Source organism: Xanthomonas hortorum, assembly GCF_024339125.1.
GTDB lineage: Bacteria > Pseudomonadota > Gammaproteobacteria > Xanthomonadales > Xanthomonadaceae > Xanthomonas > Xanthomonas hortorum.
The window spans coordinates 632,950-690,620 of sequence record NZ_CP101417.1 but is presented as its reverse complement, the minus strand read 5'-3'; the positions used below and the strand labels follow the sequence as shown (position 1 = coordinate 690,620).

40 protein-coding genes (2 of these 40 only partly in view) are annotated in these 57,671 nt (G+C 65.2%); 20 read left to right on the top strand and 20 right to left on the bottom strand.

All coding sequences use genetic code 11. From position 1 onward, the window contains the following. Nucleotides 1-953, top strand: the 3' portion of a protein-coding gene (locus tag NMB96_RS02775; protein ID WP_023902411.1) for an MFS transporter. 238 nt of this gene lie to the left of the window's left edge; the window shows 953 of its 1,191 coding nt (coding positions 239-1,191); its start codon lies off the left edge, out of view; it ends in the stop codon at nucleotides 951-953. Between the two features lie 133 nt (nucleotides 954-1,086). On the opposite strand, the gene yccS is transcribed toward NMB96_RS02775, so the two are convergent. The 4 genes from yccS to NMB96_RS02755 form a co-directional block, all read right to left on the bottom strand. After that, nucleotides 1,087-3,300 (bottom strand): YccS family putative transporter, encoded by a 2,214-nt coding sequence (gene yccS / locus NMB96_RS02770; protein ID WP_183086632.1) that lies wholly within the window; start codon nucleotides 3,298-3,300, stop codon nucleotides 1,087-1,089. 242 nt (nucleotides 3,301-3,542) lie between these two features. Further along, complete coding sequence (gene purD / locus NMB96_RS02765) at nucleotides 3,543-4,838, bottom strand: phosphoribosylamine--glycine ligase (protein ID WP_023902413.1); 1,296 nt, start codon at nucleotides 4,836-4,838, stop codon at nucleotides 3,543-3,545. Between the two features lie 120 nt (nucleotides 4,839-4,958). After that, nucleotides 4,959-6,542 (bottom strand): bifunctional phosphoribosylaminoimidazolecarboxamide formyltransferase/IMP cyclohydrolase, encoded by a 1,584-nt coding sequence (gene purH, locus NMB96_RS02760; RefSeq protein ID WP_255086171.1) that lies wholly within the window; start codon nucleotides 6,540-6,542, stop codon nucleotides 4,959-4,961. 527 nt (nucleotides 6,543-7,069) lie between these two features. After that, nucleotides 7,070-7,264 (bottom strand): hypothetical protein, encoded by a 195-nt coding sequence (locus NMB96_RS02755; protein ID WP_255086170.1) that lies wholly within the window; start codon nucleotides 7,262-7,264, stop codon nucleotides 7,070-7,072. Between the two features lie 367 nt (nucleotides 7,265-7,631). On the opposite strand from NMB96_RS02755, the gene NMB96_RS23475 reads away from it, so the two are divergent. Next, nucleotides 7,632-12,074 (top strand): beta strand repeat-containing protein, encoded by a 4,443-nt coding sequence (locus NMB96_RS23475; protein ID WP_349775736.1) that lies wholly within the window; start codon nucleotides 7,632-7,634, stop codon nucleotides 12,072-12,074. Between the two features lie 344 nt (nucleotides 12,075-12,418). Here NMB96_RS23475 and fis read toward each other — a convergent pair whose 3' ends face one another. From fis to NMB96_RS02735, 3 genes are all read right to left on the bottom strand, one after another. Then, nucleotides 12,419-12,691, bottom strand: a complete 273-nt coding sequence (gene fis / locus NMB96_RS02745; protein WP_002804983.1) for a DNA-binding transcriptional regulator Fis — start codon at nucleotides 12,689-12,691, stop codon at nucleotides 12,419-12,421. Nucleotides 12,692-12,808: 117 nt separating this feature from the next. Further along, entirely contained in the window at nucleotides 12,809-13,981 is a 1,173-nt protein-coding gene (locus tag NMB96_RS02740; RefSeq protein ID WP_084217828.1) for a DUF3426 domain-containing protein, read from the bottom strand. Nucleotides 13,982-14,297: 316 nt separating this feature from the next. Next, a complete protein-coding gene (locus NMB96_RS02735; protein WP_006451532.1) occupies nucleotides 14,298-14,675 on the bottom strand; it encodes a helix-turn-helix domain-containing protein in 378 nt (125 codons plus the stop codon). A 143-nt stretch (nucleotides 14,676-14,818) separates the two neighbouring features. Between NMB96_RS02735 and NMB96_RS02730 the strand changes: the two genes are divergently transcribed. Then, the gene (locus NMB96_RS02730; RefSeq protein WP_043888953.1) at nucleotides 14,819-15,331 is read left to right on the top strand and encodes a hypothetical protein; all 513 of its coding nucleotides are present in this window, start codon (nucleotides 14,819-14,821) and stop codon (nucleotides 15,329-15,331) included. A gap of 12 nt (nucleotides 15,332-15,343) precedes the next feature. On the opposite strand, the gene prmA is transcribed toward NMB96_RS02730, so the two are convergent. Further along, nucleotides 15,344-16,264 carry a 50S ribosomal protein L11 methyltransferase gene (prmA, locus tag NMB96_RS02725; RefSeq protein WP_255086168.1) on the bottom strand — a complete coding sequence of 307 codons (921 nt, stop codon included), beginning with the start codon at nucleotides 16,262-16,264 and terminating at the stop codon, nucleotides 15,344-15,346. 432 nt (nucleotides 16,265-16,696) lie between these two features. Between prmA and NMB96_RS02720 the strand changes: the two genes are divergently transcribed. Both NMB96_RS02720 and NMB96_RS02715 read left to right on the top strand, forming a co-directional pair. After that, nucleotides 16,697-17,623: a hypothetical protein gene (locus tag NMB96_RS02720; RefSeq protein WP_043888951.1), complete on the top strand. Its 927-nt coding sequence runs from the start codon at nucleotides 16,697-16,699 to the stop codon at nucleotides 17,621-17,623. Beyond that, nucleotides 17,620-17,988, top strand: a complete 369-nt coding sequence (locus NMB96_RS02715; protein WP_006451536.1) for a hypothetical protein — start codon at nucleotides 17,620-17,622, stop codon at nucleotides 17,986-17,988. The genes NMB96_RS02720 and NMB96_RS02715 overlap by 4 nt, the downstream gene beginning before the upstream one ends. Before the next feature lie 80 nt (nucleotides 17,989-18,068). On the opposite strand, the gene accC is transcribed toward NMB96_RS02715, so the two are convergent. From accC to NMB96_RS02695, 4 genes are all read right to left on the bottom strand, one after another. Next, nucleotides 18,069-19,436, bottom strand: coding sequence for an acetyl-CoA carboxylase biotin carboxylase subunit (accC, locus tag NMB96_RS02710; RefSeq protein ID WP_006451537.1), 1,368 nt, complete (start codon nucleotides 19,434-19,436; stop codon nucleotides 18,069-18,071). Between the two features lie 137 nt (nucleotides 19,437-19,573). Then, nucleotides 19,574-20,059 (bottom strand): acetyl-CoA carboxylase biotin carboxyl carrier protein, encoded by a 486-nt coding sequence (gene accB / locus NMB96_RS02705; protein ID WP_006451539.1) that lies wholly within the window; start codon nucleotides 20,057-20,059, stop codon nucleotides 19,574-19,576. A gap of 109 nt (nucleotides 20,060-20,168) precedes the next feature. Further along, entirely contained in the window at nucleotides 20,169-20,615 is a 447-nt protein-coding gene (gene aroQ, locus NMB96_RS02700; protein ID WP_023902691.1) for a type II 3-dehydroquinate dehydratase, read from the bottom strand. Between the two features lie 393 nt (nucleotides 20,616-21,008). Then, the gene (locus tag NMB96_RS02695; RefSeq protein WP_023902690.1) at nucleotides 21,009-21,836 is read right to left on the bottom strand and encodes a helix-turn-helix transcriptional regulator; all 828 of its coding nucleotides are present in this window, start codon (nucleotides 21,834-21,836) and stop codon (nucleotides 21,009-21,011) included. Between the two features lie 82 nt (nucleotides 21,837-21,918). Between NMB96_RS02695 and NMB96_RS02690 the strand changes: the two genes are divergently transcribed. Beyond that, entirely contained in the window at nucleotides 21,919-22,824 is a 906-nt protein-coding gene (locus NMB96_RS02690) for an SDR family oxidoreductase (RefSeq protein WP_255086165.1), read from the top strand. A 232-nt stretch (nucleotides 22,825-23,056) separates the two neighbouring features. Here the strand turns inward: NMB96_RS02690 and NMB96_RS02685 are convergent, their stop codons facing one another. From NMB96_RS02685 to NMB96_RS02675, 3 genes are all read right to left on the bottom strand, one after another. Beyond that, nucleotides 23,057-25,399 (bottom strand): protein-disulfide reductase DsbD family protein, encoded by a 2,343-nt coding sequence (locus NMB96_RS02685; RefSeq protein WP_023902687.1) that lies wholly within the window; start codon nucleotides 25,397-25,399, stop codon nucleotides 23,057-23,059. A 5-nt stretch (nucleotides 25,400-25,404) separates the two neighbouring features. After that, nucleotides 25,405-25,737: a divalent-cation tolerance protein CutA gene (gene cutA / locus NMB96_RS02680; RefSeq protein WP_023902686.1), complete on the bottom strand. Its 333-nt coding sequence runs from the start codon at nucleotides 25,735-25,737 to the stop codon at nucleotides 25,405-25,407. 352 nt (nucleotides 25,738-26,089) lie between these two features. Then, nucleotides 26,090-27,883, bottom strand: a complete 1,794-nt coding sequence (locus NMB96_RS02675) for an endonuclease (RefSeq protein ID WP_023902684.1) — start codon at nucleotides 27,881-27,883, stop codon at nucleotides 26,090-26,092. 272 nt (nucleotides 27,884-28,155) lie between these two features. On the opposite strand from NMB96_RS02675, the gene NMB96_RS02670 reads away from it, so the two are divergent. The 5 genes from NMB96_RS02670 (at nucleotide 28,156) to NMB96_RS02650 (ending at nucleotide 36,474) form a co-directional block, all read left to right on the top strand. Further along, nucleotides 28,156-28,443 carry a co-chaperone GroES gene (locus NMB96_RS02670; RefSeq protein WP_006451546.1) on the top strand — a complete coding sequence of 96 codons (288 nt, stop codon included), beginning with the start codon at nucleotides 28,156-28,158 and terminating at the stop codon, nucleotides 28,441-28,443. A 136-nt stretch (nucleotides 28,444-28,579) separates the two neighbouring features. Further along, nucleotides 28,580-30,223, top strand: a complete 1,644-nt coding sequence (gene groL, locus NMB96_RS02665) for a chaperonin GroEL (RefSeq protein WP_023902681.1) — start codon at nucleotides 28,580-28,582, stop codon at nucleotides 30,221-30,223. A 344-nt stretch (nucleotides 30,224-30,567) separates the two neighbouring features. Next, nucleotides 30,568-31,455 carry a YghX family hydrolase gene (gene yghX, locus NMB96_RS02660; RefSeq protein ID WP_023902680.1) on the top strand — a complete coding sequence of 296 codons (888 nt, stop codon included), beginning with the start codon at nucleotides 30,568-30,570 and terminating at the stop codon, nucleotides 31,453-31,455. 260 nt (nucleotides 31,456-31,715) lie between these two features. Then, nucleotides 31,716-34,604, top strand: a complete 2,889-nt coding sequence (locus tag NMB96_RS02655; protein ID WP_255086160.1) for a TonB-dependent receptor plug domain-containing protein — start codon at nucleotides 31,716-31,718, stop codon at nucleotides 34,602-34,604. A 796-nt stretch (nucleotides 34,605-35,400) separates the two neighbouring features. Next, nucleotides 35,401-36,474, top strand: a complete 1,074-nt coding sequence (locus NMB96_RS02650) for a 3-deoxy-7-phosphoheptulonate synthase (RefSeq protein ID WP_043888949.1) — start codon at nucleotides 35,401-35,403, stop codon at nucleotides 36,472-36,474. Nucleotides 36,475-36,663: 189 nt separating this feature from the next. Here the strand turns inward: NMB96_RS02650 and scpC are convergent, their stop codons facing one another. Next, nucleotides 36,664-38,178 carry a succinyl-CoA:acetate CoA-transferase ScpC gene (gene scpC / locus NMB96_RS02645; RefSeq protein WP_023902677.1) on the bottom strand — a complete coding sequence of 505 codons (1,515 nt, stop codon included), beginning with the start codon at nucleotides 38,176-38,178 and terminating at the stop codon, nucleotides 36,664-36,666. A gap of 166 nt (nucleotides 38,179-38,344) precedes the next feature. Between scpC and NMB96_RS02640 the strand changes: the two genes are divergently transcribed. The 9 genes from NMB96_RS02640 (at nucleotide 38,345) to glnE (ending at nucleotide 53,725) form a co-directional block, all read left to right on the top strand. Then, on the top strand, nucleotides 38,345-40,522 hold the full coding sequence (locus NMB96_RS02640; protein ID WP_255086159.1) for a translocation/assembly module TamB domain-containing protein: 2,178 nt from the start codon (nucleotides 38,345-38,347) through the stop codon (nucleotides 40,520-40,522). Nucleotides 40,523-40,727: 205 nt separating this feature from the next. Further along, nucleotides 40,728-43,160: a hypothetical protein gene (locus NMB96_RS02635; RefSeq protein ID WP_255086158.1), complete on the top strand. Its 2,433-nt coding sequence runs from the start codon at nucleotides 40,728-40,730 to the stop codon at nucleotides 43,158-43,160. Nucleotides 43,161-43,592: 432 nt separating this feature from the next. Beyond that, entirely contained in the window at nucleotides 43,593-44,102 is a 510-nt protein-coding gene (locus NMB96_RS02630) for a sigma-70 family RNA polymerase sigma factor (protein ID WP_023902673.1), read from the top strand. A gap of 9 nt (nucleotides 44,103-44,111) precedes the next feature. Beyond that, nucleotides 44,112-45,161, top strand: coding sequence for a FecR domain-containing protein (locus NMB96_RS02625; RefSeq protein ID WP_023902672.1), 1,050 nt, complete (start codon nucleotides 44,112-44,114; stop codon nucleotides 45,159-45,161). A gap of 118 nt (nucleotides 45,162-45,279) precedes the next feature. After that, nucleotides 45,280-47,808, top strand: a complete 2,529-nt coding sequence (locus tag NMB96_RS02620) for a TonB-dependent siderophore receptor (protein ID WP_255086156.1) — start codon at nucleotides 45,280-45,282, stop codon at nucleotides 47,806-47,808. Nucleotides 47,809-47,848: 40 nt separating this feature from the next. Beyond that, nucleotides 47,849-49,471: a PepSY-associated TM helix domain-containing protein gene (locus NMB96_RS02615; RefSeq protein ID WP_023902670.1), complete on the top strand. Its 1,623-nt coding sequence runs from the start codon at nucleotides 47,849-47,851 to the stop codon at nucleotides 49,469-49,471. After that, nucleotides 49,468-49,791, top strand: a complete 324-nt coding sequence (locus NMB96_RS02610) for a hypothetical protein (RefSeq protein WP_023902669.1) — start codon at nucleotides 49,468-49,470, stop codon at nucleotides 49,789-49,791. The genes NMB96_RS02615 and NMB96_RS02610 overlap by 4 nt, the downstream gene beginning before the upstream one ends. After that, nucleotides 49,779-50,129, top strand: a complete 351-nt coding sequence (locus NMB96_RS02605; protein ID WP_043888947.1) for a DUF3325 domain-containing protein — start codon at nucleotides 49,779-49,781, stop codon at nucleotides 50,127-50,129. Before NMB96_RS02610 ends, NMB96_RS02605 begins: the two co-directional genes overlap by 13 nt. A gap of 779 nt (nucleotides 50,130-50,908) precedes the next feature. Further along, nucleotides 50,909-53,725 (top strand): bifunctional [glutamate--ammonia ligase]-adenylyl-L-tyrosine phosphorylase/[glutamate--ammonia-ligase] adenylyltransferase, encoded by a 2,817-nt coding sequence (glnE, locus tag NMB96_RS02600; protein WP_023902667.1) that lies wholly within the window; start codon nucleotides 50,909-50,911, stop codon nucleotides 53,723-53,725. An 83-nt stretch (nucleotides 53,726-53,808) separates the two neighbouring features. On the opposite strand, the gene xopAG is transcribed toward glnE, so the two are convergent. The 4 genes from xopAG to NMB96_RS02580 all read right to left on the bottom strand — a co-directional run. Next, nucleotides 53,809-55,353: a XopAG/AvrGf1 family type III secretion system effector gene (xopAG, locus tag NMB96_RS23340; protein ID WP_023902666.1), complete on the bottom strand. Its 1,545-nt coding sequence runs from the start codon at nucleotides 55,351-55,353 to the stop codon at nucleotides 53,809-53,811. A 563-nt stretch (nucleotides 55,354-55,916) separates the two neighbouring features. Then, on the bottom strand, nucleotides 55,917-56,474 hold the full coding sequence (locus NMB96_RS02590) for a VUT family protein (RefSeq protein WP_023902665.1): 558 nt from the start codon (nucleotides 56,472-56,474) through the stop codon (nucleotides 55,917-55,919). A 225-nt stretch (nucleotides 56,475-56,699) separates the two neighbouring features. After that, on the bottom strand, nucleotides 56,700-57,203 hold the full coding sequence (locus NMB96_RS02585; protein ID WP_023902663.1) for a hypothetical protein: 504 nt from the start codon (nucleotides 57,201-57,203) through the stop codon (nucleotides 56,700-56,702). Continuing rightward, on the bottom strand, nucleotides 57,200-57,671 hold the 3' portion of the coding sequence (locus tag NMB96_RS02580; RefSeq protein WP_374728742.1) for a DUF2145 domain-containing protein. 386 nt of this gene lie beyond the right edge of the window; 472 of the gene's 858 nt are visible here — the last part of the coding sequence; its start codon lies beyond the right edge, outside the window; its stop codon occupies nucleotides 57,200-57,202. Before NMB96_RS02580 ends, NMB96_RS02585 begins: the two co-directional genes overlap by 4 nt.

Sequence of the window (57,671 nt, the reverse complement as noted above, 5' to 3'; positions counted from 1 at the left end):
GGCTGATCGTCGGGCTGTTCGTGCTCAGCGCGCTCGGCCTGCTGGTGAGCGCGGCCTCGCACAGCTTCGGCATGTTGCTGGCGGGCACCATCGTGACCGGTGCCAGCTCGGTGGCGGCGCAGATTCTGGTGCCGTTTGCGGCCACGCTGGCCGCGCCCAAGGAGCGCGGGCGGGTGATCGGCACGGTGATGAGCGGGTTGTTGCTGGGCATCTTGCTGGCGCGCACGGCCGCCGGGGTGCTGGCCGGCGTTGGCGGCTGGCATACGGTGTACTGGATCGCCTCCGGCCTGTTGCTGGTCACCGCCTGGCTGCTGTGGCGCCGGCTGCCGCGGCATCCGGGCAATGCGCAGCTGTCGTATCCGCAGTTGGTGGGATCGGTACTGACGCTGCTGCGCGACGATGCGGTGCTGCGTTCGCGCGCGGTGCTGGGCGGGCTGATCTTTGCCGGCTTCAGCATGTTCTGGACCACGCTGGCGTTTTTGCTGTCCGGGCCACGTTATGGCTATGGCACGGCGGTGATCGGGCTGTTCGGTTTGATCGGTGCGGCTGGTGCGCTGGCGGCCAATCGCTCCGGGCATTGGTCCGATCACGGGCATGGCGATCGGGTCAGTTGGGGCGGTCTGGTGATGTTGCTGCTGTCGTGGGGGTTGCTGGCGTTTGCGCCGCAATCGATCGGCTTGCTGATCGTCGGCGTGCTGCTGCTGGATATCGCGGTGCAAGGCGTGCATATCGCCAACCAGAGCGTGATCTATCAGCGCAATCCCAATGCGCGCAATCGCATCACCTCGGCCTACATCACCTGCTACTTCATCGGCGGCGCGGTGGGTTCGACATTGGGCACGGCGGCGTATGCGCAGGCCGGCTGGAACGGCGTGGTGATCGGTGGCGCAGTGCTGGCCGTGGCGGCGTTGGGGTGGGTGTGGCTGAGCGTGGCGCGCAAGCAGTGGAAGTAAGTGCGGCTGACAGAGCGACGACGCGGCTATCGGATGGAGGTGGCCTGTGCTTGCATCGCATCGCCCGTTATCCGGCTGTCCACAGGGATGCTGCATTGGTTGCGCGGCATCCTTGCCCACAGACAAGGACGCGTTAGGCTTTGTTGATCGCCAACCGGGTGGTGCTGTCTGCCGGTGCAGTGGTAACCGCCATCGCCGCAGCACGCAGCTTGGGCAACAAACGTAAGGTCAGTGCCAACTGGTCGCGCACCAGGCGCTGCTTGGGCGGTAGTTGCACGGCATGTTGTTCCAGCGCTTCGGCGGTGGCCACTTCTTCGGTCTCGTCGTGCACCGGCAACGGCTGGCGTTCGCGCAAGGCGGTGGCGATCTCGCCCAGCGCGCGCTGCAGGTAGTCGCCGGCCTGCGCGATGCTGGGGTCGTGTTCGCCATCGAGTACGGCGCGGTGCGCGCCCAGTGCAGACAGATAGCCAAGCAAGGTGTTGGACAGCGCCAGGAAGCGGAAGCCGGCATCCAGGTTGCGCCGATAGCGGCCCGGTTCGCGCAGCATGTTGGACAAGGCCACCGATAATGCGGCATCGGCGTTGTGCATGTCGCGGCGTGCGATGCGGTAGGGCAGGTCGTCGCGCATGCCGCTGGCGTATTGCTCCAGCACCTGGGCGAGATAGCGCGCGCAGCTGGCCAGCACCGTGGCCATCACCTGATTGAGGCGGCGGCCCTGCCAGTCGGGCAGGATCAGGAACGAGGCGGCCGCGGCAATCGCGCAACCGATCAGCGTGTCGATCAGGCGCGGCCAGATCAGCACGAAACCATCGCCGAGCAGGTTGAAGCAGAACAGCGCCATCACCGTGATGCCGGCGGTGGCCAGCATGTAGCGATCGGTGCGGGTGATGAAGAAGATCAGCGCGGCGGCCAGTGCCAGCAGCAACTGCACCTCGGTGCCGGGAAACAGCTGCATCAGCGCCCAGGTGGCGACCAGGCCGATCAAGGTACCGGCGATGCGTTGCACCAGCCGCAGGCGGGTGGCGCCGTAGTTGGGCCGGCACACGAAGGCGGTGGTGAGCAGGATCCAGTAGCCGTTGTCGGCATGGATGGATTGCATGATGGCGTAGCCGACCACCAGCGCGATGGCCATGCGCAGGCCATGGCGGAACAGCACCGAGCCGGGCGTGAGTTGCTGGCCCAGGCGTGCGGCCATTTCGCGCAAGGTGTGCGGCGATGAATCGCGCAGGCGGGTGTCGAGGTTGTCGCTGGTGGAATCGGATTGCGCCGCCTCCGACAGCTTGCGTTCGATGCTCTGCAGGTTGGTGACCAGCAGTTCCAGCGCACCGAGCAGGCGCGCCAATGCGGGGTCGGCACGCGCGTGCAGGTAGTCCAGCGATTGGCGCAGGTCTTCGGTGGCCAGACGGCTGTTGTCGCCATAATCGAACGGGTGGCGCAGCCGGATCGCCTCGCCCAACGCCGCGCAGGCCTTGCCTTGCAACGCGAGCAGGCGCTGGCAGCGATACAGCACATCGCTATGGAAGAACGCATCGGTCAGCGCTTCGTAGGGATAGTGCGAGGAACTGGCGCGCTCGTGGAATTCCTGCGCCATGTAATACAGCCGGAAATACAGGCCCGATTGCACGCCTGGCCGCCCCGAGCGGCCGAAGCGGCTCATGATCGCGGTCTTGGCGGCGTTGAGCGCGCCGACCACCTTGGCGTTCTGCTCGGCCAGCGCCAGCCGGCGCGCATGCAGGTCGCTTTGCCGCACCGGTTCGAACAGATCGGCCTTGAGCTTGAGATAGCGGCCCAGTTCGAAGAACAGCCGCGACAGCCGCTCGCGTACCGGGCGGTTGGCGAACAGCAGGGTCCACAGGATCGACAGCACGCCGTACCAGGTGGCGCCGATCAGCAGCAGCGCCGCACCGTGCCAGGCGATCAGCGGATCGTGGCTGCCGTGCTGGTCCATGCCGATCATGGCGTAGATCGACAAGGCCACGGTGGCCTGCGCGATCGAGGCATAGCGCTCGCCCAGTGCGCCGAGCAGGGTCAGCGAAAACGTCGCCACCGCCATGCCGATCACGAATGCCAGCGGATACGGAAACAGCAGCACTACCGACGCCGCAGCGGCGGCAAAACACAGCAGCGACAGCAACACCGATTTGATGCGGCCCAGCCAGTTGTCGTCGGTTTCGGCAATGGCGCTGGCGATCGCGCCCAGGAACAGCGCAGGTACCGCGGTGAGCTGCTGCCAGTGCCAGCACACGCCCATCGCCACTGCCAGCGCGATGAACACGCGCAGGCCATAGCTGGCCTTTTCATGGGCCCACAAGCGGCTCAGGCGGGTTTCGAAGGAAGAAGTGGCCACAGTCTCTGCAAGGCAAGGTGCCCGGGCATTATTGCCGCAGGCACACGCCATCGGTGTGGAGGGCGGCTAATTCTTTGTCAGTAGGGCGGCGTTTGTGCGGATTGGAGCCGATTGCGCGATGACGGTGCCTGCGCCACAGCCCAGCTGCACGTGCCTGCGCGCAGCCGCGTGAGCTGCGCGTCCGGCCAACTGCACGGGCATGTATCGCGCGTGACGACCTTGCAAGGTGTGGTTGCGAGTGCTCAGCCCTGTGCGTCGCGCTCGCGGGCGATCGCACGCCAGCCGATATCGCTGCGCTGGAAGGCGTTGGGCCAGTGGATCGGCTGCAGGCCGGCATACGCGGTGCGCTGTGCGTCCTGCACGCTGTCGCCCAGGGCGGCCACGCACAGCACGCGGCCACCGGCGCTGATCACCTGCCCGTCGGCATTCAACGCGGTGCCGGCATGGAAGACCTTGGCGCTGGTCGGCACCTGGTCCAGGCCGCTGATGACCTCGCCGGTGACCGGGGATTCGGGATAGGGCTTGGCCGCGATCACCACGCCCAGCGAGGGGCGCGGGTCCCACTGCGCTTGCGCGGTGTCGAGCTTGCCGTCAATGGCGGCTTCGAGCAGATCGACCAGGTCCGATTGCAGGCGCAGCATCACCGGCTGGGTTTCCGGGTCGCCGAAGCGCACGTTGAACTCGATCACCTTCGGTGCGCCATGTGCATCGATCATCAGCCCGGCGTACAGAAACCCGGTGAACGGTACGCCGTCGGCGATCATGCCTTGCACGGTCGGCTCGACCACCTCGCGCATCACCCGCGCGTGCACCTCGGGCGTGACCACCGGTGCTGGCGAATACGCGCCCATGCCGCCGGTATTGGGGCCGGTGTCGCCATCGCCGACGCGCTTGTGGTCCTGGCTGGTGGCCATCGGCAAGGCGTATTTGCCGTCGACCATCGAGATGAAGCTGGCTTCTTCGCCATCGAGAAATTCCTCGATCACCACGCGCGCGCCGGCATCGCCGAACGCATTGCCCGAGAGCATGTCGCGCACCGCGTCTTCGGCCTCGCTCAGCGTCATCGCCACGATCACGCCCTTGCCGGCGGCCAGACCATCGGCTTTGACCACGATCGGTGCGCCTTTCTCACGCACATAGGCAAGTGCTGCTTCCACTTCCGTGTGCACCGCGTAATACGCAGTCGGGATGCCATGACGCGCGAGAAAATCCTTGGCGAAGGCCTTGCTGCCTTCCAACTGCGCGGCCTTGGCGGTGGGCCCGAAGATGCGCAGGCCAGCGGCATGGAAGCGGTCGACCACGCCCAGCACCAGCGGCACTTCCGGGCCGACCACGGTGAGCGCGACGGCCTCGCGCTGCGCCAAGGCGAGCAAGCCATCGAGATCATCGACCTTGATCGCCACATTGCGGCACTTGGCCTCGGTGGCGGTGCCGGCATTGCCCGGCGCCACGAGAACCTCGCTCACGCGCGCGGACTGCGCGATCTTCCAGGCCAGGGCGTGTTCACGGCCGCCGGAGCCGATGACAAGGATTTTCATGTGAGTGCCGAGATTGGGGAGTCGTGATTGGGGATTGCTTGAAGCAAGGCGGAGACCGGAAACAGGAGAGACCAGAGCGATGTTGCCACTCCCGAATCCCCACTCCCGAATCCCGGCACGTCAGTGCCTGAAATGCCGCACGCCGGTGAATACCATCGCGATGCCGTGCTCGTCGGCGGCGGCGATCACTTCGCCGTCGCGCATCGAGCCGCCGGGCTGGATCACCGCCTTGATGCCGGCCGCAGCGGCGGCATCGATGCCGTCGCGGAACGGGAAGAACGCATCCGATGCCATCACCGAGCCGGCCACCGTGAGCTTGGCTTCTTCGGCCTTGAGCGCGGCGATCTTGGCGCTGACCACGCGGCTCATCTGCCCGGCGCCCACACCGATGGTGCGGCTGTCCTTGGCATACACAATCGCGTTGGATTTGACGTACTTGGCCACGCGCCAGGCGAACAGCAGATCGCCCAGTTCGGCCTCGCTGGGCGCGCGCTGGGTGACCACGCTCAGTTCGCCCAGCGACATGCCGCGGTTGTCGGACGACTGCATCAGCAGGCCCGAGCCGATGCGCTTGGTGTCGTAGTTGTTGAGGCCGTTGCCGTGCGGAATCTTGAGCACGCGCACATTGGCTTTCTTGGTCGCGTACTCGAGCGCGCCGGGCTCGTAGTCCGGCGCGATCAACACCTCGACGAACTGGCGGTCCAGAATCGCTTTTGCAGTGGCCGCATCCAGCGTCTTGTTGAAGGCCAGGATGCCGCCGAAGGCGCTGGTCGGGTCGGTCGCATAGGCCAGCTCGTAGGCATCGCCGCAGGCCGCGCCCACCGCCACACCGCAGGGGTTTGCGTGTTTGACGATCACGCAGGCCGGCGCATCGAACTGGCGCACGCATTCCCATGCCGCATCGGCGTCGGCCAGGTTGTTGTAGCTCAGTTCCTTGCCCTGCAACTGCTGGAAGGTGGCCAAGGTGCCCGGCACCGGATACAGGTCGCGGTAGAACGCGCCGGACTGGTGCGGGTTTTCGCCGTAGCGCAGGTCCATCACCTTGATGAAATTGGAATTGATCTGCGCCGGGAACGGGCTGCGCGTGGGCACACTTTCGGCGCTATCGGCCACTGCCGAGAGATAGTTGCTGATCGCCGCGTCGTACTGCGCCACGCGGTTGAACGCAGCCACCGACAACGCAAAGCGCTTGGCCGCCGACAATTGACCGTCGTTGGCATCGAGTTCGGCCAGCAACTCGGCGTACTGCGCCGGGTCGGTGGCCACCGCCACGCGGGCGAAGTTCTTCGCCGCCGAGCGCAGCATCGCCGGGCCGCCGATGTCGATGTTTTCCACCGCATCGGCCAGTGTGCAATCGGCCTTGGCGGTCACCGACTCGAACGGATACAGGTTCAGCACCAGCAGGTCGATCGGCACGATGCCGTGTGCGGCCATCACCGCCTCATCGATGCCGGCGCGGCCGAGCAGGCCGCCGTGCACCAGCGGGTGCAGGGTTTTGACGCGGCCGTCCATCATCTCCGGGAAACCGGTCAGCTCGGCGACGTCGGTAACCGGCAAACCGGCCTCGCGGATCGCCTTGGCGGTGCCGCCGGTGGACAGCAGCTCGACGTGACGCGCCACCAGCGCGCGGGCCAGATCGATCAGGCCGGTCTTGTCGGAAACGGAGAGCAGGGCCCGGCGCACGGGCAGGAAATCAGAGGCCATCGGTGGGGGATGTCATTGCGGGGCAGCCGATATTGTAGGCCGCGACAGCGCGCGATGGGCTCAACACCTTTGCGATGGCCTTGATCTGCGTGCTGGCGGGAAGCTTCCAGGCGCTGCTACGGACGCAGGGTTGGTGGGCGCTAGAGCGCAACGGCATCGGGCGACAGCAGGTGACGACCACGTGCCGCTCGGTCGGGTTGTTCGGTCGCCAGACATGATCACGCAGGCGTCGGCGAAGCGATCGCTCCACCCAAGGCTGTCTGGCACTCGACGAGATACCGGCAATCGAACGGCCGCCTGCGGTGGTGTCGTGTGCTGGCGTGCAGCTGATGTCAGTCATGGCAGCGCGCTGACGGCTTGCCGTAAATGCGGCAGCCGCCGCACTTGATCGACCCGGTAGAGAAGAAGAGCGCTGATGCATTCAGATAAAGTCCGCGTCACAAACGCCAAATGACGGAGCGCACATCCGAAAAGCGACATTCGACCATCGTGTTTAAATTGATTTAGTGAGCCAATTCACCAATAAATCAGGCGTTAATCACGAAAATATTTTGCTGTAAAAAATCGGCGGGCTGCCGATCTTTTCGAAAGCGAGCGATTCGCTGAATGACATAATCAAGACCAGTTCGCATATTTAGAAAAAAAGTTGGAAATCTCGGCGCAACGCGCTTTTCGCGCTTCGGTATCGGAAACATATTTTCTGCTGCGGCGACATCTGTCACGTGCTGCTGAATCACGATCTGGACTCGCTGATCTGTTGAGTTCCCTAACGTTCAAAGGCAATGACGCTGTCGGCGAGGCGTCCACCACTACTTGCTGCAAGGGCTGCCGCGCAGGAGCCAGCCTTGCCCTCACCCCTAGCTGCGTCTTGCCGTCACGGCGATCCATGACCCTGCGATTCAAGCAAGACACCCCAGCGCACTTCGCGCCCTAGGGCGTTCCCGAAGGACCACCATTGCCGTTCCGACGCAGTCCTTGCCAGCGGGAGGATGCGTTTCGCCCGCATGGGCGACGCTCCCATCTTTCTATCGGCGATGGCATGAACCTGACTTGCGCGGCTGTTTTAGAAAATTCAGATGAGATTATCTTATGAATCGTGAAAAAGTTTTGGCATTACGCACATGCACAAACAACATGTCCGATCATTGCGGATTGATCTGGCCGAAAAGCGGTCCGGTTGAATGCAGGCATTGGCAGCCTAGCGTCAAACAGGAAAATGGTTTGACCGGTTTGTTGTGGGGGCAGGGAACCAATGCGCATCTGAACATGCATGCCGATGCGCACTGGGTGGTGTGCATGGTGGAGACCGCCGACATCATCTGGTTGGGCGAAGAGGGAATGATCAAGTTTCCCAAGGCCGACGTGGTCTACGCCGGTAACCGTGCAGGCGCGATGAGCTGCATCGCCGCCGGCATCGAGCAACACGCGCCACCCAAACCCGACTTGCCTGTCGACACCGTCATGGCTGCGGAATTCACGCCCAAGGCACCGCACGCGCAGTTCACCGCGCCGGCTGTTGAAAGCGGTCCGCATTCCACCGCGCCACTTCCATCACCGCCTAACGGCACCGACCCACAAGCCGCGCAGCCGTCACATGCGATCCTGCGCACACGCGAAATCGCCACCTATGGCAGCACGCTCACCGGCGCCGATCAGAGTCAGCTGATCGCAGGCTATGGAAGTACCGAGACCGCGGGTAACGGCAGTGAGTTGATCGCCGGCTATGGCAGCACCGGCGTGGCCGGATCCGACAGCACCATCGTGGCCGGCTATGGCAGCTCCCAGACCGCAGGCGGGGGCAGCACGCTCACTGCCGGCTATGGCAGCACCCAGACCGCTCGCCAGGGCAGCGAGCTGACGGCAGGTTACGGCAGTACCGAAACCGCCGGTGCAGACAGCTCGCTGATCGCCGGCTATGGCAGCACGCAAACCTCCGGCGGCGACAGCTCGTTGACTGCCGGCTACGGCAGCACCCAGACCGCGCAGAACGGCAGCGATCTCACTGCAGGCTACGGCAGCACCAGCACGGCGGGCACCGATAGCTCGCTGATCGCCGGCTACGGCAGCACCCAGACCTCGGGCGGAGAAAGCTCGCTCACTGCCGGCTATGGCAGCACGCAGACAGCGCAGGACGGCAGTGACCTCACCGCCGGCTACGGCAGCACGGGCACCGCAGGTGCCGATAGCTCGCTGATCGCCGGTTATGGCAGTACGCAGACATCGGGCAACGACAGCTCGCTGACGGCAGGCTACGGCAGCACCCAGACCGCCCGCACCGGCAGCGACCTCACTGCGGGTTACGGCAGCACCTCCACCGCCGGTGCCGACAGCACGTTGATCGCCGGCTATGGCAGCACCCAGACCTCCGGCGGGGACAGTTCGCTCACCGCCGGCTACGGCAGCACGCAAACCGCCCGCAAAGGCAGCGATCTGACCGCCGGCTATGGCAGCACCGCAACCGCCGGTGCAGATAGCACCTTGATCGCCGGTTATGGCAGCACCCAGACCTCCGGTGGCGAAAGTTCGCTCACCGCCGGCTACGGCAGCACGCAGACCGCCCGCAAAGGCAGCGATCTGACCGCCGGCTACGGCAGTACCTCGACTGCCGGTGGTGACAGCACCTTGATCGCCGGTTACGGCAGCACGCAAACCTCTGGTGGCGACAGTTCGCTGACCGCCGGCTACGGCAGCACGCAGACCGCGCGCAGCGGCAGCGACCTGACAACCGGCTACGGCAGCACCTCCACGGCCGGTGGTGACAGCACCTTGATCGCTGGTTACGGCAGCACGCAAACCTCTGGTGGCGACAGTTCGCTGACCGCCGGCTACGGCAGCACGCAGACCGCACGCAGCGGCAGCGACCTGACAACCGGCTATGGCAGCACCTCCACGGCCGGCGCCGACAGCACCTTGGTTGCAGGCTACGGCAGCACGCAAACCGCTGGTGGCGACAGTTCGCTCACCGCCGGATATGGCAGCACGCAAACCGCACGCAAGGGCAGCGACCTCACCACCGGCTACGGCAGCACCTCCACAGCGGGTGCCGACAGCACCTTGATCGCCGGTTATGGCAGCACGCAGACCTCCGGCGGCGAAAGCTCGCTGACTGCTGGTTATGGAAGCACCCAGACGGCGCGCAAAGGCAGCGATCTCACCACCGGCTACGGCAGTACCTCCACGGCCGGCGCCGACAGTACCTTGATTGCCGGTTACGGCAGCACCCAGACATCGGGCGGCGACAGTTCGCTGACCGCCGGCTACGGCAGCACGCAAACGGCGCGCAGCGGTAGCGACCTGACCACCGGCTATGGCAGCACCTCCACGGCCGGTGCCGACAGCACCTTGATTGCAGGGTACGGAAGTACCCAGACCTCCGGCGGGGAAAGTTCGCTCACTGCAGGCTATGGCAGCACGCAAACCGCACGCAAGGGCAGCGACCTCACCACCGGCTATGGCAGCACGTCGACCGCCGGTGCCGACAGCACGCTGATCGCCGGTTATGGCAGCACCCAGACCTCCGGGGGCGACAGCTCGCTCACTGCAGGCTACGGCAGCACGCAAACCGCACGTAAGGGCAGTGACCTCACCACCGGCTATGGCAGCACGTCGACCGCCGGTGCCGACAGCACGCTGATCGCCGGCTATGGCAGCACCCAGACCTCCGGAGGCGACAGCTCGCTCACTGCCGGCTATGGCAGTACGCAAACCGCACGTAAGGGCAGTGACCTCACCGCCGGTTACGGCAGCACCTCAACCGCGGGTTCGGACAGTTCGCTGATCGCCGGCTATGGCAGCACCCAGACCGCCGGCTTCAAGAGCATCCTGACCACCGGTTACGGCAGCACCCAGACCGCGCAAGAAGGCAGCATGCTCACTGCCGGCTATGGCAGTTCGTCCACTGCCGGCTCCGATAGTTCGCTGATCGCCGGCTACGGCAGCACCCAGACGGCGGGCTTCAAAAGCATCCTCACCGCCGGCTACGGCAGCACCCAGACCGCGCAGGAGCGCAGCACGCTCACCACCGGTTACGGCAGCACATCGACCGCCGGCCACGACAGTACGCTGATTGCCGGCTATGGCAGTACCCAGACCGCCGGTTACAAGAGCATTCTCACCACCGGCTATGGCAGCACGCAGACCGCGCAGGAAAGCAGTTCGCTGATCGCCGGCTACGGCAGTTCCTCCATGGCCGGCCCGGACAGCTCGCTGATCGCGGGTTATGGCAGCACCCAGACCGCCGGTTACGACAGCTTCCTGACGGCCGGTTACGGCAGTACCCAGACCGCGCAGAGCAGCAGCTGGCTGATCACTGGCTACGGCAGTACGTCCACCGCCAGCTTCCAGAGTTCGTTGATTGCCGGCTATGGCAGCACACAGACGGCCGGCTACGAAAGTACCTTGACCGCCGGCTACGGCAGCACCCAGACGGCGCAGGAAATCAGTTGGCTCACCACCGGCTACGGCAGCACGCAAACGGCCGGCCATGGCAGCATTCTGACCGCCGGTTACGGCAGCAATTCCACCGCCGGTTACGAAAGCACCCTGATCGCGGGGTATGGCAGCACCCAGACCGCCGGCTACGAAAGCACCCTGACCGCCGGTTACGGCAGCACCCTGACCGCGCTGGAAAACAGCTCGCTGACCGCCGGCTACGGCAGTACCGAAATCGCCGGGTTTTCCAGCACGCTGATCGCCGGCTACGGCAGCAGCCAGACCGCCGGTGGCGACAGCACGCTGACCGCCGGCTACGGCAGCACCCTGATGGCGCTGGACAACAGCACGCTGACGGCAGGCTACGGCAGCACCGAGACCGCAGGCCAGGACAGCTCGCTGATCGCCGGTTACGGCAGCACCTTGACCAGTGGCGTGCGCAGCTATCTGACCGCCGGCTATGGCAGCAACCAGATCGCAAGCTACGGAAGCTCGTTGATCGCAGGACACGAAAGTACCCAGATTGCCGGCCATCGCAGCATGTTGATCGCCGGCAAGCTGAGTTCGCAGACGGCCGGTTCGCGCAGCACGCTGATCGCCGGCAGGGGCAGCATCCAGACCGCAGGCGACCGCAGCAAGCTGATCGCCGGCGCCGACAGCACCCAGATCGCCGGCGATCGCAGCAAGTTGCTGGCCGGCAGCAACAGCTTCCTCACCGCCGGGGACCGCAGCAAACTCACCGCAGGCGACGATTGCACGCTGATGGCAGGCGACCGCAGCAAGTTGACCGCCGGCAAGAACAGCATCCTGACCGCGGGCGCCAACAGCCGATTGATCGGTAGCCTGGGCTCCACCCTCACCGGTGGCGAAGATTCGGTGCTGATCTTCCGATGCTGGGACGGCAAGCGCTATACCAACATCATTGCCAAGACCGGCGAGGAGGGCGTCGAGGCCGACACCGCCTATCAGGTCGACGACGACAAGAACGTGGTCGAAAAATTCGACGATCCTTTCGACACGATCGACACCATCGTGCTCGAGCATGGCGGCGGGCCGGCGTCTGCAGCGGATCACGCGCCTGACGCGCATGCACCCCACTGAGCAAGCAACGCACGCAAGCGATCGGTGGCGTTGATCAACGGCTGCGGCCAACTGCCCGATGAGCGGCAGTTGGCCTGATCTGCTCAAACACGCATTGCGGTGACCCCGATGACTGCCGCCCGCCCAGCGTTGCCAGTCCCTGAAGCGGGTCACCAAGAGTGAAACGCGCATGTCGGCCCTGGATCCGCATCGGCATAGCGAGGCATCCAGACGACGCTCCATGCATCAGCGCGCAGAGCGGCTTGGCTCCGTCAACCACGGCAGTGGAGCGCACTGAACAGCCAGCGACGCAGCACCGCGCTTACGCTTCCCTAATCCCTAATCCCTAATCCCTAATCCCGGCGTTAGGTCAGCCCGTACTCTTTCAACTTCTTGCGCAACGTCGCCCGATGGATGCCCAGCATCGCCGCGGCGCGGCTCTGGTTGCCTTCGCAGTGGTTGAGCACTTCGACGAACAACGGGATCTCCATCTCGCGCAGCACGATTTCATACACATCATCGGCGTCGCTGCCGTCCAGGTCGCGCAGATAACGGCGGACGGACTGGGCCACGTGTTCGCGCAGCGGCGACTTCGGGGCGCCACGACTGGTGTCAGGACGAGAGGGGGCTGCGTTCAAAGGAGGTTTCCCAGTGTCACGAAGCCGGGATGCGTGGCCGGCGAGGGGGAGTGAGTCTAGCGCGTGACCTCATCGCTCGCCACGCCCGTGTGGCCATCGGTGGCCGGCCGCGTCCGTTCAACGGAAATCGAAACTGAAGGCGGCGGTGCTGGCGGCCGGTTCGCGCACGCGAAACGCCACCTGCACCGCCTGGCCGGGCGCGAGCGTGTCCTGCGCGCCCGGGCGTTGGCCCAGATACTCCTGCGGTGCCAGCACACGCGTGCCGATCACCCGGCCGTCGGCATCCGACAGCGACAGCTGCAGCCACGGCCAGGCCTGCGCCCAGCGCGCGTCGTTGCGGAAGCTGGCCTGGATCTGCAGCACGCCGGGGTTGGCGGGCAGCGGCCGCACATCGCGGTTGAGCAGCGTCAGCGCGGCCGGTTCGCGCCACGCCGGTAGCGTGCACCGCAGCACCTCGCAGGCCGCGCCGACCAGCGGCCGCCAGCGCGCGTCCGCGGCCAGGCGCGCGCGGTCGGCGATGACGATCTGCAGCGCTAACAAACCGATCAAGCCGACCAACAGCGCCCATTGCCGCCCGCTGGCGCGCAGACGCGGCCGGGTGAAGCCGCGGCGTGCGAAGGCGGGCGCGGGTTGGGCTGCGGCTGGGAGTGGCTGAAAGTGTGCGGCGGTGGTGGTGCCGGCGTGGCCCGCATCGCTGAGGGTTGCTTTGGTGGCTGGTTGCGGAGTGGTCTCGGATGCCGGGGCGGCGGCGGTGTCGGGTCTGGGATCGCGATCGACATCGAAATTGAGATGTTGCTCGGCATCGGCATCGGCATCGAGATCGGTCTCCTGGCCTGCGTCCGCGATGCTGCCGACAACTGCGCCAGTCGAATGCGTGCCGGCGTAACTAGAGATCGGATCGCGGTTGTCATCAGCGCCGAGCGTTGTGTCTTCCTCGGTATCGCCGGGTACGTCGCGCGTGCTGGCGGTGTTCCACTCCAATCGATCCGGATTGGCGTCGCCTGCTGCAGTTTGGCGATCATCGCTGCGTGGGGTGGTGGTGGCCGCGCGTGCCGTGTCGGCGCGCGGCGCTGTCACCAGCGGCGCCACCGGCGGCGGAACGACCGCGGCCGGCGGCGCGGCGGCCGGCTCTGCCAATGGCGCGGGCGGCAACTGGCGCGTCGGTACCGGCAGCGGCTGCTCGGGCGGCTCGGCAGGTGGCACCGCCGGCGTGGGAATCAGCGATGGGGCAGCCGGCGTCGCACGCAGAAACGTGGCCAGGGGGCGGCGCGGTGGCGGAGTCTCGGACATCGGCAGACGTGCAGCGGGAAGACCCCTATTCAACCACGCGCACGCCAATGGGCGAACCCGGGTGCTTCAGCAGGTGTGCCTTGCATGAAGCGCGCGCGGCAGTGGCGTTGACTGCATTTTCGCAACACCTCTGGCTGCGGCGGACAAGCGCCAACGCGCGGCAGCCAACAGACCAGGCGGGCTCAGAGCGAGCTCCCAATGCGAATCTCGAATCGCAGCGTCAACACTCAGCGGTCCTTGTCGGAGTGGCTTGCCTGGTCAAACGCAGACAAGCAAGCTCTTCCCGAATCCCGAATCCCGAATCCCGAATCCCGAATCACCGCCGCCGACGCGTCTTGGTCTCTGCCAGCAATAGATCGAGCAAGCCACTGCGCTGACGCGGTGCCAGCGTATCGAAGCGCGACAGCAGCACGCGCTGCTGGTCGTCCAGGCGACGGTATTGGGCGGGTTCTTCGGCGATCGCCGAGACCGGCGGGCCGAATGTCCGCTCGCCGCGCCCGGTGGCCAGGTATTCGAACGCCATGCCGCTGCGCTTGGCCAGGCCGATCAGATTCTCCACCGAAGGCGCGGTGCCTTCGGCCATTTCCCATTGAGCGACGGCACTGCGGGTGACCCCCAGTTCGCCGGCCAGGGCTTCCTGGGTCAGCTTGGTGAAGCTGCGGGCTTCGCGTACTCGCTCGTACAGCTTGCTCACACGGCACCGATGAATGGCAGACAGGGCCGGGAGATATAGCTCTAGCAGCGCCGGGAGATAGTTCGTATAACTTTCATATCGCCATATGTTTGCGATACTGTCTACGTGTCGATGACGACGACATCACAGCGAACTCAAGGAAGGTGTTCATGGTCGAGCCAGCCGCTCCCAAATTCGATCCAGCGCGACGGGATTCAGCACCGTCGGCACCACCTGAGGTGGCGCCCTGGCCTGCGCATTCGCCATTGGATCCCGCTGTTGCGCACTTTCGCGGCGCGCCGTGTTACCAGATCTGGCAGCGCGGTGCGGACTGGACGGCCGTGCGCGAAGGCGTGCATTGGTCGGCCGGACTGGCGCCGCGCGCGTGGGCGCTGCGTCATCGGCAATGGCGGTTGCTGGCGCTGGGCCTGTTACTCGTGGGCCTGGCTGGCGGCCTGGCCATGATCGGCGCACAGGCGTGGGTATCGTCCATTGCCTGGGCGGTGGTGTTGCTGGCCGATGCATTGCTCCGCGTGCGCGTGGCCAGACACGCCGGGCGCTGGCGCAACGAAGCGCTGCAGCGCGATGGTTGGCAGACGGTGACCCGGTTGCGCGCGATCAGCGTTGCCGACGCGCTGACCACCGCGCAGATCCGCGCCGGCCGGCCCCTGCGGTAAACCCGGGATGCGTCAGGCGCGGCGTATGCCGTCGATGCGCATCCAGTCTTCGTCGCGTTCGCAGCGCAGTTGCTCGAACCACGGCGCGTAGCGTTGCAGCAGCTCGTCTTCCTGGCCGTGCAGGATGCCCGACAGCGCAATCCGTCCGCCGGGTGCCACACGTGCGGCCAGGGTCTCGGCCAGGGTATCCAGCGCCGAGGCCAGGATATTGGCCACCACCACCGGATACGTCTGCACCGGCTCGTCCTGCGGCAGATACACCGCCAGCTGCGCCTCCACGGCATTGCGCGCGGCATTGTCGGCGGTGGCCAGTACCGCCTGCGGATCGTAGTCCACGCCCACCGCGCTAGCGGCACCCAGCTTCAGCGCGGCGACGGCGAGAATGCCCGAACCGCAGCCGAAATCGAGCACGCGGCGGCCCTGCAGTTCGCCGCTGCCGGCCAGGCTGTCCAGCCAGCGCAGACACAGCGCGGTGGTCTGGTGCGTGCCCGAGCCGAAGGCCAGGCCCGGATCCAGCCGCACTACCGCAGCGTTGGGCGCTTGCGCGGCCTCGGGCAGATCGTGATTCCACGGCACGATGAAGGTGCGCGCGCCGAACTGCATCGGCTTGAACTGATCCATCCAGGCACGTTCCCAATCGGTGTCTTCGACCGTGCGGAACCCGACCTGGCTCCAGTCCAGCCCGGGATCGAACGCTTCCAGTGCGGCGAGCAGCACCAGCGCATCGCTGTCGCCGTCGAACAGCGCGTTCAGCACTATCGTGTTCCACATCGGCGTTTCGCCAACGCCGGGTTCGAGAATGGCGCGCTCGTTGCTGGTATCGGCATTGGCGTCGAGCAGCGTCACCGCCAGCGCGCCGATATCGTCCAGCGCATTTTGGTAACGGGGCTGGGTGGCATCGGAGCAGGGCAGGGTCAGTTCAAGAAACGGCATCGTGGCAGTTGGGCAATTCGAAAGCGTGCATCGTAGACCATTCGTGCAGGCGGGCTCTTGCGCGAAGCTGCGGAAGGGGCGGTCTGGGCAATCGGTGCGCAATGACGATGCGGAGGTTGAAGATCGATGTCGAAGGGTGGCACCGGCATCGACGAGGCAGCGCATCGAGCGCCGGTGGTGCGGTGCTCGGCGTTTCAGTGCATTCGGCGGAGCGTGTCCCGCTGCAGGGCGTGCCGCACGCTTGCGTCTCGGCAACCAAATCGCCACAGCGCGTCACTCACTTCAAACTCGCGCGCAGACCATCACTCCATGCATTGCCCTTCCCGCAGTTTGCGCAGGCAGCGCCCGCTTGCGCACCGCGGCGGGCGAGAGGCGGGTGCTAGACTCCGCGCCGTCGCTGCGGGCTTTCCCGCGCCAGGGTCGCTGCTGTTCATGCCGCTTGCTCGTGCCCGCCATCTTTGGTTGTTGCTCGCTCCTGCTGCGCTGGCAGCGGCAGCGTGGTGGCATGTGCGTGCGCAACCGACCGAGTCGCCCGCTGCAGCGATAGCGGCCCCGGCAAGCAGCACGCAGGCAAGCTTGTTTGCGCCAGCGCTACACGCGCCTGCCGAACGCAGCACCGCCTTGCAGTTGCCCTATCGCGATACCGTGGATGCGCAAACGGATCTGTATCGCTACGCGCAGCAATTGCAGCAGCAGGTGCGTGCCGGCGATGCGCAGGCCGGTTGGCGCTTGAGCCGGGTCTACGACTACTGCGCGCCGTACGCGGCCAGCCCGGCCGGCTATGCTGCCGACAGCGAATGGATTGCCGCGCAACACACCCCCGGCGTGGTGGCGATGCACGCGGCACGCGAGCGCGTGGCGCAGCGTTGCGCAGGCTTTGCGCCCAGCGATGGCGTGAGCCCGCAGTTGGTTGCGCAGCAACGTCAGGCCGCCGCGCGCGCCGGCAACCTGGCTGCCGAGGCGGCATTGCTTGCGCTGGGCGAGCCCTTGCAGACATCGCCGACCTACAAGCGCGCGCTGGTGCAGCGCGTGCTGGCCTCGCGCGATCCGGAAGCCTATCTGGCGCTTGCCCCGGCCATGGGTGCACGTGCCAGTGGCGACGACAGTCTGCAGGGCTATGTGGCCGGCGATCAGTTCGCCGAACTGGCCTGGCAGGTCGCTGCGTGCCGGCTGGGCCTGGATTGCAGCGCCGAAAGCACCTTGGTTACCAGTTATTGCGCCAACGCGGGCATCTGCTCGCGCGATAGCGCACAGGATTTTGTGTCATTCGTATTCGACGCCGCGGTGCCGCGGCAGGGAGCAGACAGGGTGGATGAGATGGTCGATACACTGGTGTCCGAGCCGGGAGCGCAGTCATGAATTACCGTCGGTTGGCGCATGGCGCCAAGTTCTGGTTCTGGGTCGCGTTGTTCGTGGCGTATTCGGCAGCGGCCGTTGGCATCGTGATGATCGATACCGCCGATCACCGTTACCAGCCGTTGTCGGTCAAGTCGACCACGGTCACTGCCGACGAACAGCAGCGACGGCACGGCGCCAGCCAGGTGGCAGCGGTGTATCGCGCCAGCAGTGCGATGCCGTTTTCGGCATTGCCGGCCGGGGCGACCTTCCAGGTGGTGTGGCCGGATGGGTCCACCGAAACCATGACCGTGGTCGACCCGTCCTCGTCCAGCGGCATCGTGCCGGTGCCGGGTAGCCAGCAGCCGGCTGCGCCGCGGCGCGAGTGATGCGCGGTGTCTGTGCGTCAGCAGCGTGAACTACGAAAAAGCCCGGTTTCCCGGGCTTTTTCGTTATCTGCGTGCGTCGATCAAACCAGCGCGATCGACTTGTTCTTGCGCTCGGCCAGGCGCTTTTCCAGATAGTGGATGTTCTGCCCACCGGCCTGGAAGCCCTTGTCGCGCATGATGCGCTGCTGCAGCGGGATGTTGGTCTTGATGCCGTCCACCACCATCTCGCTCAGCGCCACGCGCATGCGCGCGATCGCGGTTTCGCGATCCGGGCCGTGCACGATCAGCTTGCCGATCATCGAGTCGTAATTCGGCGGCACCTTGTACCCGGCGTAGATGTGCGTATCCACGCGCACACCGGGGCCGCCGGGCGGATGGAACGCGGTGATCAGACCCGGGTTGGGCATGAAGGTTTCCGGGTCCTCGGCATTGATGCGGCACTCGATCGCATGCCCGCGCAACACGATGTCGCTCTGCTTGATGGTGAGCTTCTGCCCGGCGGCAATGCGCAATTGCTCGCAGACCAGATCGATGCCGGTGATGCGCTCGGTGACCGGATGCTCCACCTGGATGCGGGTGTTCATTTCGATGAAGTAAAAACGCCCGTCTTCGAACAGGAATTCGAAGGTGCCGGCGCCGCGGTAGCCGATGCGGATGCAGGCATCCACGCAGACCTTGCCGATCTCGTTGCGCAGTTCTTCGGTGATGCCCGGTGCCGGCGCTTCTTCCACCACTTTCTGGTGGCGGCGCTGCATCGAGCAATCGCGTTCGCCCAGATGGATCGCACCGCCCTGGCCATCGGCAAGCACCTGGATTTCCACGTGACGCGGATTTTCCAGGAACTTCTCCATGTAGACCTGATCGTTGCTGAAAGCGGCCTTGGCTTCGGACTTGGTGGTTTCGATGGCGGCCTTCAACGCGGCCTCCGAATGCACCACGCGCATGCCGCGCCCGCCGCCGCCGCCGGCGGCCTTGATGATCACCGGGTAGCCGATTTCGCGCGCCACCTTGGTGTTGGCCACGATGTCATCGCCCAGCGGGCCGCCCGAACCGGGCACGCACGGCACACCGGCGGCCTTCATCGCGCGGATCGCTTCCACCTTGTCGCCCATCAGGCGAATGGTGTCGGCCCTGGGGCCGATGAAGATGAAGCCGGATTCTTCCACGCGCTCGGCAAAGTCGGCGTTTTCCGACAGGAAGCCGTAGCCGGGATGGATGGCCTGCGCATCGGTGACCTCGGCCGCGGCGATCAACGCCGGGATATTGAGGTAACTGTCGCTGGAGGCCGCCGGGCCGATACACACCGACTCGTCGGCCATGGCCACGTGCTTGAGGTTGCGGTCGACCGTGGAATGCACCGCGACCGTGCGGATGCCGAGCGTGTGGCACGCGCGCAGGATGCGCAGCGCGATTTCACCTCGGTTGGCGATGACGATTTTATCGAGCATGGAGAGGGATTCCGAACGCGGGATGGTGTTCGGGACCGGGGACCGGTGACCCGGGACCCGGAAAAGCAAAGGCGCGCAGTGGTCAGCGTTGCTCTCGCTCTTCCGGGTCCCGGGCCCCGGAGCCCGGTCCCGGCAAATCAGCCGATCACAAACAACGGCTGATCGAATTCCACTGGCTGGCCGGTTTCGCCGAGGATGGCCACGATGGTGCCGGAGACGTCGGCTTCGATCGGGTTGAACATCTTCATCGCCTCGATGATCGCCAGCGTTTCGCCGGCCTTGACCTGTTGGCCCACGGTGACGAAGGCCGGCTTGTCCGGGGCCGGCGAGATGTAGAACGTGCCGACCATCGGCGCGCGCAGCACGTGGCCTTCCGGCAAGGCGGGGCCCTGCTTGGCACCGCCGGTGGAGGCTTCGGTGGGCGATTGCATCGGCATGGCGGCTGCGGCCGGGGCCTGCGCGAGCGGGGCGGGTGCGTACTGCTGCACCGGCGCGCTGACCACGGTCGTGCCCTTGGGCACGCGCGCCAGACGCACGCTTTCTTCGCCTTCCTTGATCTCGATTTCGGCGAGATTGGATTCTTCGAGCAGGTCGATCAGTTTCTTGATTTTGCGGAGATCCATACGGGCCTCATGAGGTGAATCGGTGGGGAGTGCCGGCGGTTGCCGGCGGAATGGGGTCAGAACGTCGGCCCGGACGCGGGCGCCGCCGTCGGCGCCGGCAATGCGGGTGTCATGCGTCGCGCTCCAGCCGCGCGATCGCCGCTTCCAGCGCCAGCCGGTAGCTATCTGCGCCGAAGCCGCAGATCACCCCGTCGGCCTTGTCGCTGAGATAGCTGTGGTGCCGGAATGGCTCGCGCGCATGCGGATTGGACAGATGGATTTCCACGAACGGCAAGCCCACGCCCAGCAGCGCATCGCGTAGCGCCACCGAGGTGTGGGTGAAGGCAGCCGGGTTGATCAGGATGTAGGCGGTGCTGTCTTCGCGCGCGGCGTGGATGCGCTCCACCAGCACGTGCTCGGCATTGGACTGCAGGCAGGCCAGCGTGTGCCCGGCCGCCTGCGCGCGGTCCACCAGGGCCGCATCGATCTGCGCCAGTGTGGTGCGCCCGTAGACCTCCGGCTCGCGGGTGCCGAGCAGGTTGAGGTTGGGGCCATGCAACAGCAGCAAGTGGGCCATGACATCCGGGAGAGCGGAAAGGTCGGAAGTCTGCGCGATGTGGCCGATGCTGTCCAGATAGGCGAAGTTAGGCTTGTTTTAAACGGATGATTGAAATTTCCGGGTCATCTGCCCTGGAGCCAGCACGCGGAGCCTTGTGTGGTGGCATTTTCGCGGTAGGCACTTGAACGTTGCCCGTCGACTGGTGCCGTGCGGCCGTTTGCTCAATTGTGTCGGCGCGTTTAGTTTGCCGCGCACCGTGTGGACTGGCAGCAGCGGGCAGGGAGATCAGCGACGTTGCGTGCGCGGAGCATGGCTCACCTCAGCGCCTGAGCGACGCAGAGAAACACCCAGGTGTTGGAAGTCATCAGCGGAACTATGTCTGCGTAAATGCGCTGCATGTTGTCTCGATGCTCAGCCGCGCGACTCAACTCCGCCGGTCAACGCGCGGATGCTGCCGGCGTCGGCCTGGTGGACCGGATTGCATACCAGCAGGATCAGATCGGTGCGGCCCTCCACTGCGAAGGAGGAATACTCCATCTCCATCTCGCCCAGGATGGGATGGCGGATGTGCTTGATGCCATCGCTGGGGTCGTTGACCTCGCCGGCTTCCCACAAGCGGGCGAAATCTTCGCTGCGGCTGCGCAACTCTTCCACCAGCGGGGCGATGGCGGTGTTGGCGCCGGCGCGCGCTGCATCGGCGCGGAACACGGTGACCAGCGATCTGGCCACGCCTTCCCAATCCAGATTCATCACCCGCGATGCAGGGCTCAGGAACATCAGCCGCAACACATTGCGTTCGCTGGACGGCAACGTTGCGTAGTCGGTGAGCACCGCCGCGGCCGCCGCGTTCCAGGCGACCACGTCCCAGCTCACCGTGCGGATGAAGGCCGGGCTGGTTTCCATGGCATCGAGCACGCGTTGCAGCCGCGGGGTGACGCCGGCGGGCGGGTGATAGCGCACGTCGGGCAGGCGCCCCAGCCCGAGCAGGAACAGGTGCTCGCGTTCGGCATCGGTGAGCAGCAAGGCCTTGGCGATGCGGTTCAACACGCCCGCCGAGGGCGCACCGCCGCGGCCTTGTTCCAGCCAGCTGTACCAGGTGGCGCTGATGTTGGCGCGCTGCGCCACTTCTTCCCGGCGCAGGCCGGGCGTGCGCCGCCGGCCGCCGGGATAACCCAGCGCGGCAGGGTCCAGGCGTTCGCGCCGCTCGCGCAGGTAACTACTGAGAGTGGCGTCGGCCATGGTCCGATCCTGTTATTGGCTATACCGGGATAATCTCACGACTGTAAGGGTATCTCTGGCGTCGATAGCATTCCGGTTCCTCATGAATTGGTGGATCCACATGCATGTATTCGTCACAGGTGCCACCGGTTGGGTGGGCACAGCGGTGGTCGATGAGTTGCTGCAGCACGGGCATCGCGTGCTCGGTCTGGCGCGGTCGCCCGAAAAAGCGCAGACGTTGCAGGCGAAAGGCGCCGACGTGTTGCACGCAACGCTGGACGATCTGGACAGCCTGCGTGCGGCCGCCCGCGCTGCCGATGGCGTGATCCATCTGGCCTTCAATCACGATTTTTCCCGCTATACCGAAAATGCCGCGCAGGATCGCCTGGTGATCGACACGCTGGGCGACGCGCTGCAGGGCAGCGACAAGCCGCTGTTGGTGACCTCCACCTTGTCGGCGTTGCGTGCGTTCGGTCGGGTCGCCAGCGAGGCCGATCTGCCTGCATCGGATCCGTCCTATCCGCGCCGTTCGGATGAGGCCACGCGCCTGCTCGGTGAGCGTGGCGTGCGTGCGGCCACCATTCGGTTGCCGTCCTCGGTCCACGGCGTTGGCGAAACCCATGGCTTTGTGCCGATGCTGATCGACCTGGCGCGCGAGAAGGGCGTGTCGGCCTACATCGGAGAAGGCGCCAATCGCTGGCCGGCGGTGCATGTTGCCGACGCAGCCCGGCTGTATCGGCTGGCGCTGGAAGGTGCGACGCGTCAGGCCGCTTACCATGCCGTTGCCGACAGCGGGGTGCGATTTCGCGAGATCGCCGAAGCGATCGGGCACAAGCTGGGCTTGCCGGTAGAGTCGCGCGATGCCGCGCATTTCGGTTGGTTTGCAGGCTTCGCCAGCGAAGATGTGCCCGCCTCCAGCGAGGCAACGCGGCAGCAGTTGGGGTGGCAACCGAGCGGTCTGGGGTTACTGGCCGATATCGCGCAACCGGCGTATTACGCGGGCCGCTGAGTCGGCACCGCAATCGCTGTGCGACCGAAGATTGCGTGCGGCCGCGCAGCGATCAAGGCTGGCAGAGAGCGTGCGTGTGTGAGTGCGAAGGCATCCAGCACACCTGCGTGCCAGACGCGTTTGTCTGTGCGCCTGCGCAGCCTCTTAATCGACTTGCGCACATCACTTCATGCGCCAACGCGCACAAGCACTCCACACCAAACGCAGCGCTCACACAGCGCGTGGCGATAGCTCACCGCGCTGCGCGCAACAACGCATCCTCGGTGATGGCATTGGTCAGCACGGTCGGCAATACCGCCGGTGGTGTGCCGGGCCCATAGACCACGTACAACGGCACACCGACCGCCTGGTGCTGATCGAGAAAGGCGCTGATCTTGGGGTCGACGTTGGTCCAGTCGCCCTTCATGTAGACCGCATCGACCCGGCGCAATGCATCGCGGAACTCGGCGCTGCTCAGCACGTTCTTTTCGTTGGCCTTGCAGGTCACGCACCAGTCGGCGGTCATGTTGACGAACACCACGCGGTTGTCTGCGCGCAGGCGGTCGAGCAATTGCGGCGAGAACGTCACCACGCCTTCGGCGGCGGTGGCGGCCGGCAAGCGGAGGCGGGTGACCGCAATCACCGGCACGATGGCCAGCACCAGCATCACCGCAGCCAGGCCCATGCCGAGGCGATGGCTCTTCCAGCGGCTGCGCTCGAAGCAGAACAGGCCCAGTGCAAGCAGGGTGGCGCCGACCAGCATCAGTGCCAGCGCATCCACGCCGCGCTGCTTGCCCAGCACCCACAGCAGCCATATCGCGGTGAGATACATCGGGAACGCCAGCACCTGCTTGAGCGTTTCCATCCACGCGCCGGGCGTGGGCAGGCGCCGCGCCAGCGAGGGAATGAAGCCGATCAGCAGGAACGGCAGCGCCAGGCCCAGGCCCAAGGCCAGGAACACCAGCATCGCCAGCAGCGCAGGCGCGGTGAACGCATACGCCAGGGCGGTGCCCATGAACGGGGCGATGCAGGGGCTGGCCACCACGCAGGCCAGCACTCCGGTGAAGAAGTCGCCCAGCGGGCCGTTGCGCGAGGCCAGCGACTGGCCGATGCCACCCAGATTGCTGCCCAGCGTAAACACGCCCGACAGGCTCAGGCCCACCGCAAACATCAAATACGCCAGCGCCGCGACAAACCACGGCTGCTGCAGCTGGAAGCCCCAACCGGCCGCTTGCCCGGCCGCACGCAGGCCGATCACCAGCCCGCCGATCGCCGCAAACGACACCAGCACGCCCAGCGAATACCAGATGGCATGGCTGCGCGCATGGCTGCGGCTCTCGCCGCTGTGCGCCAGCCCCAGCACTTTCAGCGACAGGATCGGCAGCACGCACGGCATCAGGTTCAAGATCAACCCGCCGAGCAGGGCCAGCACCAGCATGGCCAGCAGGCCTTTTTCGGTATGCGGCGGCTGGGTGCGTTGCGGGTTGCCGGCCGAGGCGTCGGCAGCCGGGGCTGTGCTGGTGTCGGGCCTTGCGGCAGGCGCCGGTTCGCTGGGCGTCTGTCCGGCGGCCAGCGGCGAAATCATCAGCGGTGCGGTCTGCGCCTGGTTTTGCGGCGACACCGTGCCGGGCGGCAACTCCAGCGCGACGCGGCGGGTCATCGGCGGGTAGCAGATGCCGTCGGTCTGGCAACCCTGGAAGGTCGCTACCAAGGTCACCTTTGCCGGATCTGCGTGGTCGCGCAGCAGCGGCAGGGTGACTTCGGCCTGGTCGAAATACACCACCACATCGCCGAAATGCTCGTCGCGGTGCGCTTTGCCCTGCGGCCAGCGCGGCAGCCCGGTCCGCACGCCGCCGGCGCCTTCCAGTGCCAGCGAGGTGCGGTCGCGGTAGATGTAATAGCCGGGCGCCGGGGTGAAGCGCAGCAACAGGCTGTTGCCGTCGCCGACGATGGCTTCGAAGCTGAAGGCCTGCTCGGCCGGCAGTGGCAGTGCGTCCACGCCGGCTGCCTGGCCGGGGCTGCCGAACAGGCGCGGGGCGGCGGCCGGTGCACGCGGCACCAGCGACCCCAGGTTTTCGCGCTGTGCGGCAGGCGCAGTGGCGGCGGGCGAGGCCGATGCTGCCGAAGCATCGGGCAGGCTCACGCGCAGTTCGCGACGCTGCGGCGGGTAGCACACGCCGGCATCGGCGCAGCCCTGGTACTGCACCTGCAACACGGCGGTGCGCAGCGCAGGCTCGGCCTTGCCGGCCAGCTTGGCCTGCAACTGCTTGCGGTAGGTCTGCACCTGGCCGAAGAACTCGTCGTGCTTGCTCTGCCCTTCCGGCAGCGCCAGTTCACCGGCGGCAAAGCCTTGCCCGGCTTTGACGCTGATGCGGTGGCGATACAGGTAATAGCCCGGCGCGATCTTCCAGCTCAGTGCGATGCTGTCGCGGCTATCGGCCGTGGCGCTCAGCGTGAATGCCTGATCCACCGGCAGCAGGTCGGCCTCGGTGACGGCGGCCTGCGCGGGCAATGGCGCCAGCAGCGCCAGTGGGGCTGCGAACAACGGTACGGCCAGCAATGCGCAGCGGGCGATCCAGCGGGACAGAGACTTCATGGACGTCAGGATTCCTTGCGGGTTTCGGCCCGGACCCAATCGAGATATGCCGGCAGCCCGGCGCTGGCTTGGACCGCAACCGCCTCCGGCAGTTCATACGGATGCAGTGCCTGCAGCCGCGCAATGGCGTCGGGCAGGCGGTCTTCCCAGGTCTTGATCAACAGCTGCACTTCCTGACTGCGCTCGATCGCCCCATTCCAGCGGTACAGCGACTGCGCGCCGGGCACCTGCGTGACGCAGGCGGCCAGGCGCTCGTTGAGCAGCGCGTGCGCAATGCGATCGGCGCTGTCGGCATCCGGGCAGGTACTGAACAACACATGGAGGGAAGAGGCGCTCACGTAGCTGCTCAGTGTAATCCTCCGCTTACGCGGGATCGACCGCACGTTCCGGAATGCGGCGTTGACTTCGCGCAATACAGCTTTCGGCAATCGATGCGGGCAGCGTCTTGGCAGTCGGGCGCTGATGACCGGCAAGGTTCGGTGCGATGACCGGCTGCGCGGGAGCGCCACCGCTGCGGTGGTCCAGGGCGCGAATGGAACGTCGGCCAGGAAATATCACTGGGCCGACATTCGAGCGGCATCCAAAGCCGATTGACCGGTAAACCACATCACCGGTCCGACGCACTGGGCGCCGGGCCAGGATGAATCAATATGCTCCGGCCCGACGCCTCAAGCGCCGGGCCGGGCTGGATCAATTGGCCAGTTGGCAGCTGGCCGGCTTGGCCGAGGTGAACAGGCTCGATGTCGCCCATTCGGGGTGATCCACGAACGGGTTGCGGTTGCCCTGGAAGCTGAAAACCACCTGGTTGCGCGCGCGCTCGGCATCGTCCGGCGGATCGGCCTGGTGCCAGGCCAGCAGCGTGGACAACAGCCCCATATAGGCCGGGGAGGCCGAGGTCTGCACGATCTTGCTGCGGTCGTCGGTGAGCTCCAGGTCCGGCTCGGACTGCCCGGTGGCCGCGTCCGTGCCGCCCTCGTAGCGGATCGCCATGTACATCACCGCACGCGCCATGTCGCCCTTGCGCTTGCCCCACACTTCGAAGGTGCCACCGTTGCCGTCGGGCGTACGCACCCAGTTGGAATTACCCGGATAGCGCCCGCTGCCGCCGCCACTGCCGTCGTTGACCTCGGTCACCCGCTCGCCGCAGCTGCTGGTGCAGGTGGCGTAGGGCTTGTTGCCGCGGTCGGCGTTGAAGCCGGTGTCGGTCAGATACAGCATGTGGGTGTCGGTGTAGGGCGCATACGGCAACCCCTTGTCGCCGCTGGCGCTGCCGAAGCCCAGCGAGTTGGGCCAGGTGTGCTCGCGGTTGTAGGTCAGCCCGCTACCGGTGCCTGCGCGGTCGCTGCCCTTGGCGTAGCTGCGGTTGCGGTAGGCGTCCAGGATCCGGCCGCTGTTGTTGGGATCTTCGTCGGCCATTTCCAGAATGGTCCAGGTGCTGGTGCCCGAGCCGCTGTACGGATAGACCGTGTGGCCCTTGATCACGGTGTGCAGCGAGCAACGCAACTGGCCGGCATTGGCGGTGTTCACCCGCGAGTAGTAGCCGGTGCCGCCGCCGCTGGCCGTGGCCACGGTGAAGGCGATGGACTGGTTGGCGGCCGGGCTCAGCCCGCTGGCGTCGCGGATGGCGCTGGCGGTGATCGCCAGGGTGCAGCGCTCGCCGCCCACCAGGGCAGTGTTGGTGGACAGGCTGAAGCGGGTACCGCTGGTCGGGTAGCTCAGCGGCACGGTGCCGGAGCTGGCGCAGCTCAGCGCGAAGGCGCCGCTGCTCAGCGTCACCGCCTCGCTGAAGCCCACGCTCAGATCGCCGGCCGCCGGGAAGTTGGTGGCGCCCTGGGTCGGGGTGGTGCTGGTGATCGAAGGCGCAGCGCCGGTTTCGCCGCCACCGCCGCTGCCGTTGAAGGTCTGGCCGCGATTGCACGCGCCAAACGTCTGCGCCGACGAGCCGGCCCAGCTGAAGTTGGCCGCGCTGCTGCCGGTGCCGGTGAGTTGCAGCGAACTGCCGACCGCGCTGCTGTTGCTCTCGCTGACCGGCAGGTTCTGGCTGGTGACGCCGGCGGCGGGGCCACCGCTGCCGGTGATGGCGCCTTCGTAGCTGAGGAACTGCACCAGTTGCCCGTTCGGGTCGACCAGCGCCACACCGTCGTTGGGCCCGTTCTGTACGCCATTGCTGGCGTAGCTGACCGTAGCCACGCGCACCTGGCTGCCGCAGCTGACCAGGCTGCCGGCCGGCACCGCCGTGTTGGCGTAGACCGTGGCCGCGCTCGGCGCGCTGCCGTTGTACAGATAGATGCGGTAGCCGCTCAGCGATTCGCCGGCGGTGGCCACCACTTCCACGGCTTCGCCGCTGTCGCCGGAGGCGCCCGCGTCGTCGTAGTGCAGTTCGTTGATGAACACCGCGGCGTGGGCGGTGGGGACGGCCAGTGCGAACGCACAGGCCAGGGGAAGAATGCAGCTCAGGGACACAGCACGGGACGGCAACCTCATCGACAGCTCCTTGTGATCGGGGAATGCGTTGCCGACTGTAAAACGTGCGCATGACAATCGGTGGAACCTGGTTCCAATTCGGCCCCTGTATTCGACAGGGCGTCGAAACTTTTTTGCCCCTAGCCCTTGAAAGCCGCCCGCGCAGCACAATCTCTGGCCCGCACCCGCTCTGTCGGGTTTTTTCCGCGCGCTGTGCTGGCAGTCGTCACATACGAGTGCTAACATCGCCGATAATTTCCAGACCAATCAATCACTTAAGAGGGTCTTTCTCTATGAGCATCAAGCCGCTTCACGACCGCGTTGTAGTCAAGCCGATCGAAGCCGACGAAGTTTCCGCCGGCGGGATCGTGATTCCGGATTCGGCCAAGGAAAAGTCCACCAAGGGTGAAGTCGTCGCCATTGGCGCCGGCAAGCCCCTGGACAACGGCAGCCTGCGCGCGCCGGTGGTCAAGGTCGGCGACAAGGTCATCTACGGCCAGTACGCCGGCAGCAGCTACAAGGCCGAGGGCATCGAGTACAAGGTGCTGCGCGAAGACGACATCCTGGCGGTCATCGGCTGATAGCCGTTGCCCGCGGGATTCGGGAGTGGGGATTCGGGATTGGCCACTGCGCTTGGCGCAGCTGATCCCGCATCTCCCCCGAACCCCGCTCTAGCCAATCCCCAATCCCTAATCCCAAATTCCGGAGTTACAACAAATGGCTGCTAAAGACATTCGTTTCGGTGAAGACGCACGTACCCGTATGGTCCGTGGCGTCAACGTTCTCGCCAATGCCGTCAAGGCAACCCTGGGCCCGAAGGGCCGCAACGTCGTGCTCGAAAAGAGCTTCGGCGCGCCGACCATCACCAAGGACGGCGTCTCCGTCGCCAAGGAAATCGAACTGGCTGACAAGTTCGAGAACATGGGCGCGCAGATGGTGAAGGAAGTCGCGTCGCGCACCAACGACAACGCTGGCGACGGCACCACCACCGCCACCGTGCTGGCCCAGGCCCTGATCCGCGAAGGCGCCAAGGCTGTGGCCGCCGGCATGAACCCGATGGACCTCAAGCGCGGTATCGACCAGGCCGTCAAGGCCGCCGTCATCGAGCTGAAGAACATCTCCAAGCCCACCACCGACGACAAGGCGATTGCCCAGGTCGGCACCATCTCGGCCAACTCGGACGAATCGATCGGCAACATCATTGCCGAAGCGATGCAGAAGGTCGGCAAGGAAGGCGTGATCACCGTTGAAGAAGGCTCGGGCCTGGAAAACGAGCTGGACGTGGTCGAGGGCATGCAGTTCGATCGCGGCTACCTCTCCCCGTACTTCATCAACAACCAGCAGAGCCAGTCGGCTGATCTGGACGACCCGTTCATCCTGCTGCACGACAAGAAGATCTCCAACGTGCGCGACCTGCTGCCCGTGCTGGAAGGCGTGGCCAAGGCCGGCAAGCCGCTGCTGATCGTGGCTGAAGAAGTCGAAGGCGAAGCGCTGGCGACCCTGGTGGTCAACACCATCCGTGGCATCGTCAAGGTCGTGGCCGTCAAGGCACCGGGCTTCGGCGACCGTCGCAAGGCGATGCTGGAAGACATGGCCGTGCTGACCGGCGGCACCGTGATTTCCGAGGAAGTGGGTCTGGCGCTGGAGAAGGCCACGATCAAGGACCTGGGCCGTGCGAAGAAGGTGCAGGTCTCCAAGGAGAACACCACCATCATCGACGGCGCCGGCGACTCGGCCACGATCGAAGCCCGCGTGGGCCAGATCAAGACCCAGATCGAAGACACCTCGTCCGATTACGACCGCGAGAAGCTGCAGGAACGCGTGGCCAAGCTGGCCGGTGGCGTTGCAGTGATCAAGGTCGGCGCTTCGACCGAAATCGAAATGAAGGAAAAGAAGGCTCGCGTCGAAGACGCCCTGCACGCCACCCGTGCAGCCGTCGAAGAAGGCGTGGTCCCGGGCGGCGGTGTGGCCCTGGTGCGTGCGCTGGTGGCCGTCGGTAACCTGACCGGTGCCAACGAAGACCAGACCCACGGCATCCAGATCGCCCTGCGCGCGATGGAAGCCCCGCTGCGCGAGATCGTGGCCAATGCCGGCGAAGAGCCGTCCGTGATCCTGAACAAGGTCAAGGAAGGCACCGGCAACTACGGCTACAACGCGGCCAACGGCGAGTTCGGCGACATGGTCGAGTTCGGCATCCTGGATCCGACCAAGGTCACCCGCTCGGCGCTGCAGAACGCAGCCTCGATCGCCGGCCTGATGATCACCACCGAAGCCATGGTGGCCGATGCCCCGAAGAAGGACGAGCCGGCAATGCCCGGCGGCGGTGGCGGCATGGGCGGCATGGGCGGTATGGATTTCTGATCCAGCCCCATCGGTTGTTGCATCAAAAAAGGACCCCGCCGAAAGGCGGGGTTTTTTTGTGGGCGTCGACAGGTGGGGAGGTCGATGCGTCGCTGAAATCACGACATGGGCTGCGCGCGCTGTTGTAGGAGTCCGCTTGCGCTGGTGAGGCCTAGCCGATCGCGTTGGGCGTGCCGTGGTGGTCTTCCGGGTTGTTGCCGCATTACGAACGAGGCTTGCTTGCGCCGCTGCAGACGCATCGGCATGCTCGGCTGGATGCGGTGTTGTGTCGTAGGCGATGCCGCTCTCTGCGCTGCGTGTGGTTGCACCCGCGTCGCAGTCCAGCCATCTCCAGGAGAACGCCGATGCGCCGTCTGACCGCTCAGGATTTCCACCCCGATCTGCTCGCGCTGTACGACGGGTACGTGCACGGCAAACTCAGTCGGCGCGATTTTCTCGACCGCGCCGCTGCGTTCGCGGTGGCCGGGTTGAGTGCGGCAGCGATCCTGGAATCGCTGAGCCCCGACTACGCGCTCGCCACGCAAGTGGAGTTCACCGACCCGGACATCGTGGCCGAGTACATCACCTATCCCTCGCCCAACGGCCATGGCCAGGTACGCGGTTATCTGGTGCGGCCGGCCAAGGTCACCGGCGCGGTGGCGGGCGTGGTGGTGGCGCACGAAAACCGCGGTCTCAACCCGTATATCGAAGATGTCGCGCGACGTGTGGCCAAAGCCGGTTTCGTCGCGCTGGCACCGGATGGCCTCAGTTCGGTCGGCGGGTATCCCGGCAACGACGAAAAGGGCCGCGCGCTGCAGGCGCAGGTCGACCCGACCAAGCTGATGAACGACTTCTTCGCCGCGGTGGAGTTTTTGATGAGCCGCGAGCGCACCACCGGCAAGGTCGGCATCACCGGCTTCTGCTATGGCGGCGGTGTGGCCAATGCGGCGGCGGTGGCGTATCCCGAGCTGGCCGCGGCGGTGCCATTCTATGGCCGTCAGCCCACCGACGCCGAGGTCGCCCGCATCCGTGCGCCGCTGCTGCTGCATTACGCCGCAGAGGACGAGCGCGTCAATGCCGGCTGGCCGGCGTACGAGGCCGCGCTCAAGGCGCAGCACAAGGTCTATCAGGCCTACGTGTATGCGGGGACGAACCACGGTTTCCATAACGATTCCACGCCGCGTTACGACAAGGCGGCAGCAACCCTGGCCTGGGATCGCACCATCGCGTGGTTCAAGCGTTATCTGGCGTAAGTGCCGCTGCCGATCGGCGCGTTCGATTTGCGGGCGCAAGCGTAACGCCCGTGTCGCGGTGGCAAGGATCGCGATCTGGATCACACTTGCATGACAGGGTGTTGACACCGATGTCATCACAGCCCTAGCGTCGCTGGGCAGGCGCTTGCGCCGAACGGTCGGGGGGCCATCGGACAGGGGGTGGCGATGCGGTGCATCGCTCGCAGGCGTCGTTGCAGTGGAACGCCACGCCGGCCATGCCGGCCTCTCCCGGGGATCTTATGAACTGCCGCAGTCATCGCCTTGCCTTGTCGATTTCCTTGTCGCTTGCCCTGTCTACCGCCGCGCAATCGGCCACTGCCCAGCAGACCGAGCCGGATCAACCACGCGCTACTTCCACCCTGGACGCAGTCAGCGTCACCGGCTCGCGCATCAAGCGCGCGCAGGTCGAAGGCGCGCAGCCGGTGGTCACCATCTCCGCGCAACAGATCCAGCAGGAAGGCTTCGCCACCGTCTACGACGTGCTCAACAGCATGAACCAGCAGGGCTCGGTGGAAGCCGATACGCAATGGGGCTCGCACACGCCCAACGCTTCGCCGATCAATCTGCGCGACCTGGGGCCGGGCCGCACCTTGCTGCTGGTCAACGGGCACCGCGTGGCCGATTACCCGCTGCCATACGGCGGCGAGAGCAACTTTTCCAACTACAGCAATATTCCCTCCGCCGCGGTGGAGCGCATCGAGATATTGACCGGCGGCGCCTCGGCGATCTACGGCTCGGACGCGGTGGCCGGCGTGGTCAACGTGATACTCAAGCGCGACTACCAGGGCGACCAGGTGCGGCTGCGCGGCGGCACGGCCACCGAAGGTGGGCGCGACAGTTTCGACGTGTCGTGGGCGGGCGGGCGCACCGGCGAAAACTGGAGCCTGACCTACGCGCTGCAGGCCACCCGGCGCGATCCGCTGAGCGGGCGCGATCGCCCCGAAATGGACGACTCCGACGACATGTCCTATTCCAACTGGACCGGCCAGAATCGCCTCTACGGCTTCAATCCATTCACCGGCCTGAGCCTGGTCGATGCCAATACCAATGAGCGTCTGGCGCCACCCGCCGGCACCTGCGCGCGCTTTGGCGGCGAGTTCGTCGATGCGCAGCGGCTGAGCTACGACCAGAACACCGGCGCGCTCACCAATGCCGGCAACTATTGCGGCGTGTCGCGCGATTACGGCGATTGGGGGCTGGTCACCGGCAGCGAGGATTATTCGGCCTATCTCTACGGCACCTGGAAGTTCGGCGAGCACACCGAAGCCTGGGCCACGCTGTCGGCCAACCGCAGCATCGGTCGCTGGACCTACGACCCGCCATACGCGTATCTGGGCCCGTTCCAGGACGCGGCCACCGGCCGCTCGCTGTATGCGATCCGCCAGCTTACCCGGCGCGAAGCCGGTGGTTGGGATCGGCTGGCCAACTACAACAAGGAGCAGTCCTGGGACCTGAGCGCCGGCCTGCGCGGTGTATGGGCCGATCGCTTCGATTGGGAGTTGAGCGTGGGCCGTTCGCGTTACACGGTGGACGAATATGTGCGCACGGTGGATACCGCGCGCGCGACCGATTATTTTCTCGGCAGTCCAACCGGCACCGCCGCCGATGGTTCATCGATTTATGCGATCAACGAAGCGCGTTTGTATGCGCCACTGTCGTCGAACGAGTACGACGACCTGGTCGCCAAATCGCATAACTCCGCCTATTCGTGGGTGAATCAAGCCAGTTTCAGCTTGAGCGGCGACGTGGTGCAGGGTTGGGCCGGGCCGATCCGCTTCGCCACCGTGGCCGAAGTGGCCAAGCAGGGCTATCAACTGTCGCCGGACCCGTGCGCTAATGAGTGCTACCCGGTCGATGTGGTCGACAGTGGTGGTGGTGAGCGCATGCGCAGCTCGGCCGGCCTGGAATTCCAGATCCCGTTGCTGTCCACGTTGAGCGCGAATGTGGCCGGTCGCTACGACCGCTATGGCAACTATCGCTCATCGGCCGTCATCCCCACCGATGTCGGCACGCAGAGCGACACCACCTGGAGTGCAGGTCTGGAATGGCGCCCGGTCGAGAGCCTGTTGTTGCGCAGCACGCTGGCCACCAGCTTCCGCGCGCCGGACATGCATTACGTGCTTGGCGAACCCAGCTCCACCAACCAGACCGTGATCGATCAATACCGCTGTATTTCCTCGGGCGCGTCTCTCACTGGCGGCTGCAATGACGAGAACAGCAACATCTTCTACACCGTGGATGTAAATCGCCGCGGCACCCCGGATCTGCGCTCGGAAACCGGCCGCTCATTCACCGGCGGGGTGGTGTGGGACATCGCGCAAGGTCTGTCGCTGAGCGTGGATTACTACCGCATCCAGCTGGAGGAAATGATCAAGGATCTGGACCGCGACGAGATCCTCTCGGCCGAAGCCGGCTGCCGCACCGGCACCACCATCAGCGGTGGTGCCTGGAACAACCCGGGCGGCGCCGGCTATTGCGACACCATCAGCTCGCGGGTGGTGCGCAATGCCGACGGCACCATCGCCAGCATCGAGCGTGGCCCGATCAATCTGGCGCAAATGGAAACCTCCGGCATCGACGCCTCGCTGAAATACCGCCTGGCCACTGCGGGTTGGGGCAACTTCCAGTTGTCGCTGGACTACAACACGCTGATCGCCTATCGCGAACAGATCTACCGCACCGACAGCGACGAAAACCGCCGCGACGAGCGCGTGCGCAGCCGCGTGCGTGGCAGCGTGCACTGGGACAACGGCGGCGCCTGGGACTGGACGGTGTACTTCCGCCGGCTCGGCTCCATGCGTGCGGTCAACTGGGGCACCTGCGCACGCTTCGACGATGGCTACCAGCCCAGTGCCGCCGATGAGTGCGTGGTCACCGACACCGCCAACGTGCATCTGGGCGAAACCAGCAAGCGCTACTTCGGCCGCGTGGGCCCGGCGATCTACTGGAACCTGAGCACCGGCTACAAGATCACCGACCATGCCAAGGTCAACCTCTACGTCAACAACGTGTTCAACGAAGTGGGTTACGAGAACAAGGAGCGCTTCTACGGCTACGGCTTCTACAACACCACCTTGTTCAACCCGATCGGCCGTGAAGTGGCGGCGGAATATGTGTTTACGTTCTGATTGAATGTGGCGGCCGCATCGCACGTCACGGATTAGCGCCGTGGCGTGTGGTGCAGTGTGGAGGTGGGTGCGATACATGCAGACATGCTTGCTGAAACGATATATGAAACGATTTTTTGCCCAGAGATGATCCTCATGTAGCTGATTTATATGGAATTTACGCGATTTTTAGGGCGCCTGAGCGCTGAGTCATGAAACGATACTCGCAGGGTGCACGGCATAGAGAGCGCTTGCGGAAATACAAGGGCCGGGCTGGTTTAAACGTCTCTGTCCACAGTGATGCTTCGACATCAGATTGGCCCGGTCGAGATCGAAGTCGAGGCTTGCGAAAAGCGTGTCCAGCTGCATCGAACGCAGCCGAATCAGCCGCTTGTTCGGCATGCTGAGCGTTCGAGTCGAACCCGATCGCATGCATCTCAGGACTATGCAAATCGCGGCAATGTCATCAGGTCCATGAAGCCTTTTGGGGGCGATACATTTGCGCGGAAACGGTCAGCGCGGGTCTAACAGCAGCCGGCATGCTCCTGCCCGATGACATCGCTGCAACGTTCCGTTGCCGATGAAACAGTGGCAACGGCGAAATGTGCGTGGTATCAATGCACCCAATGAACGCACCCCGCAGCCAGTTTTATTTTTGGTACTACGGTTTTCCGATGCCGCTGGCGGAGGACGGATTGCGCTCACCCTGAAGAAATCTTCAGCAGCATTCCCGAAAAGCCGCCAGCGCACACTGGCGGCTTTTTTGTTGCCGCCTCGCCTGGCATCCCTGATGCAACACGCCCACCGAGACACTGTTATGCCGCCTGTGACCGATGACCTGCGTATCCGCAAGATCGAAGCCCTCGCCCCGCCTTCGCAGCTGCTGTCGCTGCTGCCTTGCGACGACCGCGCCTCCGAGACCGTGACCAATTCGCGCGCTGCCCTGCACGAGATCCTGCATGGCCGCGACGACCGCCTGGCAGTGGTGATCGGGCCCTGCTCGATTCATGACCCGGTTGCGGCGATGGACTACGCGCACCGCCTGCGCCCGCTGCGCGAGCAGTTTGGCGACGCGTTGGAGATCGTGATGCGGGTGTACTTCGAAAAGCCGCGCACCACCATCGGCTGGAAGGGCCTGATCAACGATCCGGATCTGGATGGCAGCTTCCAGATCAACAAGGGCCTGCGGGTGGCGCGCGGCCTGCTTCGCGACATCAACAACCTCGGCTTGCCGGCCGGCGTGGAATTTCTCGACATCATCTCGCCGCAGTACATCGCCGACCTGGTGGCCTGGGGCGCGATCGGCGCGCGCACCACCGAAAGCCAGGTGCATCGCGAAATGGCCTCCGGCTTGTCGTGCCCGGTGGGCTTCAAGAACGGCACCGGTGGCGACGTCAAGATTGCGGTGGACGCGGTGGGAGCGGCCTCGCATCCGCACCATTTTCTGGCCGTGACCAAGGATGGCCACACTGCGGTGGCGGCGACGGCGGGCAATCCGGATTGCCACGTGATCCTGCGCGGCGGCAAGCAGCCCAACTTCGACGCGGCCAATGTGGAAGCGGCCAGCCAGGTGCTCACTAAATCCGGCTTGCCGGCGCGCCTGATGATCGACGCCAGCCACGCCAACAGCGGCAAGAATCCCGAAAACCAGCCCAAGGTCATCGACGACATCGCCAGGCAGCTGGAAGGCGGCGAGACGCGCGTCGTCGGCGTCATGGTGGAGAGTCATCTGGTTGGCGGACGTCAGGAACTGGTACCGGGCTGCGCACTCACCTACGGCCAGAGCATCACCGACGGTTGCCTGGATTGGGACGCCTCGGTGCAGGTGCTGGAGCGCTTGGCGACGGCGGTGCGTGCACGTCGTGCGAGGCGGGTTGCTGAAGCTGCGTGATTGGTTGAGAGCCCCTCTCCCCTCGGGAGAGGGGTTGGGGTGAGGGTACGGCGGAAGACAGCCATCTAAGATTGCATGCTTACAAACGACGCGGCGCACTCGCAAGGGCAACAGATGCTGTGCACTCTGCCCGGCACGACGATCAGGTGCACAGAGCGCGGCATGATCGGGCAGCTGCAACGCGCGTGATCACCCCAGCATGTCGCCTGTCTCCAACCAACGCTGATGCCACGACAGCGCTTCGGTCAACAGATGCGGAGTGTGCTTGCCGTAGCTGTCGCGATTGGCGCGCGCTACATAATCTTCCAGTGCATCGCGATAACGCGGGTGCACGCAGTGATCGAGCAACTGGCGCGCGCGTTGCTTGGGCGTGAGTCCGCGCAGATCGGCCAGGCCTTGTTCGGTGACGATCACCGAGACGTCGTGTTCGGTGTGATCGACATGGCTGACCATCGGCACAATTGACGAGATGCTGCCGGCCTTGGCGATGCTGGGGCTCAAAAAAATGGACAGGAATCCATTGCGCGCAAAATCACCGGAGCCACCGATGCCGTTCATGATGCGGCTGCCCATCACATGGGTGGAATTGACGTTGCCGTACAGGTCGGCCTCGATCATGCCGTTCATGCCGATGCAGCCAAGCCGGCGCACCAGTTCCGGATGGTTGGAGATCTCCTGCGTGCGCATGACGATGCGTTGCCGATAGAAATCGATATTGCGCTTGAACTCCTCGTTGCCTTCCGGGCTGAGTGCAAACCCGGTGCACGAGGCGTAGCGCAGCACGCCATCGCGTAGCAGCGCGAGCATGCCGTCCTGGATCACTTCGGTGAACGCTTCCAGATCACGAAAGCCGCTGCGTGCCAGCCCCGCCAGCACCGCATTGGGAATATTGCCCACGCCCGATTGCAGCGGCAGCAAACTGGCCGGCAGCCTGCCCTTGCTCACTTCATGGCGAAGGAACTCGATCAGGTGTTCGGCGATGCGTTCGCTGCTTGCATCGGCAGCGGCAAACGGGCTGTTGCGGTCCGGGCCATGCGTGCGCACCACCGCCACGATCTTGTCCGGATCGCAGCGCAGACTGGGCTCGCCGATGCGGTCGTCGCCATGCAACAGCGGGATCGGTTTGCGATGCGGCGGCAGGGCGGTGCCGTAGTAGACGTCGTGCATGCCGTCCAGACCGGCCGGCTGCCAATCGTTGACCTCGATGATCACTTTCTTGGCCAGGTCGAGCCAGGTCTTGTTATTGCCGATCGAGGTCGACGGCACCAGGCTGCCATCGGCGCGGATCGCCGAGACTTCCACCACCGCGGTATCGATCTGCCCGTAGAAACCGAACCACACGTGCTGGGCGACGTGGCTGAGATGGATGTCGATGTAGTCCAGGGTGCCGGCGTTGATGCGTTGGCGCGCATCCGGGTCGGACTGGAACGGCATGCGCATGGCGATGCCCTCTGCCTTGGCCAGCGCGCCATCGAGTTCCGGTGCGGTGGAGGCGCCGGTCATCAACTTGATCTGGAACGGTTGGCCCTGCAGATGCGCCGCTTCGATGCGCTGCGCCAGCGCCATCGGCACCGCCTTGGGGTAGCCGGAGCCGGTGAAGCCGCTCATCGCCACGGTCTCGCCGGGCTGGATCAAGGCGGCAGCGGCCTCGGCAGAAACCAAGCGTTCGCGCAGCGGCGCGTGCAGGATGCGTTCGTCGGACATGGGCAGCACAGCGGAAACGGGAGAAGCGCAATTATCGCCGCTGTACACCTCGATCGGGGCGCGACCTTGGTGGAACGAGCGAGCGCGACACCGGCCATGCGCATGTTCACGCCTCGCCGCCAGCGCAACCGCGATAGTGACGGCAGACTCATCACTGCCTGCGCCCATGCCCACACTTCGCGATCGCTTCCAGCGCTGGCCCCGGCCGTGGCGCATTGCAGTGGTCGTGATGGTGGCGCTGTATGCGCTGTATCTGCTGGCCGGTAACCTGTTTCTCAACACGCCGCTGTTCGATGCCGTCACCAACCGGCAGCCGCATAAATTCACCATGCAGACCGGCCCCGCGCTCACTGTGTTTCCGGGCCAGGTGATGGCCTGGAACGTGCGCATGCGCGGGCAGGCCAACCGCACCGTGTACGTGTTGCATGCCGATCGCGCCAACGCGCGCGTCGCCTTGCTGCCGCTGTTCCGGCGCGAGGTGCGCTTGCCGTGGTTGCATGCCACCGGCCTGAGCGCGGAAGTTGAAACCTCCGATAAACCCATTCCGCCACCGCCACGCGGCGATCAGGGCTGGACGCTGCGCTTCGATGCGATCACCAGCAACAGCATCCGCAGTGCGCGTCTGGGCAAGTTGCTGATTGCCGGTCAAGGCCACGCCACCGTCGGCTTTCTCAAGCAGCTCAAAGGCGGGCCGTCGGAGCTGTTTGCCTCCGAGGCGAGCTTTACCGATGCGGTGGTCAGCTACGACGGGGTGCAGGTGTTCAATGGCGCGCAGCTGGACACGCAATTCCAGTTTCCACGCCATTACCGCGATGAGGCACCGGGCCTGCGCAAGCTCGGCATCACCCACGCGCGCCTGCAGCTGAAGGCCAGCACGGTGGCGTTGAAGATCGACACCGGCGCGCCGCACGTGGACATCCGCAGCGGGCCCTCGGCGGCGCGGGTGGAGGCAGACATCACGCTGGATCGCGGCGCCCTGCAGCCGGGCAGCCATGCGGTCTGGCGGCTGCCGTTGCTGGCGGGCGTTGGCGCGACCGACCGCGGCATGCTGGCGTTGCAACTGGATGTGGCGCGCGATATCCGCGTGCAGGCGCGGCTGCCGCGCGATGAAAAGACCGGCAGCGAGCTGCATGCCGACCTGCGCCTCGCCGGCCGCAGCATTCCTTTCCAGAATCCGGCGCAGATGTTGCCGCGATTGTCCGGACAGGTACGTGGGCGTTGGAAGTTCGAATCCCTGAACTGGATTGCCGAGTTGTTCGTGCGCAAGCCGTGGTTCCAGCTCGAAGGCGGTGGCCTGGTCGAGGCCGATCTGCGGCTGGCGCAAGGACGGCTCGCCAGTGGCAGCAGCCTGGAGATTCCGCGTGTGGAAGCCGTGGCGCAGGTGTTCGATACACGCCTGGCCGGTGTCGCCACCGCACACGGACGCATCGACGATGCCGCCACGCCGCAGGCGCATCTGGAGGTGAGCATTCCCACGTTCAAGGCCGCGCCGCGCGATGCGCCCAAACAGATCCTGCTGGACGGCCGCGATCTGCAGCTGGCAATGCATGGCGACGCCGAACTGGCGCGCCTGCGCGACACGCTCAAGGCGCAGCTGCGTTTCAGCGATGCGCGCGTGCCCGATCTCACCGTCTACAACCGCTATCTGCCGGGCAACAACGTGCGCCTGCTCGGCGGCAGCGGCAGCCTGACCGGTGATGTGGCGCTCAACGCCTCCGGCGAGGTCGGCAGCGGTCACGCGCATCTGCGCGGGCAGGGCGCACACCTTGCACTGGCCGGCGTGCAGATGCGCGGCGATGCCGAGTTGCAGGCGCAGCTGCAGCGCGCCGATTTCAAGAACAAGTTCTTCGACCTCAGCGGCACGCGCGTGCGCTTGCGCAATATGCGCGTAGGCGACGACAGCACGGATGCCAACTGGTGGGGAGAAATGCAGCTCGGCGCCGGCACCATCCAGGCCAGTGCGCCGTTCCAGGTGGATGCCGATGCGGCGATTCGCATGCGCGATGTTGCGCCGCTGCTGTCGGTATTTGCGCAACGCGCCGATTACCCGCGTTGGGTCTTGGGCTTGCTGGATTCGGGCGAGCTAGATGCCACCGGCCGGGTGCGTTGGCGCAAGCAGCAGGTGCTGATCGACGACCTGCATGCGGAGAACGCGCGCCTGTTGCTGCGTGCGCGCTTGGCCTTGAACGAGGAGCAGCGGCGCGGCGATCTGTATCTGCGCTGGGGCGTGCTGGGTGCCGGGATCGAACTCGATGGCAAGCAACGCCAGTGGCATCTGGCCGGCGCGCGCGAGTGGTACGACGCGCAACCGGGGTTATTGCCGGCGGTGTCGAAGGCGAAGTAAGCGGTTGGTTGTTTCAGGGCTTGCGTCATGCGGCCAGCTTCGCCGTCGTCGCAGAGGCAGTGCTCGCACTGCCGCGCGTGTAGGACATCGAATGCGCACGGGCAGCCTGCTGGTGCCAGCTACGATCGGCCGCTGCGCGCCGCACTCACGGCCTGCTTGGCACACTGCGCCACGCCGCGTGCGCGGTCTTCAGGAGCCTGCCGTCATGACGATGCCTGTTCGCGCCCGCTGGCGTGGGTTGCCCCGCGCGGTGCGCTGGCCTGTGCTGGCGCTGGTTGCGCTGTATGCAAGCTATTTGCTGCTCGGCAATCTGTTGCTCAACACACCGCTTGGGCCGGCAGCGCTCAACCGCAAGCCGGACAAATTCAGCATGCACTGGGGCCCTGCAGTGACCTGGTGGCCGGGGCGTCTGGTGCTGTGGAATGTGGACCTGCAAGGCCACTCCACGCGTAACAGCTGGAATGTCAGCGCGCAGCGCATGAGCGGGCAGGTGCGGTTGTTGCCGTTGTTGCATCGGCAGTTGCTGGTGCCGGAGTTGCATGCGCACGGTGTGCGTGGCGGGATGCAGGCGGCTGCGCCGACGCCCGGTGCTGCAGCGACGCAAGCGCCGGCGACAGCGCCGAGCACGCAGGTTGCCGCTGCTCCGGTGACTGGCGCAGTCGGCACGACTACGCCAACGCCAACGCCAACGCCAACGCAAGACAAGACATCTGCATCAACGACCAACGCAAAGGCCTCAGCCAGCAAGCAGCCGCCCATGCAGATGACTGGCGCGCCCACCAGCACGCCGCAATCCGCCCAGGTCGCCCAGGTCGCTGAACCCCCGGCCAGCACCCTGCCGACCGCTCCGGCCTGGACCCTGCAATTCGACCGCATCGTCGCCGATCAAGTGCAGGCCTTGACGCTGCGCCAGCTGCAGATCGAAGGCGATGGCCAACTGCAGCTGGGCGTGTTCAAACAATTGCGCGGCGGTCCGATGGAACTGTTTCCCTCGCGTGCGACCTTCGACAACGCACGGATGCGCTGGGATAACAGCGAAGTGCTGCGCAACGGCCAGCTGCGCATCGAAGCCAGCATCGCGCGGCATGCGCCCGAGCAAGCGCGTGGGCTTGCGCTGCTGCAACTCACCGACGCGCTGGTGGCGGTGCATGGCGACACTGCCGCACTGGATGTCACACGCAATGCGCAGGGCCGCCACACGGTCGCCACGCGCGCCGGCAAAGGCCGCGCAGATGGCGAGTTGCGCTGGACGCGGGGCGCCTTGCAACCCGGCAGCCAACTGCAATGGCGCGCGCCGTTGCACGACAGCACGCGCACGCCGGCTGCCTTGCTTGGCGAACTGACAGCGCAACTGCAAGTCGATCAGGACATGCGCTTGCAAGTGCGCATGCCCGAGCCGGCCGATGCCGGGCTGACGCTGGATGCGGATCTGCGCGTACAAGGCCGGCAGCTGCCGCTGCAATCCATGCGCAGTCTGTTGCCGCGTACCTCCGGGCATGCGCGGGTGCACTGGCAACTGGCATCGCTGAGCTGGATTCCGGCGCTGTTTCCGGATGTGGACTGGCTGACGCTGGAGGGCGACGGCCTGGTGGATGCCGATCTGCGGATCGATCGCGGCCAGCTTGGTGCCGGCAGTCGTCTGCAGGTACCGCACGTGCGTGCGCATGTCGGCGTGATGGGGCATGCGATCGATGGGCAAGCCAGTGCCGATCTGCGTGTGGACGCCGATGCCAACGGGCAGTTGCTGCCTGCACTTGTATTGCAGATGCAGCAGTTTTCGATTGCGCACAGCGATGCGCCCACGCGCCCATTCGTGCAGGGCCGCGATCTGCGTCTGGATCTGCAAACGCGTGCCGATGCACGCAATCTGGCGACGTTGCGTGATGCCACACGCGCGCATCTTGTGTTCGCCAATGCGCGCGTGCCGGATCTGCGTGCCTACAACCGCTATCTGCCGCAGCAACAACTGCGTTTCGATGGCGGCAACGGTGTGCTCAGTGGCGATCTGCAGATCGAACCCGGTGGGCGTATCGGCAAGGGCGGGCTGCGCATCGGTGCGCGTGCGGCGCGGCTGCAGTTTGCCGGCCTCGCACTGCGTGGCGATGTGGATGCGGATCTGCGTTTGCAGCGCGGCGATCTGCGTGCAGAAAATTTCCGCCTCGATGCCAGCACCATCCAGTTGCGCAATATCGGATTCACCGGCCCGGATGGACAACGTCGTGATGGGTGGTGGGCGCGCATCGTGCTGGAAGACACGCACATGCAATGGCGCAAGCCGATCGGTGTGGATGGGCGCGTGCGCATCCAGGTGCGCGATCTGGCATTCCTGATGTCGCTGTACGCGCGCGATCGCTCGATTCCGAACTGGATGCTGCGGCTGGTGGATGCGGGGCAGGCGCAAGTGACCGGTCGCGTGCATTGGCAGGACGAGACCGTCATCGTCGATCGGCTGCAGGCACGCAACGAACGCTTTCAGGTGGATGCACGATTGCGTCTGCAGGGCACCCAGCGCAGCGGCAGCCTGCTTGCACGCTGGGGGATGCTGAGCGCGGCGGTTGGCCTGCGCGGCGACACGCCGGAATGGCATTTGCTGCGCGCGCCGCAGTGGTACCAGGCCCAGCCCGATCTGCTGCGCTGAGGGCGCTGCGCGGCAAGACGGTGTGAAGGAAAAGCGCCAGTTCTGTACTGCCAAGTATTGTTTTGCAGTGCAGCGTGCAAGTGGCGTTCGGGGCGCGCACTATGATCCTGCATCCCGACGTGGGGGAGGGAGCAAAGCCCGCTGGCAGTTCGCTGCAAGCGGGCTTTTTTATTGCCTGAGGTTTGGCGAGTCAAGTCACCGCCACCTGCGCTCAGCGGGAAAAACGCCTGAAGTCAGCCGGCTGGCCCAGGCCAGCCGTGCCTCCCAATGGGCTTCGTAATGGGGCAGCATCGACCCGCAACCGGAAGCCAGTGAGATAGGCCGGCCCGGAGCGGGCGCCTGCACGCGCCGCCGGCATCCGATAGAATGAGATCAATTCTCATTTATCGCCGGACGCCTCGCGGTCCGGGCTCAGCCGTTCAGGAGGTCATCGTGTCGGTCACGCAAGGCGCGCTTCATCAACAGGTGGAGCGCCTGTACACCGACCACCATGGCTGGCTGCAGGGCTGGCTGCGGCGCAAGCTGGGCGATGCGTTCGTGGCCGCCGACCTGGCGCAGGACACCTTCATCAGCGTGATCAATGCCGGTGCGGCCGCCGAGATCCGCGAGCCGCGGCCGTTCCTGGCCACCATCGCGCGCCGGCTGATGGCGCACCGGCAGCGCCGCAAGCTGCTGGAAACCAGTTACCTGGAAATGCTGGCGGCGCTGCCGCAAGAAGTGGCGCCGTCGCCGGAGCTGCAACTGCTGGCGCTGGAAGCGGTGCAGCAGCTGGACCAGGCGCTGGACGGCTTGCCGCCCAAGGTGAAAGAGGCCTTTTTGCTGGCTCATCTGCAGGAGCTGAGCTACGCGCAGATCGCCCAGCGGCTGGGCGTGTCCAGCAGCTCGGTAAAGCAATACCTCACGCGTGCCAACCGGCATTGCCTGTTCGCGCTCTCGGCGTGAGTCGCACAGATGGGTGATGCCGCGTCCCGCAGCACGCAGTCCCTTGGCGCCCAGCGGCCACTGCTGGCCGGCGGGCAACCGATCAGTGCGCAGGTCGCCGATGCGGCAGCCGAGTGGCTGACGCTGCTGATGTCCGGCAGCGCCAGCCACGCGCAGCTGCAGCAATGGCAGCAGTGGCGCGATGCGCATCCGGATCATGCGCGCGCGTGGGCGCATATCGAATCGGTGACCGGGCGGCTGAAGACGCTGACGCCGCAGGCGGCGTATCGCAGCCTGTCGCCGTATGCCGGTAACAACGGCCAGGCATCGCCGGGGCGGCGCAAGGCGCTGAATCTGCTGCTGTGGGGCGGGGTTGCCGGTGCCACCGGCGTGCTGGTCTCGCGCACCGAACCCTGGCAACGCGCCACCGCCGACTACGCCGCCGCGACGGGGCAGCGCCGCGACTTGCAGCTGCAGGACGGCAGCCGCATCACGCTCAATACGCGCAGCGCCATCAATGTGCGTTTCGATGCGCAACAGCGGCTGCTGCAGGTGCTGGCCGGCGAAATCATGGTGACGACCGCGCATGCGCTGGGCGCCGGCCACGATGCGCGACCCTTCGTGGTGCGCACTGCGCAAGGCGATATCCGTGCGCTGGGCACGCGCTTTTGCGTGCGCCAGGACGAGGGCGATACGCAGGTGAGCGTGCTGGAAAGCGCGGTGGAGGTGCGCCCGCTTGCGGTCGCGCAGGCTGCTGGGCGCGTACATGCGGGAGAGCAGTGTCGCTTCACCACCGAGGCGCTAGGCGCCATCGCTCCAGTCGGTGCGCAGGCGGCAGCCTGGGTGCGCGGCCAGTTGATCGCCGACGAATTGCGGCTGGATGCCTTCATCGCCGAACTGGGCCGGTATCGCCCCGGCCTCCTGCGCTGCGACCCGCAGGTGGGCGCGCTGCGCGTCTCCGGCGTCTTTCCGCTGGACGACACCGAGCGCATCCTGGCGATGCTGCCCAGCGTGCTGCCGGTGCGGGTGAGCCGGCGCAGCCGGTATTGGGTGACGGTGCAAGCGGCCGGGCAGGGCTGAGGCGCTGCCAGGCGGCACGTCGACGAAAAAAGTTTGCTGCTGGTCTGCCCGATCGCCGCAGTTGCGGCACCTCCACAATGACGGTGTCAGTGCGACACCAACATCTTGTGGAAACAGCATGTCGATCACTGCCCGCCGCGGCCAACGTTTTTCTTCTTCGTTTCAGCGTATCGCCTCTGTACGGGCAGCACAGCGGCCCATCAGCACAGCAGTTGCGATTGCGCTGTGCAGTCTGGCGCTGTGTGCAGGCATGCCCGATGCAATGGCGCAAAACGCAGCCGCCACGCAGGATGCGCGGCAGAGTTATCGCATTCCTGCCGGCCCGCTGGCACCGGCGCTGCGCAATCTGGCCGGTTCGGCCAACCTGTTGCTGAGCTTCACCGCCGCGCAGACCGACGGCAAGACCACCGCCGGGCTGGATGGCAGCTACACCGCACCGGCGGCGTTGGCGGCGTTGTTGGCCGGTAGCGGCTTGCAGGCGGTGCCGTTGGAGACCGGCGGCTATGTATTGCGCGCCGCGCCACGGGTGAGCGCGACCAGGAGCGAAGTGGATGCGTGGCTGCTGCCGACCGTCAAGGTGACCGCGCAGGCCAACCGTAGTGCGGCCACCAGCGGCACCGGCAGCTATACCGCGCGTGCGGTGAGCATCGGCCGCGGCGAGCAATCGCTCAAGGACATCCCGCAGTCGATCAGCGTGGTCACCCGCCAGTTGATGGACGAACAGAACATCACCTCGGTCTACGACGCGCTGGCCAGCACCACCGGCATCACCATCGTGCAGAGCCCGCAGGGCGGCAAGTACATCTATTCGCGCGGGTTCGACATCACCACGGTGCAGTACGACGGCGTGCCGCTCAATCGCGGCATGTACGGCCGGGCGAGCAACTACAGCGCCAACATGGGCATCTACGATCGCGCCGAGGTGTTGCGCGGTGCGGCTGGCCTGCTGCAGGGCGCGGGCAATCCCGGTGGCGCGGTGAACCTGGTGCGCAAGCGCCCGCTGGATGTGCCGGGCGTGAGCGTGATGGTGCAGGGCGGCACGTGGGATCGCTACGGCGCTCTGATCGATGGCAGCGCCAACCTCACTGCCGATGGCGCGTTGCGCGCGCGCGGGGTGATCGACTATCAGGACCAGGGCTCGTTTGTGGATGGCGTCACGCGCCGCACGCCTACCTACTACGGCACGCTCGATTACGCGTTCTCGCCGCAGACCCAGCTCAGCCTGGGCGTGAGCTACGAACAGGTCGAAGGCCGGCCGTTCTTCGGCGGCTTGCCCAGCTTTACCGATGGCCGCGATATCGGCCTGCCGCGCGAGACCAATCTGGGCGCGCAGTGGAACCGGCAGTCCTCGTCCAATCGCGGGCTGTATCTGGACCTCGACCATCGCTTCAATGCCGACTGGGTGTTCAAGCTCAGTGCGGTGCAGGTGCGCGAGCTGCACGATCTGAAATACGCCAGCTCCAGCCGCGCGATCAATCCGGCCAACGGCACCGGCGCCTTGTTGGCGGCGCGCACCATCTCCGATACGGATGCGTTCGGCTTCGATGCAAATGTGATCGGGCATTTCAACGCGCTGGGCCGCCGGCATGAGCTGGTACTGGGCAGTAACTTCGCCGAGAACACGGTCGACACCGTCTACGGTACCAAGAACAACTTCCAGACCTTCAACGTGTTCGATCTGCAGCGCAATGTGCGGGCGATCAGCGACGAAGAAATCTTCGCCAATGCGCGCGAGGCACGGCATGGCACCTCGCGCGAGTTCGGCCTGTCCGGCGCGTTGCGCTGGCAGTTGAGCGACCCGCTCAAAGCCATCGTCGGCACCCGTGTGAGTTGGCACGACACCCAGTGGAACACCACCACCACCGGGCTGTCGCCGTCGCAATCGATCGAGCACACCCGCGAGACCGGGCAGGTCACGCCGTATGCTGGCCTGGTGTATGCGTTGAGCCCGACCTGGTCGGCCTATGCCAGTTATGCGGACATCTTCCAGCCGCAGAACGCGCAGACCGAAGCCGGCGACATGCTCAAGCCGATGACCGGTGCCAACTACGAGCTGGGCATCAAGGGCGAGTGGCTGGATGGCCGCATCAACACCGCCTTTGCGCTGTTCCAGATCGAGCAGAAGAACCGCGCGCAGGCCGACCTGACCACCAGCCCCACCTGCCGCAACAACGACTTCTGCTACATCGACAGCGGCAAGGTGCGCAGCCGCGGCTTCGATGCCGAAGTGAGCGGTGAAGTGCTGCGCGACTGGAATGTGTTTGCCGGTTACACCTTCAACCGTACGACCTATCTGCAGGATGTCACCAGCCAGGGGCAGGCCTTCAACAGCTATACGCCCAAGCATTTGCTGCGGGTATGGACGACGTATCGGTTGCCGGGTGTGTTGCAGGATGTGACCGTTGGGGGCGGCGTCAGTGCACAGAGTGCGGCGTATCGGCAGATCGGCACCGCCATCGCACCGATCGAAGGACGTGCGGTGTGGAATGCATTGGCGCGCTATCAGGTCAACCGGCAGTGGTCGCTGGCGGTCAACCTCAACAACGTGTTCGACAAGCAGTACTACAACACGCTGTCCAGCTTCGTTAACGGCCGCTATTACGGCGAACCACGCAATGTGATGGTGACCCTGCGCGGCGCACTGTAATGCAGGCATCGGCAATGAGATGGTGCTTGGCGATGGCCGCATGAAGGAGGGGTTTCGCCAAAGCATGGCGTGGCTGCATACCTGGTGCGGCCTCACCTGCGGCTGGTTGCTGTGCGCGATCTTCTTGACCGGCACGCTCAGCGTGTTTCGCGACCCGATCACCCGCTGGATGCAGGCCGCACCTGCCTTGCCGAGTGCGAGCACGCACACTGCGTTACCGGAACAAGCACTGGTGCCGCGTGCATTGGCACAGCTGCGTCAGCTGGCGCCGCAGGCACGCCTGTGGCGGATCACCTTGCCTGCGCATCCAGGTGAGGCGCTGACGCTGTTCTGGCGTACGCCGGATGGCCAGGGCCAGGCTTCACTGGATCCCGGTAGCGGCGAAGTCTTGCCGTCGCCGTGGGGCCGGCAGACCGAAGGCGGCCGGCATTTCATGAGCTTCCACTACACCTTGCACGGCGGCATTCCCGGCTATTGGCTGGTGGGCTGGGTGTCGATGTGCGGGCTGATCGCTTTGGTGTCCGGGGTGATCGTGCACAAGCGGATCTTTCTGGATTTTTTCACCTTCCGTCCGGGCAAGGGCCAGCGCTCGTGGCTGGACGCGCACAACGCCACCGCGGTGCTGACGCTGCCGTTTCTGCTGATGATCGTCTACACCGGGCTGGCATATTTCTACACCAGCTACATGCCCGCGCCGTTGCATGCGGTATATGGCAGCGATGAGGACGCGTACACGCGGTATGCCGATGATCTGTCGCCGGCGTCGCCTGTTGCAGGTGCAGACGACACTGCGCTGAACAGCGTGCCTGCCTATCTGCCGGAGTTGGTGCAGCGCGCTGCGGTACTCAACGGCGCGCCTGCGCAAACGCTGGTGATTGAGCGCCCGGATCAACCCGGCAGCAAGCTGCGCGTGATTGCGCCTGTGGCCGACACCGGCAGCTCGCGGCGTCTGCTCAATCCACCCGGCAGCGTGGTGTTCGATGCGAATAGCGGCGCGGTGCTGGAGCAGCATGCAGACGCCTCACGTACCGACGTGCGCGCGCAGGACGTGGAAGAGGTCATCAAGACCTTGCACGTGGCCGGTTTTGGCGGCTGGACCAGCAAGTGGCTGTATTTCATCTGCGGCCTGGCCGGCACCTTGATGATGGCGACCGGCACGCTGCTGTTTTCGATCAAGCGGCGTCGGCGCAGCGAGCAGGAGTTCGGTGCGGCCACCGCCGGCATCTATCGGGTGGTGGAAGCGCTCAATGTCGCCGCGCTTGCGGGAACCGCATTGGCGAGCATTGCGTATTTCTATGCCAACCGCTTGGTGCCGTCTGCGAATGCTGAGCGCGTGCAGATCGAAATCCATGCATTCCTATGGGTGTGGATGGCCACGCTGCTGCATGCGCTGCTGCGCCCGCCTGCACGTGCATGGGTGGAGCAATTGGCAATGACCGCGCTGCTGTGTCTTGGTTTGCCGCTGCTCAATGCGCTGACGACCGGGCAACACGTTGGCGTGTATCTGGCTGCCGGCGATCTGCAGCGCGCCGGGGTCGAGCTGGTCTCGCTCGCTTTGGCTGTGGCGTTTGCGTACGCATCGTATCGCGCGCATCGCAGTGCCATGCGGCCTGCGCCGGTGCGGGCCAAACGGGGCGTCACAGCCGCGAGGGATGCGTTGTGAATCGTGCTTCCAGCACTGCATCGGTAACGCGCGATCGCTGGTCGGTCGCCGGTCGCGTGCTGGCCGCCAGTGTCGGTGGCTATGCACTGACCTCCATCGGCTGCAGCGTGCTGGCGCAGCTGCTGACCCGGTTTGCCGGCGTCTTGCCTGCGGTGGCGGTACTGAGCACAACGTTACTCAGCTTCGTCATCTACACCGTCGTGGTGTTATGGATGTTTCGCGCGCGCAATGCGTTGCGCATGTGGTTGTGGCTGGGCATATGCCTGGGAGTGCTGGCTGGCACAAACTGGCTACTGCGGAGCACGCCATGGGTGGGCTGATGACTGCGCTGCTGGGCACGGCGCTGTGCCATGCCGGGATGCTGGCGTTGGCCGTGGCGATGCATCGCCATTACGAGCAGCTGACCGGTCGCCGCACTGCACCAGTCACACAGCGATGGTTGCTGCGCTCGATCGGTATCTGCCTGTTGTTTGCAGTGCTTGTGCTGTGCGTAGTCGGTTGGGGCGGCACGGTGGGAACGATGTTGTGGTTGGGGTTTCTCAGCGTGGGCGCGCTGTGGGTGGCGCTGGGCCTGGCGTACGCGCCGCGCTGGAGCGGGCGGCTGGCGTTGCTGCTTGGCTGCGTGGCATGTGTGGTGATTGGCTGGCGCGCGCAGTAGGTGGTGCGGCGTTTGCTGACCAGTGAAGTGAGGTAGGCAATGGCAGTGACGTTGCTCGGATCGAAACGCGCCGACACTCTCGACTGGTCCTTGCCCGCCCACCGTCGCGGGACCTTACGCGGCATGGATGCCGCGTAAGAGCCTACATGGACGTACTTGCGGCGTGTCCTGCGATGGTGGGCGGGCAAGGGCCTTGCAGCCAAGCCGCAGATCAACCGCTCTGCACTTGACGCATCCACATCGTTCAAACGCCTCTCAAGACGACCGAGAGCTCGAGCTTCAGCGTCGTCTGGATGTTCTCAACCGAGTAAGTCGAGGGCGCGATGCCCTCGCCGCTTGCAGGACACGCCGTGAATCCGTCCGTGGAGGCTCAGTGGCGGCATCCATGCCGCCACATGGTCCCGCAAGCGGCGAGGACACCGCGCTAGAAAGTTGGTCGGCTGCTTTCTTAAAAGCTTGCCATTGCTCGGCCTGTGCGGGGGAACATGACCGAACGCGCCGTTATCCAAACAACGCACGTCATGCACTGCTTGCAACCATGCACGCCGACCAACTCGACTGGTCCTTGCCCGCCCACCGTCGCGGGACCTTACGCGGCATGGATGCCGCGTAAGAGCCTACATGGACGTACTTGCGGCGTGTCCCGCGATGGTGGGCGGGCAAGGGCCCTGCACGGAAGCCACAGAGCACATGTGTTGCAGTTGTGTTGGCTGCTCTAAACAAAGCCGGATCAATCGCAGACACGTGCCGCCATCACGCAGGGATGCCAGAATCCATGCATGTCGCCGCCCATCGTCTCCGTGTCTCCTGCGCTCACCGCTCTGATCGAGCGGGCCGTAGCGCGCGTCCGTCATGCTCTGCCTGCCGACCAGTCCTGGCCGGGCGATGACGTCGACCAGCGGCTCGAAAAAGTCGCGCTCGCCAGTGAGTTTGCACTCGATACCCTGGCGCGCCAGCCGGCGTTGCTGCAGCACCTGGCGCAGCCCGATCCGCCACCGTTGCCACTGCCGCTGCTCGATCCCGCACAGCCCCAGGCCTGGCCGGCGCAGCTGCGGCGCTACCGCAGCGCGGAATCCACACGGCTGGTGTGGCGCGATGTGCTCGATCTGGACAGCGTGGACGACACCCTGGCCGGCGCAACCCGCCTGGCCGAAACCTGCCTGCAATGCGGACTGCAGGCATTGGAGCAGCAATTCCGCGACCGCCACGGCCAGGTGCTTGCCGAAGACGGCAGCGTGCAGCGGCTGGTGGTGTTCGGGCTCGGCAAGCTCGGTGGTGGCGAGCTGAATTTTTCCTCGGATGTGGACCTGGTCTACGCATATCCGCAGGGCGGCCAATCCGATGGCGCGCGCCCGCTGGCCGCCGAGGAATATTTTGCACGTCTGGGCCAGCAGCTGGCCAAGCTGCTCGACGAAACCACTGCCGATGGTTTCAGCCATCGCGTGGATTTGCGTTTGCGCCCGTTCGGCACGGCCGGGCGGGTGGCCTTGTCGTTCACCGGCATGGACCACTATTTTCAGCGCGAAGGCCGCGATTGGGAACGTTATGCCTGGCTCAAGGCGCGTGCGGTGGCCGGCGATATCGCTGCCGGCGAAGCCTGGCTGGAAACGCTGCGGCCCTTCGTTTACCGGCGCTATCTGGACTTCACTGCACTGGATGGCTTGCGTGACATGAAGGCGGCGATCACCGCCGAAGTGGCGCGGCACGATCGACTGGACGACATCAAGCGCGGGCCGGGCGGCATCCGCGAGATCGAGTTTCTGGCGCAATCGTTGCAGCTGATTCGCGGCGGGCGCGAACCGACCCTGCGCGAGCGTCGCTTGCTGCCTGCATTGCGGGCGCTGGTCGCTGCAGGTCAGATGGATGCCGACAATGGCGATGCCTTGATCGAGGCGTATCGCTTCCTGCGCCGGCTCGAAAATCGTCTGCAGATGCTGCGCGATGCACAGACGCATGCCTTGCCGCAGGCAGCGTTGGATCGCGAACGCATTGCGTTGGGCCTGGGCTATGCGGATTGGTCGGCATTGCTGCAGGCACTGGCCCCGCAACGTGCGCGCGTGGCCGCCGAATTTGCCGAGCTACTGGCACCACGCGTCCATGCCACCGCGCCCGATGCGCTTGCCGATTATTGGCGCGCGTTACCCGAAGGCGATGCCGCGCCGTTGGCAGGCATCGGCTTGCACGATCCAGCCGGCGCGCATCAGGTGCTGGCCGATTTTGCCCAGTCCTCCGGCGTGCGTGCGCTCTCCGATACTGCACGCGCACGGCTCGACCGCGTGATGCCGGCGCTGCTGCATGCGGCCACCCGCGCCAGCCAGCCCGATGCCGCCGTGCGCCGCATGCTCGGCCTGTTGCAGGCCACCTTGCGCCGCACCAGCTATCTGGCGCTGCTGGACGAACAACCTAGCGCGCTCGCCCGCCTGGTCGATGTGCTCTCGCGCAGCGCCTTGCTGGCCGAGCGCCTGGCGGCGCATCCGTTGTTGCTGGACGAACTGCTCGATACCCGCATCAGCGGTCCATTGCCCGACCGCGCCGCATTGCATACCGCATGCGTCGACACCTTGCAGATCGACGATACCGAAGCGGCCTTACGCGAACTCAACGAGCGCCGGCTCGCGTTGAGCTTCCGCATTGCACTGGCCACGCTCGATGGTCGCCAACAACCCGTGGACAGTACCCAGCAACTGGCCTGGCTTGCCGAGGCCGTGGTGCAGACGGTGTTGCAGCTGGCACGCCGCGAATTGGTCGCCGCGCATGGGCAGGTGCACGGCGGCGCATTCGCCATCATCGGCTACGGCAGTCTGGGTGGCCTGGAGCTGGGCTTCGGCTCGGATCTGGATCTGGTGTTTCTCTACGACCACCCACGCGAGGTGGAAGCCTCCGATGGCAAGCGACCACTGGAAGCCGGGCGCTGGTTTGCGCGGCTTGCGCAGAAGGTGATGACATTGCTGGGCGCCGAAACCGGCGCCGGCCGTCTCTACGACATCGATGTGCGGCTGCGCCCGGACGGCGGCAAGGGCGCGTTGGTGTCCTCGCTCGCCAGCTATCGCGACTATCAACGCGATCGTGCCTGGACCTGGGAGCATCAGGCGCTGGTGCGCGCACGTGCGGTGGCCGGCGATGCCGCGCTTTGCGAAGCGTTCGTGCAGGTGCGTCGCGAGACGCTGACACGCGTGCGCGACCCCGCTCTGCTGCACGAGGACGTACGCAAGATGCGTGCGCGCATGCGCAGTGAACTGGATCGCAGCGATGCCGGACGACTGGATCTCAAGCAGGGCGCTGGCGGCTTGGTCGATCTGGAATTTGTGCTGCAGGCCGGTGTCCTCGGCAAGGCAGCACAGCATCCCGAGTTGCTGTTGGCCTGCGCTACGCCCGCATTGATCGACGCGCTGGTGCAGGTGCAGTGGCTACCGGCCGAGAGTGCAGCGCCGCTGCATCACGCCCACGCCACGTTGGTGGAGGCGGGCCTGAGTTGCACGTTGGATCGTCGGCCACGTTTGGTGGTCTCCACGCCTCCGATTCGGGATGCTTGCCAAATTGTTGCAGCGATTGCAGATGCGCAGCAGTTGCGATTTCCGCCAGGAAAAGGCGCCTAAAGACGTCGGCGGAGCCAGCCGTTTCTCTGCAGAGCGGCACGCCCGGCAGTCCTTGTGCGCTACGCATCAGCACTCGCTCGGGTCTAGGCGTTTCTGGTCATGGACCTTCCTGCATAGAACGCCTGTGCTGCATCCTTACAGACATTCTCGTAAAACACGTCGGCATCCTCGGTGGTGTAGCCGGCTCCGACGAAGCATCCGCGCGCGATTTCATGCAACGTATGCCTGACGCTGCTCGCATCGTCGTATACAGCATTGAGGCATGCCACCACTACCCCTACATCCTGTTTGGAAAGACGGGGCTCACCACTCATCAAGCGTGCGTGGTTGATGCATGCAACGGCATTTGCGCTGGTGAACGAATCGCCCAACCCGGAACAGTCTTCGAAGCCATTGCCTTGCGCGTTGAGCTTGAAGTGCACGATCGGCAGGCCTTCCATATTCTTCTGCTTCGCCATCTCCATGAAGTCTGCAAGAGCTTCGGGTCGATCCTGCAGACGCCTGGACTGGAACTTCGTTTCCAACTGTTGCAATAACGGCCCGGCGACACTGGTGTTTCTTTTCAATACGCTGATGGACGGATCTTCGAACATCAGGGTCGCATCGATCCTGTCTGTTTGCTCCTGCGATAGCAGCCCGTTGGCGATCAGCGTTTTCATGATGACCTTTTCTGGGTGGCCCCAATGCTCCTCGGCGGCATACACCTGACGGAAATTCAGGATCGCTTGGCCGGCAGCGTGTTGTGCCTGCTTGCCAAGTTTGTCGTCGCCCTCCAGTGCACGTTCAAGCAATTCCATGCACTGTTTGAGCGACAACGCTCTGTCGCTCTGGGAATCCTGCTTGAAATGCTGCATGCCGCGATTGATGAAGGGCTGGGTGATTGATCGTGAGGTATATCCGCTTGCACCGGTCTGAGCATTGGGTACGCCGGTCAGAGAGTACTTGTTCTTGGTTTCGTAGAGCGGGCTTCTACTCAGGTCCGGATTGGCCGGGACATGCGTAGGGGCGTACTGGGCAATGCACTCGTCCCTGACGCGCTCGCCCTTGAGGCAGGCAAGGTTGGTGAGCAGCGATTGCCTTGCGTGCTGGCTGTCGAAGAGGTGTCCAATATGAACCTTGGTCGCCGCACGGTAGTCGCTCATGGTGGCGAACTGGTTGGACCCGCACGTTTTGATCGGTACGAAGGGACGGCTGTGCGATGCGCGTTCTTCTTCGGTAGCGCTGTGATACCGCGCGTGATAGCTCTCCGCTTTCACGCATGCTTGGTCAAGCCGATCATTGCTGCTAAATCCGGCCTTGCCGTCGCGGAGCGAGGTCGTTGAAAGAAAGAAGTTGTCTGCCACATAGCCTGCGCCAGCGATGCCAAGAGCGTACTTGGCAGCTCGTTTTGCCCACTGTCCACCATGGTCTCTGCCATTCTTTGGTGTGCCGTCCTGCGTATTGGGTGGACGTTGGCTTTGCTGTTTTTGCTTGTTCTTTCGAGGCAACGCTCCCAGTAAGCCTGCCGTCGTTTCTGCACAGGGAGTGGCTGACGCCGACGCAGACGCGGGCGTGGATAACCCGGAGGAGGCGCCAGGGGTCAGTAGCCGCTGAACGGTGGCCAACGGCAGTGAGGTTTTTGTTCGCATGAGGGGTCTCCTAGAGTGCAGGACGGAAATCAGCGATGCCGGTTGAGTCGATGCTGGGCGGGCCTATGACCGAACGTAATGAACAGAGCGTGCCGGGTAGAGAATTGAGGGGCGTAGCACACGTTTGTGGGTGCCGTCTGGTGGTTTCATCCATCATCGGTCCAGCTCTGCCATTAAAGATGCGGACCGCCTAATCAATTCGGTGTACGCAATCTCTCGTTCCGCCACGTGATAATGAATACGCCTTGCCGCGGTGGAGTCACCTGGATTTGCCTGTACTAGGACGTCGCTGACCAAACGCGATATGCCGGTGTTCTCGATGTGCGTGCAACAGTGTGGGCGCATCAACCCTAGTCGACACGTAAACCAAGCGTTTTTTTGCTCCCAGTTGACTCACGAGACGACTGTGCCGCAGATCTGCGCACGCTTTCATTTCGACTGCGAAGATGTGATGTCATAAGCGAGCAGCCACGTTGTGGCTCGTATTAGGAGCGTGTGCGATCGATGCACTGCCGTTTGATACAGGCGTACCCGTATCATGTCGATCCAGGTGTGTGCTGCAGTCACCCGCTCGCGCGCGGAGCACTCCGCCACAGCAGTGCGCGGAACGGGCCGAGCAGAAATACGCCCATGCCCAGCTTCACCGCCAGATCGCCGGCCGCCCAGCTGATCCACGGCAAGCCGACGCCGGCAAAGGCGATGCTCCAGAAGATCGCCGTATCCAGCGTGGCGCTGCAGGTGGTGGCCACGATCGGTGCGCGCCACCAGTTGCCATTGCGCAGGCGATCGAACACGCTGATATCCAGTAATTGCGCGGCGATAAAAGCGCTGCATGACGCGACCGCGATCCGCGGCGTGGCCAGCCAGATCGACAACACCACCGCGAGCGCAAACCCGCACCAGGCGACCTTGCGCGCTGCGCGTGGGCCGAAGCGGCGATTGATCAGGTTGCTCACCAGAAATGCCAAGGGGTACGAGAACGCGCCCCAGGTCAGCCAATCGTTGATCGGGTACTGCACCAGAATATTGGACAACAGCACCACCGCGCCCATGGCCAGCACCGCCCACGTCAAGGCACGTGCGGTGAGCGGAGCGAACAGCGTGGGGGATGTGGTGGACATGGCGGTGCGGCAGTGAGCGATCAGCGCGAATTATCCGCGCGTTGGCGCATGCCGGCCAGTGCGCGCGGGGCCGCCAGTGCCTGCACCAGCAGCACGGCGCGGCTGTTCGGCAGACAGTGGCCGATACACGCGCGCGCACCGCGCGTAACACGTGGTCTGGATACGTGAGGCGCCGTCAGCGACGCCTTATCGCAGCCGATAGCTGCTGTACGCAGCTTTGCAGCATCACCAGGTCTTGCTGCTGTTCTGCGCGGCCGCTTCTGCGGTCGGCACAAAAGCCAACGCCTGGCCTTGCGGCGAGTGCACGGTCCAGCCTGCACCGGCCGGGCTCGGCTGGAAGCGCACTGTCTCGCCGACATGGAAGCCTGCAGTGGGGTCGTCCTGGCGCGCCGGCCAGCGCAGCATGGCGGTGTTGTCGGCTTGCGCTGGATCCTGCAAGTGCACTTCGCAGCCGCCATCGGTGGTTTTCTCCACCGACTTCACTCGCATCGGCGGCAATGGCCCGGCGGAGGCCTTGTTCGATGCATCGCCGAGTGCTTCCGAGCCCCTGCCCACACTGTGGCCGACAGCGATCGACACGAATACCGGTGCAGACACCACCAGAATCGCCGACATCATCGAGGCATCGCCGCGCGTGATCGTGGTCAAGCCTGCGTGGGCCCGCATCGGTTGACCAAACGCGATGGCCAGCAACAGGCCAAGGCCGGCAGATCGAAGAGGGATGTTCATGGAGGCGCTCCGTGCGTGGTGACGCTGTGTGGAATGGAATGATCCTGCTGCAGCAGCTGATGTTGCTGCAGGAAATCGAACACCGACTCGACCGTGATCACCGAGTAATTGCCGGAGATACGCTCGCTGGCAGGATGGTCGGTGACGGCGGCATTGGCGACGAAAAAACGTGCGCCGATGCGCTTGCTCAGATCGAGATGCAGGCGCGTGGGCTGGTAGCCGTTACGCTTGAGCCAGGCTTGCGCGCTGCGCCGATCCTGCACCGGCGCCGGTGTCGCAGAAGGTGCATCGGTCGCCGCCAGCGCTGCTGCCAGCACTTCGAGCACCCATTGATTGGAGTTCTGATACTCGGTGGAAAACGGATAGGCAATCATGCTGTAGCGCGCTTCGTGCAGCGTGTGTGCCAGCGGGGCCGGATCCTGCAACAGCGTGTGTAGCTGCTGCTGCAATGCAGGCGCCAGCACGCCG

Coding starts and splice junctions, on each gene's coding strand:
- purD (WP_023902413.1), bottom strand. CDS start 4,838: ATGAAAATCCTTGTCATCGGCTCCGGCGGCCGTGAACACGCCCTGGCC.
- purH (WP_255086171.1), bottom strand. CDS start 6,542: ATGGCCTCTGATTTCCTGCCCGTGCGCCGGGCCCTGCTCTCCGTTTCC.
- NMB96_RS23475 (WP_349775736.1), top strand. CDS start 7,632: ATGAATCGTGAAAAAGTTTTGGCATTACGCACATGCACAAACAACATG.
- NMB96_RS02740 (WP_084217828.1), bottom strand. CDS start 13,981: ATGTCCGAGACTCCGCCACCGCGCCGCCCCCTGGCCACGTTTCTGCGT.
- prmA (WP_255086168.1), bottom strand. CDS start 16,264: ATGCCGTTTCTTGAACTGACCCTGCCCTGCTCCGATGCCACCCAGCCC.
- NMB96_RS02720 (WP_043888951.1), top strand. CDS start 16,697: ATGCCGCTTGCTCGTGCCCGCCATCTTTGGTTGTTGCTCGCTCCTGCT.
- NMB96_RS02715 (WP_006451536.1), top strand. CDS start 17,620: ATGAATTACCGTCGGTTGGCGCATGGCGCCAAGTTCTGGTTCTGGGTC.
- accC (WP_006451537.1), bottom strand. CDS start 19,436: ATGCTCGATAAAATCGTCATCGCCAACCGAGGTGAAATCGCGCTGCGC.
- accB (WP_006451539.1), bottom strand. CDS start 20,059: ATGGATCTCCGCAAAATCAAGAAACTGATCGACCTGCTCGAAGAATCC.
- aroQ (WP_023902691.1), bottom strand. CDS start 20,615: ATGGCCCACTTGCTGCTGTTGCATGGCCCCAACCTCAACCTGCTCGGC.
- NMB96_RS02695 (WP_023902690.1), bottom strand. CDS start 21,836: ATGGCCGACGCCACTCTCAGTAGTTACCTGCGCGAGCGGCGCGAACGC.
- NMB96_RS02690 (WP_255086165.1), top strand. CDS start 21,919: ATGAATTGGTGGATCCACATGCATGTATTCGTCACAGGTGCCACCGGT.
- NMB96_RS02685 (WP_023902687.1), bottom strand. CDS start 25,399: ATGAAGTCTCTGTCCCGCTGGATCGCCCGCTGCGCATTGCTGGCCGTA.
- NMB96_RS02675 (WP_023902684.1), bottom strand. CDS start 27,883: ATGAGGTTGCCGTCCCGTGCTGTGTCCCTGAGCTGCATTCTTCCCCTG.
- NMB96_RS02670 (WP_006451546.1), top strand. CDS start 28,156: ATGAGCATCAAGCCGCTTCACGACCGCGTTGTAGTCAAGCCGATCGAA.
- groL (WP_023902681.1), top strand. CDS start 28,580: ATGGCTGCTAAAGACATTCGTTTCGGTGAAGACGCACGTACCCGTATG.
- yghX (WP_023902680.1), top strand. CDS start 30,568: ATGCGCCGTCTGACCGCTCAGGATTTCCACCCCGATCTGCTCGCGCTG.
- NMB96_RS02655 (WP_255086160.1), top strand. CDS start 31,716: ATGAACTGCCGCAGTCATCGCCTTGCCTTGTCGATTTCCTTGTCGCTT.
- NMB96_RS02650 (WP_043888949.1), top strand. CDS start 35,401: ATGCCGCCTGTGACCGATGACCTGCGTATCCGCAAGATCGAAGCCCTC.
- scpC (WP_023902677.1), bottom strand. CDS start 38,178: ATGTCCGACGAACGCATCCTGCACGCGCCGCTGCGCGAACGCTTGGTT.
- NMB96_RS02640 (WP_255086159.1), top strand. CDS start 38,345: ATGCCCACACTTCGCGATCGCTTCCAGCGCTGGCCCCGGCCGTGGCGC.
- NMB96_RS02635 (WP_255086158.1), top strand. CDS start 40,728: ATGACGATGCCTGTTCGCGCCCGCTGGCGTGGGTTGCCCCGCGCGGTG.
- NMB96_RS02625 (WP_023902672.1), top strand. CDS start 44,112: ATGGGTGATGCCGCGTCCCGCAGCACGCAGTCCCTTGGCGCCCAGCGG.
- NMB96_RS02620 (WP_255086156.1), top strand. CDS start 45,280: ATGTCGATCACTGCCCGCCGCGGCCAACGTTTTTCTTCTTCGTTTCAG.
- NMB96_RS02615 (WP_023902670.1), top strand. CDS start 47,849: ATGAAGGAGGGGTTTCGCCAAAGCATGGCGTGGCTGCATACCTGGTGC.
- NMB96_RS02605 (WP_043888947.1), top strand. CDS start 49,779: ATGGGTGGGCTGATGACTGCGCTGCTGGGCACGGCGCTGTGCCATGCC.
- glnE (WP_023902667.1), top strand. CDS start 50,909: ATGTCGCCGCCCATCGTCTCCGTGTCTCCTGCGCTCACCGCTCTGATC.
- xopAG (WP_023902666.1), bottom strand. CDS start 55,353: ATGCGAACAAAAACCTCACTGCCGTTGGCCACCGTTCAGCGGCTACTG.
- NMB96_RS02590 (WP_023902665.1), bottom strand. CDS start 56,474: ATGTCCACCACATCCCCCACGCTGTTCGCTCCGCTCACCGCACGTGCC.
- NMB96_RS02585 (WP_023902663.1), bottom strand. CDS start 57,203: ATGAACATCCCTCTTCGATCTGCCGGCCTTGGCCTGTTGCTGGCCATC.